The following is a 57,671-nucleotide window of genomic DNA, read 5'->3' as shown; positions in this document are numbered from 1 at the left end:
TTGGAAGATGTAAGTATGGTAATTCTTTGTCTCCACCGATATCTAATGTACGAACAACAACCGGCTTATCTCCCATTCTTTCAAGAACTGTTTTATAAGCTTCGAATTGCTCTTCTTCTGTTGGAAGCTGATCTCTTCCCATGTATAAGAATTCAGTACGATAAAGTCCTACTCCTTCTCCACCGTTTTCTAATACACCTTTTACGTCATCAGGAGTTCCAATGTTTGCAGCAAGCTCAACATGTTGGCCATCTTTTGAAACAGTTGGCTCATCTACAAGCTTTGCCCATTCAGCTTTTTGAGCTTCAAATTTAGCTTTTTTCTCTTCATATTGAGCGATTACATCTGAAGATGGGTTGATAATAACATCACCATCAAGACCATCTACAATCACCATCACGCCATTTTCAATAGAAGCTGTCGCTTGCTTAGTACCTACAACCGCAGGAATTTCCATTGAACGAGCCATAATAGCTGAGTGAGATGTACGACCACCAATGTCAGTTGTAAATCCTTTTACAAATTGACGGTTTAGTTGAGCTGTATCTGAAGGTGTTAAATCTTCAGCAATGATTACTACTTCTTCTGAAATTAAGCTCGGGTTAGGAATTTGAACACCTAACAAATGCGCGATAACACGCTTTGTTACGTCGCGGATATCTGCCGCTCTTTCCTTCATATATTCATTGTCCATAGATTCAAACATTGAAACAAACATGTCTGCTGTTTCTTTCATTGCAAATTCTGCATTTACACCTTCTGTTTCAATTCTATCTTTAACAGGACTTAATAACTCAGGATCACTTAAAACAAGTAAATGAGCAGCAAAGATTTCTGCTTTATCTGCACCTAATTCACGATTAGCATGCTCTTTGATTTTTTCGAGCTCAGATTTTGAAGTATTGATTGCATCTTCAAACCTGATTTGCTCAGCTTCTTTATCTGCAACAGTTTTTTGTTCTATCTTTAATTCTGGTTCTTCTAAACGGTATGCTTTTGCAATTGCAATACCTGCTGAAGCTCCAATCCCTTTTAGGTTTGTACTCATTATTCGCCTAGCCCTTCATTTTTGAATGTTTCTGCTAAACCTGCAACTGCATCTTCAGCATCAGAACCTGCAGCAATAATTTTAATTTGAGAACCTTTTGGAATACCTAAAGACATAACACCCATAATTGATTTTAAGTTAACAGTTTTTCCGTTATATTCTAAATTTACATCTGAATCATATTTGCTAGCTGCTTGTACTAAAACTGTCGCTGGACGAGCGTGAATTCCTGAATCTGCTGTTACTGTAAATGTTTTTTCTGCCATTTTCATCAATCTCCTTTAAATTTCAACATTTTTTCAAGAGTTTATTTTATCAGCCACACTAGTAAAAAAACAAGTGTGGCAGCTTTATATTTCAAATTAATCTTCGATTGAAATGACATCAGCATCTTTTGCTGTTACATTTCCTTGTGTTTGAACCTTAATTGATTGACCTTCTTTTAAGTTTGTAAACACGATCGGTGTGATTACAGATGGTGCATTTTCTTTTACAAAGTCAAGGTTTACCTCAAGTATTTTTTGACCCTGCTCGACTATGTCACCTTCTTGTACAAACGCTTCAAACCCTTCACCTTTTAAGTTTACAGTATCAATACCAAAATGAATTAATATTTCTTTTCCTCCGTCAGATTGAATACCAATAGCATGCTTTGTTGGAAACACATTCAAAATTTTACCATTTACAGGTGAAACAACCGTTCCATTTGTAGGTAAGATCGCAAAACCATCACCCATCATTTTCCCAGAAAATACCTGGTCAGGAACTTCCGTAATTTCCTTAATCTCACCAGTTAGTGGTGCTACAAACGTTTCATTAACGATTTCGTTTTTGATTCCGTCAGCTACTACATCTTCAACTTGCTCTTGAACTTCTTGTTCTTGAGAATGAGTTCCGGATGCTTTTGGTCGTTTTCCAGACATAACATCTTGAATTTGAGTTTTTAAATTGTCAGATTTAGGACCGAAGATTGCTTGAATATTATTACCAACTTCGAGAACGCCTGATGCTCCTAGTTTTTTCAGACGATCTTTATCAACATTTTTACTGTCATTAACAGTTACACGTAATCGAGTAATACAAGCATCAAGATGTTTGATATTTCCTGAACCACCAAGGGATTCTAAAACCTGTGACGGTAAATCTCCTGCAGTGCCTTTTGTTTGTCCTTCATCAGAAGTCTCAACATCTGCCTCTTCACGACCTGGTGTTGCAAGGTTCCATTTTCGAATAGCAAAACGGAATCCAAAATAATAAATGACCGCTAATACTAAACCTACCGGAATTACATACCACCAGTTTGTTTGAGGATTTAATACCCCGAATAACAAGAAGTCAATTAACCCACCAGAGAACGTCATCCCAATTTTTACATCAAGGATATGCATAATCATAAATGATAAACCAGCAAATATCGCATGGATACCAAATAATACTGGTGCAACGAATAAGAATGAGAATTCAAGTGGCTCTGTAATACCGGTTAAAAATGAAGTTAATGCAGCAGAACCCATTAAACCTGCAACAACTTTTTTATTCTCTGGCTTTGCCTCATGATAGATCGCAAGAGCAGCAGCTGGTAAACCAAACATCATGAATGGGAATTTTCCTGTCATGAATGTTCCTGCTGTTAAGTTTTGTACACCATCGCGAATTTGTGCAAAGAAAATCGTTTGGTCTCCACGAACTGTCTCTCCAGCAGCATTAACATAACTACCAAACTCAAACCAAAATGGTGAGTAGAAAATATGGTGTAATCCAAATGGAATTAATGAACGCTCGATCACACCGAATATAAATGCTGCTAACGTTCTATTTGCATCTAAAAGGTTTGTTGAGAAAGCATTTAAACCTGTTTGGATTGGAGGCCATACAAAGTACATCACAATCCCTAACAATACAGTAGAAGCGGCTGTTACGATTGGAACAAATCGTTTACCTGCAAAGAAGCCTAAATATGAAGGCAATTCAATTGTAAAGAATCGATTATACATTGCAGCAGCAATTATCCCTACGATAATACCACCGAAAACTCCTGTTTGAAGAGTTGGAATACCTAGGACGTTACCATAAGCAGCTCCGTTATTAGCTAAAAATTCAGTAAGCTCCTGTCCACCTTCCGGAAGGGTTCCTACTCCTTTAAGAATACTACTCATCGTAATATTCATAATTAGATAACCAATTAATGCAGCAATACCCGCTACTCCGTCGCCGTTCGCTAAGCCGATAGCAACCCCAACGGCAAACAATACTGGTAGATTCGAGAACACAATATTACCTGCGTTTTCCATAACACTAGCTATTAACACAACCCAATCAGCTGTTAAAAATGGCGCTAAATCAGTAAGTGTCGGGTTTTGCAGTGCATTCCCTATTGCAAGTAATAAACCTGCAGCTGGTAATAATGCAACTGGTAACATTAGTGCACGTCCAACTTTTTGCAGGACGCCAAATGCATTTTTAAACATAAATTCAACCTCCTATTTGTTACTATTTTGCTTAAATAAAAGTTAGTTGAAGCAAGAACACTCTTAGTATTAACCGTTTACAATAATCATTCAATGAAGAATTACATACAAAAAAGGCATGGTGAACATGGCTTTTGATCTGCTATTAGGTATAGTTCCCCAAAATAGCAAATAAAAACACCCAGTTCACTCATGCCTGATCGAATCAGTAACACGTGAATTTTTTCGGTTACAATTATTTATTTGTTAAGCGGTATAAGTGCATCGTTAGATAAACTGCTTCAGCTTCATAAACAGGCTTTTGTAACGCCTGTTGCATCACTTTTATCATTTTCCAAGAAGTATTGTAGCATAGAGGATATTCTTTTTTCAACAATAAAGATAATTTTTCTGGTTCTGAAACTGTTTCACCTGAGTTAACCCTATCTATCGTGTAACGAAGGTGACGAATTAATCTTAGATAATTGACACTGTCACGGTCTACTTTGACCTTTAGCGAATCTTCGATTACATCTGTTAGCAAACTTATTAATTGCGAATACTGATTTACTTCAGATAATGGTTTATTAGCGATTGCGCTATGAATATGAAGAGCAATGAAGCCTATCTCACCTTCAGGAAGTTCAACAGATAATGACTTATTTAATAATTGTATAACTTCTTCTGCTAGTTCATATTCAAAAGGATATAGAGATTTTGTTTCCAGCAAAAAAGGGTTCTTTAAATCCATCCCCTGTTGCAAACGCTTTAAAGCAAAAGTGATGTGATCAGTGAGTGCGATATGGATATGCTCATTAAGCGGCTTTCCTACACGTTCAAAAATAAATCGAATAGCATCTTGAACAACATCAAGCATTTCTTCATCAATATTCGATAATAACATTTTATATTGCTCTTGCTCTTTTTGATTTGTAAGAGCAAACATTTTTTCATAACTTTGTTCCTGAATAATGTCGCCAAACTTCTTTCCAAAGCTAATACCTTTACCAATTAAAACCACTTCTCCGTAAGATTCATGTGAAGCGATTAATACATTATTATTTAATGTCTTTTTTACTTTAAAGGACTCCATCACGAATCCCAGCTCCTTTACATTCAATCTAACATATCGTACAAAAGTTAAGCATAGACGTCAATAAATTTGTCGATTTTTGTAGCAAGAAATAGCTTATTATTAATCAAATATAAAGGAGGTATTTCACTATATAACTTTTTAACCTCAGAATTTTTGTGTACTATTCAATTTTTTCCTAAGCATTCATGAGGAATAATATTAACAGCAAGGGAAAGCTAGTAATGAGGTGATTAATTTGCGGAAACCAACACTATTCATACTAATGGTTCTATTTTTTACGGTTATGACATCTAATTATACTCAAGCTGTCGGACAACAGGATGTAAAAGTATTAAATATCGAAACAAACACTGTCATTCGAGAAGCAGATAGTTCAAATGTTTTTGATCGTGAAGTTAGGGAAGCTATAAAGAGCATTAAAAGAGTTACAGTCCAAGCAAGCCCTCTTCCTAAAAAAGGATATCTCATTAAAATCCCATTAACAGCTACAATAAAAGTTAAAAATAGATGGTTTGACGACTATATTTCTGAGGTAATATTCGTTTATAATTTGGAAGATAAGAATCAACATAGACTCATTTTATATAACGATGATAATACACCATCTTTTTTTGATTTAGAGTATAACTTTGATCAATTATCCAGAGAATTAAATTTCAAATTAAATGAATAAGGAAATACAAAGGGGCTGCTACATCCTCATCTTTATGATATAATTATAACCGATTGACCGTGGATGTTGCCGCATCCACAGTCTGCAGTTTCTAATTGGACCGAATTCTTTGACTTTAAGTAGACCTCAATACGGGTCTATTTTTTTTGCGTAAACGCTAAAATTGCGATGATTAATGAGGCAAAGGAAAACATTGAGATTAAACTTTCATACAAAGTCAACAAGCATCACCTCCTTCCAGAAGGGGCTTGTTCGATCTCATTGAAACTGCAACCTTATTGTACCATATTACGTTAAAAATTAGAACACATGTTCTTATATTGGTTATATTAGCCTACATGACCTTCTAGACTCGTTTAATGATCACCTTCGACTTTTTTGCTTGGTCTAATGTATTTGAAGCTATTTTAACTTTTGCTAATATTCCTTTTAACAACTCATCATCGTCGATATATTTATTTAAATAAATCTCCGAAAATTCATGTATGGCTCTAGCTAATAATTCAACTGCCCTATCCTGCTCACTTACTTTTCCTCCTTTATTATCTTTGACATAGTATTTGATAATTTCATTTGATATCTCTCTAATTCGCTTTGCTTTTTCTAATTCAGTCATTTTCTCTCCTCCATCATGATCAATTGTTTGTTACACATACTTATTAGCCATCATACGTTAAACAATGAGCATTTATGGCAAAAATTTTCTGGAATATATGTTCGATTTCGATGGATAAAAGAATGTATGTTCGTATATAATAAATAGAGAAATGGAGGTGTCTATAGCATGAACTATTTTTTTAGAGAGAGCCTTGAACAAAGTCAACCTATCACCATTATCTACCTGTCCAAAGATCGTTTAATTACGCAAAGAAAAATCATAGTAAAAAAAATAACATCAGACAAATTAATAGCGTACTGTTTTCTCCGAAGGCAAATCAGAACATTTTCAGTCGAACGTATTTTATCAACGGGATTTCGATCAACTCCAAAGGCGATATAGCCTTACACTATTTACCGCTTATTTGTTTTCCTCTTATCACTTAACTTTTCACTATAATACAGATTAGATTGTCTATAGGTTTTACCTTTTTTTTTTAGGGTAATACATAACTAAGCGCGCTACAAATGACATTACTCAATAGAAAAACACAGCTAGACGCATAACAAAGTGGCGCGGCCTAGGAGCCGCAACGATATAAGAGAGGCAGGGCTTATATTTTTAAAGGCGTCAGTAAACACTAATTGAAAATATTCCTCGTTACATAGGAATTTGAAAACAATGAAAACAACGAAAAGAGGCTGGTCAGTACGATTCATATTTCACGTATTGGTCGGCCTCTATCAATATAATAATTTTGTTTAAATTGAGAGTTCTTTAGAAAGAGTATAAACACCTTCTGGAAGAGAGTCTCTTTTCTTTAATATTTCCACAATATCATAATCAACAATTTCCTGCTTTTCCATCCCGATTGCTCGCCCTGCTTTACCCTCTATTAATAATTCTACTGCCCTTGCTCCCAACCTGGAAGCCAATACACGATCAAAACAAGTGGGCGTTCCACCTCTCTGGATATGTCCTAATACAGAGATTCTTGTTTCCAATTGGTAATTATCCATTAATTCTTTTGCAAGTTCACTCGCAGAACAAACCCCTTCTGCCAGAACAATTATGGAATGTTTTTTTCCTCTTTTAATTCCTGTCTTTAGCTTATCAACTACATCTTGTATTTCATAGGGTATCTCAGGAATTATAATAGACTCCGCACCTACAGCTAAGCCTGAAAACAGAGCGATATCTCCGGCGTGACGCCCCATTACTTCAATAATAAATGTTCGATCATGGGAGGTAGCCGTATCCCTTATTTTATCAATACTTTTTATCACAGTATTTAATGCTGTATCGTAGCCGATTGTATAGTCTGTACCTGGAATATCATTATCGATTGTTCCTGGTAAACCTACACAAGGGAATCCCTTCTCAGATAATTTTGCAGCTCCACGGTATGAGCCATCACCACCGATTACAACAAGTCCCTCAATTCCTAAGTCTTTTAATTGATTAATGGCTCTATGTTGTGATTCATCCTTCTTAAATTCCTCAGATCTAGCTGAATACAAAATAGTTCCACCCCGATGAATAATGTCTCCTACAGACCCTAGTTCAAGTTTTATTAACTTTCCGTCCATTAATCCCGAATAGCCTTGATAAACACCATATACCTCGACCCCTTCATGGATACCTTTTCTAACCACCGCCCTTATTGCCGCATTCATCCCTGGTGAATCTCCTCCACTTGTTAGTACAGCTATTTTTTTCAAGTAAATCCCTCCATTTGACAGCAGTTTTTTGATTTTATGACTAATAGTAAGGATGATAACAAAATAATTTATTATGATAGACCTTATTTTTTATTACTTTAAAATAGTGTATAGTTCCTTTTTACCAAAATATTCCTTATTTTTAGACTTTCCTATCTTTGTCCTTTCTAAACACTAGTCTACGCACTTCAATACAGGAAAACAAAGGAGTTAAATCATATCTTTATTTCTTTAACATGTATTTTTGTTTAACTTTTGTATAATATTTGGTAAAATGAAAAATAACTCAAAATATGAAATGGAGATTAAAAAGATGGACAGTTTTTGCAGATCCTGCTTTAACCCTCTTAGAATACATAGCAGTGGATTTCTAACCATTTTCTCAAACGATGATGAAAATCTTGAAACTATCTTAATAGATCTTCATTTTCAAAAAGTCAAGAAGAACTTTTATCGTATTTCTTATGATTGTAAAAGCACTTTAAAGGAATATCTTTCTTTTATTCGAAGTGAACTTATAAACGATTTATCAGTCTACACCGGATCCATTCACAATACATCAAACCTAAGTAATTTTGATATTTATTCTTTAGAGACAATTTACAATCACACCTTTTATGAAAACACCATAAAAGTAATTAAAAGTGGAGAATTCACTAGCTTTTTACAACCAATTGTCTCCATTAAAAACAGTGAATTATTTGGTTATGAATCCCTTCTTAGAGTAAAAGATCAATCTATTTTTCCCAGCAAGCTATTTGAAATTGCAAGAAAAACCGATATGCACTCTATTTTAGATAGAAAGGCTCGAGAAATCGCAATTAAAACACGACGCAATAAAATTCCACCAGGAATAAAAAGCTTTATTAATTTCCTTCCTTCTACCATTTATAACCCGGAGTACTGCCTAAAACACACATTTGCTATTGTCGAAAAATATGATGTAAATCCAAATGATCTTATTTTTGAGGTTGTAGAAACTGAGAAAATTCATAATGTCAATCATCTAAAATCAATCTTCACAACTTATCGAAGTTACGGTATAAAGGTTGCCCTTGATGATGTTGGTGCAGGATATTCGACACTTGATATGCTTGCTAAACTTCAACCTGATTACATTAAAATTGATCGACAGTATATAAAAGATTGTCATTTTAATAAAGATAATCAAACTTTCTTAAAGGATATCTTACTATTAGCGAAGGGATTAAATATTACGGTTTTAGCCGAGGGAATTGAAACTAAAGATGAGTTTGACTATTTAAAACATATAGGAATCGATCTGGCTCAAGGATATTACATTGGAAAACCTAGTCCAAATCCATTAGCGGTTTGGAATGATAGGAATAAATTGAACGTTATTTAAGCTATTCACATCCGAAAGGAATGTACATCATTATGACAATAAAGAAGACATGAACATTATAAACGTCCATGTCTCCTTTTATCTTTTCACAGCACGGTAACCTGCTTCCACGGCTTCTTTTTCTGTACAAAATATTTCTTCAGGCTTTGTCACATTGTAGGAAGGAGATTCCTCTGTATGAAAAATTTTTTCTCCCTTTGAATTTATGTTTCCTTTTATCTTACAGCTCGAATTAACCTTGGATTCTTTTTCGTTCACTTCTTCCTGCCATTCATCTTGAAAGCCCTCATTCGTTGCATAGTTTTCTAAACTCCAAATACCGATTTCTTCTTTTTGAGCTTGCTTTTGAATTTCATAAAATTCATCAATATATTTGGTATTTGGTTCAAAAACATATGCTACACGAGCAAGTCCATTTTCAAGCAAACGTTTATTGATCATCTTGTTTTGATGGTAAACGTAAGCAAGCAACCGCCCGTACTTGTCTCTTTCTCCTATCCCCAATTCAACTTGAATTTCTTCTCCGTTCAATTCTTCTTTCAAGAAGTTACTTGCTTCACGTCCGAATGGTTGAACCGGTTTTGATGGGTGAACTGTTTCTGGTGTGTCAACTAACAACAACCTAATTGTTTCCTTCTTTCCATCGATCATTACCTGAAGTGTATCACCATCAACCACCTTTGTTACTTTTGCATCCAAGAGGAGTGAACTTGAGGAATTACTTCCACAACCTGTTGTTAAAAAGGTAAGAGTTAGTATAAGAAAAAATAATTGGCTCATTTGCTTTATTTTCATAATGATAAATTCCTTTAAACCTACTTTATGATAGTAAACTCTTTCGGGAATTTTGTTAATGTTTCAAATCCTTCCTTTGTTATAACCACATCGTCTTCTATCCTCACACCACCTATTGCTGGCAAATAGATACCCGGTTCAATTGTATAAACCATTCCTTCTTTTAAATATTCATCATTCGTAAAACTCATTGATGGGTACTCGTGAACATTTATCCCTAGACCATGTCCAAGACGGTGTGGAAAATAGTCTCCATACCCGGCATTTTCTATTATTTTTCTAGCGACTGTGTCTAAATCACCTATTCTTGTTCCCGCTTTACTTTCTTGTAACGCAGCCATTTGCGCTTTAAGCACAGTGTTGTAAATTTCTTTTTGTTCTTCTGTAGCTTTTTTATAAACTACAGTTCTCGTTATATCTGAACAATAACCCTCCAGCACGACTCCGAGATCAAAAAGGACAAAATCTCCTTCTTTTAGTGCTCTTAGCCCTGGATTACCATGTGGATCACCTGATTTCTCACCGAATAAGACCATCGTGGAAAAAGACATTTCCCGAATTCCTTTTTTCTTTAATTCATACTCAATGGTTGCTAATACTTCCATTTCAGTAACACCAGTTCGAAGAGCATCTACCCCAACTTGAACTCCAAAATCTGCCAGCTTAGCAGCTTCTCTCATGATTTTTATTTCATTTTCATCTTTTATTACGCGAAGTTGATTTAATTTTTCTTCAGCAGATAATATTTGCGGTTGACCTGTAATCTCCAATAATACCTCTGCACGACTATATGATGTAACATCCTTTTCGATAGCAAGCTTTTGAATAGACACTTGTCGTTGTTTTATTGCTAGATCAATTAACTCCCAAGGATCTTCATGATCACTATAACCGATCACTTCGTAAGTCCACCCTGCAGATTTAGCTTGATTTACTTCCATGTTTGGACAAACAAAAAAGGGATCTTGCTCTTTAAATAGGAAAATCCCCATTAATCGTTCATGTGGATCTGTATAAAATTGAGAAAAATAAAATACATTTTCCTTCGATTGAACAAAGCATAAATCGATATTTTGATCCTGAAGCCACACTATTACATTTTCTATTCGTTGTTTCATATTGTCACTACCCTTCAAAAAACTTCATTTTCATCATAACAATCAGCAAAAGAAAGTACAATTGATACCGATTCACTCACTATGCTTCATGTTTACCAACCCATTCAACTTCTAAAAATAGTAATAACATCGTGAATATTTGTAATCTGTTTTTAACATTTCGTTGATACTAAATCGGTTCTTTTTCTTGTATAATAATTCTATAAAGCAATCTTTCTTCCTATCAAGGAGTTGTTCTTTGTGCATCAATGGGTAAAACGTCACTTAATTTTAATACTTTGTATTATAGGGATCTTTTCTCCAATTGTAGGTATGATGTTAATTGATACCTATTATTATAGTACGATTATCGGGTGGATAATCGGCTTCTGCTGCTTTGTCACATCTTACATTATTCTTAGCAAACGTCCTGATGAAGAAGAAGTTCCAGTACAGACAACAGAAGAAACAATTAATATGTAACAATAATAAGAGAGATATCTAAGCGATATCTCTCTTATTGTTTATACTTCTCTTAATAAACGTAATCCATTTAAGATTACGAGGATTGTACTTCCCTCATGACCAATTACTCCCAATGGCAGATCTAGTACTTGAAAGAAGTTTGAGCAAATTAACAAAGCGATTACGGACATTGAAAAGACGATATTTTGTTTAACAATACGATTCATCTTTTTAGATAAAGTTAATGCAGATGTTAATTTAGATAGCTCATTTTTCATTAAGACGATGTCAGCTGTTTCGAGAGCAACATCTGTTCCTTCTCCCATAGCAATCCCGACATCTGCTGTTGCTAATGCTGGAGCATCATTTATTCCATCACCGATCATCGTGACGGTACCGTATTTTTCCTTTAATAACTTAACTTCTGTTACCTTATCTTCTGGTAAGCATTCTCCTTTATATATGTCGATATTTAGTTCCTTTGAGATTGCCTCAGCTGTTTCTACACTATCTCCAGTTAACATGACTGCTTTTATCCCATCATCTTGTAACTTTTTAATAGCTGCTTTAGCCTCCTCCCTTACAACATCTTTTAAGGCGATGATACCGATGATTTGACCTTTACGTTGAACATAGACAATCGTTTTTCCATCTTTTGAAAGTGTTGCACTTATACCATTTTGAAAGAAATCTGCTTCATCTCTTCCAACAAAATCAGCTTTTCCTATTTTCCATTGTACTCCATGAATTGTTGAACTAACACCAAATCCCGATTTTTCATCTACTGAAGCCATTTTCACTACTATCAATGGCTTATCTTGATTTATTTTCGTTACAATCGCTTTTGCAAGTGGGTGATTAGATTGATTTTCAATAGATAATACCGCTTCAAAAAATTCTTCGGTATCCACATCCTCTAACGTCAGAATATCCGTTACTTCTGGTTCTCCCTTAGTTAAAGTACCTGTTTTATCAAAAACAACAACATTTGTTTTATTTAGTCTTTCTAAATGCATTCCTCCTTTAAAAAGAAGGCCTTTTCTTGCACCGTTTGAAATTGCGGAAAGTGTTGCTGGCATAATTGAGGCAACAAGCGCACAAGGTGATGCCACAACCATGAGTACTAACGCACGGTAAATCGTTTCATTCCAACTCCATCCAAGTAAAAAATGAGGCAAGATCATCATTAAAGTAACCATGATTAGTACAGCTTTCACATAGGTTCCTTCAAATTTTTCTATAAACTGTTGGGAAGGAGATTTTTCTGACTGTGCTGATTGAACAAGATCTATGATTTTTTGAAACATCGTTTCAGAACTTTTTTTTGTGACAGATACAGTAATGGAGCCATTACCATTTACTGTTCCAGCATAAACTTCATCATTAAGATTTTTTTCAACAGGCATTGACTCGCCTGTTATCGCGGATTGGTCTATTGATGTTCTTCCGGACAAGATATATCCGTCTGTAGCTACTCTTTCACCTGGTTTAATTAAAATTATATCTCCTATTGTTAGAGCCGAAACATGAACACGCCGCTCTTTTCCATTGGTAATAAGTAAGGCCTCTTCTGGCTGCAGGCTCATTAGCGCAGAAATTTCACGCTGACTTTTGTTCATCGTATACGTTTCTAGTGCACCACTTAGAGCAAAAATAAATATTAAAATTGCCCCCTCAGCCCAGTACCCAATAATGGCTGAACCTATTGCTGCAAAAATCATCAGCAATTCTACATTTAGTGTCCGATCTGCAATGGTATCCTCGATCCCTTCTTTTGCTTTGGCAAATCCACCAATGACAAAAGCTAATATAAATAACGGAATCGCCACTTTTTCATTTCCTTGGACGTTATAGTACCACCCAAACCCAATTAGAATTCCCGAAACAATCGCATTGATTAACTCAATATGTTCCATCCATTTCAAATATACTCGATTTTTATTAGATTCACTTTGATGTTTAATTTGTGATACGCTATTTAGTTCCATCCTACTCCACTCCTCTAATTGAGAATAAGATTCATCATCAGTATCTCAATACTATTTCCTTTTTTCTTTCTATTCCGCTCAAAATATCTATAAATTAGAATATAATATGATTATAACAAACAATAATTCTTTTTCAAGTAATAATTATTATAATTATTACTTTATAATAATTATTAATAACGATAATCCTTCTCACTAATTTCCCTTACCCATTACAATTGAAATTTAAGCTTATTTAGGTTAAAAAAGTGGTACGATGACAATTACAATCACATTCCCTTAGTAGCTTGAAAAAACAACAAAAAGAAACAACTGCGATAAGCTGTTTCTTACATTCCATCTATAATTTGACTTAGCATTTCTGCTGTAACAGGTCCTAATACCTTTTTTATAACCATACCTTTTTTATTAATAATAAAAGTAGTTGGAATGCCAATAATTTTATACTTTGCCGCAACCTCACCATTCACATCCATAAGTACGGTAAAAGGAATGTTGGAATGATTTATAAATTGAAGTACTTCTTGTTTGCTCTGCTCTGAAGAGGTAAGGTTTACGGCAATTAAATCAACGTCTTCTTTTTTTGCTTCATAAAAAGTTGTTAATTCCGCTAATTCTTCTTGACAATATGTACACCAAGTTGTCCAGAAATTAATAACAACTATTTTCCCCTTTAGTTCTTCTAAACTTAGACTTTTACTTGTATTGGTTTCCAATGTAAAATTATGTGCGTTTTCTCCCTGCTCTAAGGCACTTCCATAAGATGTATTACTAAATGTAACGAAAGATACTATGAAAAGGAAAAAAACAAACTTACTTGTTTTATTCAATTGAACCACCATCCTGAATTCATCTTGTTATTACTTTTACCAACAACAAAAAAGGTATGTATACATCTCTGCATACATACCTCTTAATAGGTGAATTTTTTCTTTAAGAAGTAAACACTAACCCCCAACTTCTTACAAATTGTCACATAATGCATAAGCATTAAAAGTACAGCCCCCATATTCATTCCGATGATAATCCCCTTCATTTGAAGACTTTCCATAGAACCGAGCAGATACATCATGCCGAATGAGATACTATGAGACCATATAGTTTGGAAAAGTGCATCCTTCACCATTCCTAAACCGATTAAATAAGCCTGCATCGGAATTATAAAGAAGTGAAATAAAAAGTAAGGCCATAGTAATTGTAAATAGACAGATGCTGCAGATGAATCAAAAAACAAATGAGTTAATGGTTCCGCGTATAAATACATGGCTATACTGGCAGCTATACCATAAAGCATGGTAATAACCATTGATTGTTGAAGAAGACGAATTAATGTATTGTTATCATTGTTTGCGTATGCTTCTGATACATTTGGGATCAACATAACCATTAAGGAATGTCCAATAAAAGCGGGAAAGAAACCAATTGACATCGCTACACCAGCAAGCATGCCATAATGCTCGTTTGCCATAACAGTGGAAAAACCAGCTGCCACCAGTGCACCCTTTACGAGAAATGGCTGCAGAGCATGTGTAAGAGAATGAAATAGCCTTAAACCAGTAGTAGGTAGCGAAACTGTAAACAGAGCACGTCGTACTTTACTGCCCCTAATATATTTATTATTTTCCTTTCTAAGAATTTGGACTTCTATGAAATACATAGCAACTAAATACGTACATACAAGGAGTTCACTACCTATTAATGTGGCTAATGCTATTAACAATGCAACTTCTATGTTAAATTGAAACGACTGATAAACCCAATAAAGGATAGCAAGTTGAACGACTTTTTTCAAAAAATTTGAAACTGCAATTTTCCCCATATGCTGTACACCCATAAAATATCCTCTGGCAATGGAAGAGAACGCAACAACAGGGATAAGCAAAAGAAAAAGCCATTTTACAGATGAATGATACCCGTGAAACACCGGCAAATACGGTAACACGATCGCTGTAAAGGCAGTGAACAAACAAGTAAAAATAATGGTTAGTGTTAATGTGTGCTTTAACATGTAATAATGTGTTTCACGCTGTTTTTCTGCTATAAACTTTGAAATAGAAACAGGAAGCTCGAGACTGGCGATAATCACAATGAAGAATATAATCGGCAGAATGGACATGTACATACCCATCCCTTCCTCACCAAGCTCCCTAGCCAAAATCATATTAATGACAAACTCCAAGCATTCTCCAAAAAAGGCGGCAATTACAAGCAACAATGTTCCTTTCACAAAATTATTCATGGTGTCTTTGTCCCCTTATCTTTTACAATCCATTTGTAAAGGATATGAGACAAGGTCCATAAATAAAACAAGCTTTCATTACTTTTATTTATTTTTTTACATTTTGTCTATTTCTAATTAAACTAATCAATCACACCAGATTCAGATATCTGCACTTCTGCATGAATATCTACAGTTAGCTCAGGAATTCTTTCTCTCCACTTTTTAATATCAAATGTGCGAATTTTCGAGCGAAGTTCATCACCGATTCCAATTGGGTCAATTTTTAACTCTTTGAATTTCTTAATTAATGCCATAGATTCTTTTTCTACTTGATCCTCAAATGCCTTTGCAATCTGTTCCTTCACTTTTGGGGTAATTTTTTTACCAGTGTACTCATTTATAAATCCATCAATCTTCACGTCCATTTTTACTTTTAGCGGGTTGGTTGAAACAACCTTCAGCTTCCTTGAAGAAGAAATACTCCTTACAACTGCTGAATCATCTGAATCGGGAACCTCTACAATGTGAGACCCTTTTGTGTATTGATCTGTAAGTACCTTAAAAAAAAGTAATTTATTGTTTGGGAGTTCTCCTACCACCTTTTTATCATCCATTAACACAATCCCATCAATTTCAACACTGCCGGTTTGATCGTTTTTCTTTAATATAGGCAGAAAAGGATCTTGACCTTCCGAGTAATGTTGATATAAAAATAAATGTAAGTTTGTTCTGGGTAAATCACGACTTAATTTATTATGTAAAATTAAGTTCGTTAAATACCGCCCAGCACCAATAGTTGCAAATTCTGCCTCCAATATATCTTTTGCTTCATTTCTCGTTACAGCCAATAATAATCTTTCTCCAATTGATGCATCACGCTGCAATGTATCCACAATCTCTGATAAACCTTGCTTTGCTAATTTTTCTCCGAATAAAGCAATTTGTAATTTACCAATTACAAGAGGATCAGGAGATTGTTTCTGCATTTCAGACATTACATCTCTGCTAAGCTTTGACTCAGAAGTAATAAGATAATCCGTAACAGGTTGATCCTTCATGTATGTATTAACATTTGCAGATCCCCTAATATTTCCATCTTCTGTTAAATCAAATCCAGCTGCAACAATTAAATTCACATCATCAATTACTTCTTTTTCTACACACCCGGAAAGTAGAATGAAGATAGATATTGGTAATAAAATTCTTTTTTTCATTTTTTTCTCCCCTTTATTTTCCCCATAATAATATTAGAAATAAAGATAAACGGGATATAAGCGAACATGATATAAAAGCCCAATTGTCCCACAAGATCATTTAATATGTTAATGTGCTCTCTTGTTTGTGAGATGCAAAGAATGATAAACGACCCTAAAAGGACAATTAAGAGAACGATTCTTTGATTTACTTTAAATGTATCTTTTAAACATCTGCTTGCACACCAGAATGTTAAACAAATATTGGGTAAGATGATTAAACACCAATTAGCAATTCCAATATATTCAAATCGTTCAACAAATGGCATCTCAATAATTTTCCATATCGTTAGAGTAGCCCACACGTTTTTTTGAAGTTGCTCTTCGCTAAAATAAGCAAGTGAAACCAACATGATTAACGTGTAAATGATTGTGCTAAAGGCTACAGCTAAATGTGCCCACTTCTTCGATCTTTCCGGATTTTTTATAAAAGGATAATAAACAAGCAAAGCTTCAAACCCAACGATTGTTAGAGACATGCTTTTTGTAGACTGAGCGAAATCTTTAACTGAATGATTCAGAGGCGGGGCAAGATTACTCAGATCTGAAAATTCCAGTGGAAACAAAAAGGTTAACAATACATAGGCCGGAAGAATAACTCCAAAGAAACTAATACCTGTAACGACTCGAAACCCTCCTGATATGATATAGTAGACAAGTATTAAAAATACAAGTGAAAACACCCATACATTTAAGTCTGTAAACATCCATACCTGAACAATTTCAATATAGGTTCTAAGAACTGTTACCGCTAATATAAAAAAATAAATAGCTATAGCAACACTCAACAATCCCCCGATCCATTTACCAAAAAGATTTCGGTGAACTGTGATCACGTTTCCTCCAGAGTTTCTTAAAATTCTATATAGCATCCAAACCGAAATGTGTACCAAGATACCAGCTAAAATAACACTAATCCAAGCATCTCTCCCTGTTTTTTCAGCTACAATTCTTTGAAAACCTAATACACCAACTCCAAATTGTAGTGAATGAATCAGGTAAAAAACTAAAAAATGAGATACTTGAAATCGTTCAGCTATTTTTATCATGGTACTCACCTCACTTATTCATCAATGTCTTTGTTTTTTCTTGCTTTTTTAGCTGAAAATCGAATTGGCTTTTCAGGCCGCAATTGTTGAGGTCGTTTTGACATTAATGAAAATGGTAAACGAATTAATGAATCTTTCATATCAGCTGTTCTAGGTGGATAGATTGGTTCTAAAAAAGGTCTTCCCAGTGAAGTTAGCCTCAACAAGTGTGTCATTAAAAAACAAAAACATAGTACTATCCCTAATAATCCTAACCACTCAGCAAACAACAGAAACGGGAATCTTAGCATTCGAATCGTGTTGCCCATTGCATAAATTGGGGTCGTAAACGATGCAAGTGCTGATAAGGCCACAATAATAAGTAAAATATTACTTGTTAACCCTGCTTCTACGGAGGCAGTACCGATTACAATCCCTCCAACGATACCAATCGTTTGACCAACCTTTGTCGGAAGTCTGGCTCCTGCTTCACGTAATAATTCAATAGTTAATTCTAAAAAAAGAGCCTCAAGTAATGGAGGTAATGGAACCTCTCGTCGAGATGAAATAAGGGTATTTAATAAGTCATTAGGTATTAATTCATAATGATACGATAAAGCTGCAACATAGATAGGTGTAATTAAAATAGAAAATGCAACTGCAAATAACCTAACCATTCGTATAAATGACGCATTTACCCAATTGTAAAAATAATCATCAAAAGCTGAAAAGAATTCAACCAATGTTGTAGGTCCTATTAGTACATGTGGCGATCCATCCACCATGACACCAACTTTTCCTTCAGCTAGAATAGAGGCAACCCGGTCAGGTCTTTCTGTATCTAAAAGCTGAGGAAATGGTGAATTGTGATTATCCGATATCATCTGAGTAATAAACGAACTATCGCTTATTTGATCAAATTGAATCTCATTTATTCGTTGTACAACTGTACGAAAGTTTTCTTCATCAACAATTCCTTCAACACATAAAATGGCTACTTTTGTCTTAGATAGGTCCCCTACCTGTAGCTCACGTATTCTTAATTTCTCATCCGGAATTCTTTTTCTAATTAAATTTATATTCGACTCAATCGCTTCTACAAATGCCTCTTTAGGCCCTACAACACTAAATTCGACCTCCGGAAGTGAAACATCACGTGCCTTATTAAGAGTTGATTTAATGAGTAAACAATGGACACCATATTCTGTTAGCGTAACTAGAATATATCCATCAAGGAGCTTATCTTTAATCGTATTTGTATCCGTAGTTATAAGAATCTCTTCAATTGGAATCGCATTTTTCAAATCCAAAAGTGATTTCCATTGATTACTTTTTAGTGCCGGCATCACCTTCTTTTGAAGAGTCTCCGTATCAACTAATGTACGAAAATACGAGAACCAGTATTGTACATTGTTATTCTTATCACAATATTGAATAAAATCAGAAGACGTTTTCATTTTATTGACAACTTGTACAATTGACTCCTGCACTATGTTATTTTCCGACGTTTTTTTGCTCATTTATCCACTTTGCACGCTCCATTTAAGTCGTTTTTCTTAGGTTTCCAACTTTTGTTATATTTATGCAAATGAGGTTTTTAGAAATAAAAAAGGAGCACCTTATAAGGTACTCCTTTAGCATCATAATTATTTTGCAAAACGATGATCACCGATGGTTATCGTCACTTCTCGTGAGGTAATCCAAGTGCTTGTTGCTGTTTTCGGATTATAAAAATACAGTGAGCCTTTTCCCATTCCCCTAAATGCTAATGCTTCTTTCACAGCTGCTTTTGCAGATGCATCCGCAATTTGATTAATTGTTCCATTTTGAACAGGAGTAAATGCATAATAGCCTTGGTCTTTTTGATAGATAACACTCTTTATATCATTTGGAAACAATGAACTATCAACACGGTTTAATACAACAGACGCAACCGCAACTTTCCCGGCAAACGGCTCGCCTTTAGCTTCTGCATGAACAAGTCTTGCTAATAAATCCATCTCAGACGTTGTTACACTTTGAGGGATAACTAACTTTTCCCCTACAAATAATAAATTTGAAGTTTTATTATTTGTTGACTTTAACGTTTTAACAGGTACTCCATACTTTTTACCGATGATCCAAAATGTATCACCTGATTTTACTTGATGTGTTGTTGCAGCATTAGCTTTTGATTGTGGAGCTGTAATCGCTACAAGCGATAAAGCTAATGTTGAAACAGCAACAAGTTTTATGATCGTTTTCTTCATATAAATTTTATCCTCCCTCAGGTTTTTCATGCGTTCTCTTGGCTACATACACAAGCCTAACAGGAACACTTCTCTATATCACCCCTCAAAATCTGGTAGACATTCCATAAGTTAAAAATTGTCTTACGGACAAAAAATAAGTAACCCTCCTTTAATCACAATTACTAACTATTAAAAAAGACCCAGCACTCTTAATTTTTTCACTATAATTATTGAAATAGCTTTGGTGTCAGTCAGTTTTTTATCCTCTATCTTTGAAAAAAAATAGTTTGATCTGCTCATTTTTTTATCCCAAAAATAAAATATGCTCTCTAAAACATCCAAAGTTTTACTTATCTATAAAAAGAACACAAATATGATACTACGAAAAAAAGAGCCAAGAAGTTGGTTAACTAACTTCTCGGCTCATTTAAATAACGATAGACAACATGTCCACCTTGTTGTGCGATCCCGCGAAAATGCTTAAAATCCTCACGTGCTACAAGAACCTCACGAAATGGTAAAAAGTGCTCTTTTGTTACATAGTATTCGTGTAACTCTCCATCCCTTAATTGATTTAGAATGTCATTGATCATTTGCTTATCCATCATTTTCCCTCACTTATTCAGCACTTTAAAATTCATTATAAAAGAGTATTTTGTTTCAGAATAGTTGATCGTTTTAGTTGGTTGTTTTTAACCACTCTTCCAGACGATTAAATTCCTTCTTTGCATCTTCCATACCAATTGAATATAATTCTTCAAGTTTTTGTTGATTTCTTTCAATTCTTCCGACTTTCAAAGCTGAGCTCGGTCTAATCACAAAGACTTTTCCTTTTTTTTCTTGTTCCTTAATATGTTCAATAGTATCATTGTACATTTTATATCGAGTTAAGATTGCTTCTATTAATTTAGGATACTTACGGTACGTTTTATTTAATACCCAACTAATGTTAGATTTTTTCTTCAAATAAGATTCTTCTCTTGTTAGCACAACAATATTACGTTTATTACCATCCTCTTCTGCTTTTTTAATAGGAACAGAATCAGTGATTCCTCCATCTAATAATTGTTTCCCTTTATATTCTACTATAGGAGCAATAAAAGGTAATGAACTTGATGCACGGATAACAGTTAACATTTCATTTCCATAGTCTAGTTTATTGTAATAAACAGGCAGACCTGTTTTACAATCAGTTGCCGTTATAACGAATTCCTCTGCCCCTTTATAAAAAGTGTCATAATCAAATGGAACAAGTGAATTAGGAATTTCATCAAAAATAAAATCCATTCCAAATAATTGCCGATGCTTAACATAATTTTGAAGAGATAAATATTTTGGATGTGTTACATAATCTATATTTACCTTCCGATTTCTCCCTTTTTGTCTCGATAAATAAGAAGCGCCAAAGCATGCACCAGCTGATACACCTATAACATATGGAACATACAAATCCTGTTCCATAAAAACCTCTAAAACACCAGCTGTGTATATTCCTCGCATGCCTCCACCTTCTAATACTAAACCTGTATCTTTCATGCAGAACGCTCCTTTGATTGAACTCTTATGTTAATATAACATAAATCAAGCTTGCGATCAGTTCTTGAATACTAGTAAACATTAACACTCCTCCTTACCATGTGAACTCAATAGATATTTGTCATAAATTTGAAAAACTAAGTAAAAACGCTTTACTTACGAAAAAAAATAGTGTTAAATAATTCTAATAGAGATTATCTATTTTTTATTAGCGCCATTGGCTCACGGCGTTAAGCGTATACGTAAATGATTAGATAGAGAGAGAAAAAAGGTCTAATCGTAGAAGAATATGTAAAGGAGCGAGGCAATGAAGATCGCTAAAGTTGGCAGTATCATTGAATTTAAAGATGGATTAACAGGTGTTGTTGAGAAAGTAAATGAAAATTCCGTTATTGTTGATTTAACATATATGGAGAACTTTCATGATTTAGATCTTGATAGACGTACGGTTGTCAATCATAAAAACTATAAAATTATCAAAGATTCATTTTCTTAATAAAAAACAACGAGAAGGATAATTAATCCTTCTCGTTTTATTTTTCACCTTTAGATTCAGGTAGAGGAGACAAAAAAGTTTGTCCACATACTTTGCATGCATAATCACCAGCATATTCTCCTAAATAGCGCTGTTCAATTTTTGGGTGATCGCATTCTTTGCTATTCTTTTTCACCCATTCATTTCGCAGTTTAGCAGCTTCATGGAATTCCAATTTGGCACCTCCGTAATAAATCACGTCTTTACTTATATTTATTTTATTATTAAATTTATATGGTATGCTTAAAAATTTTTCAGAAAAACTTGGCTTTTCCTCAAGTCCCATTGGAGAAAACCAGTTTGCTCAAGCTATTAATAATTCAGATTTAAAGATTTTAACAAAGCAATACTATTATAATTTGCATCATAAAAAAAGATGAGGCTGGGACAAAACCCACTCTGAAATGAAAAAGCCGGTGAAATTTTACGACGAGTAAAATTTCACCGGCTTTGATTTTTTTGAATAAAAATAAGGACCACTTCTGATAAAATAAAGTTACCACACAAAATTTCATCCGAAAGAAGGGTCCTTATGTTTAGAAATTATACCATGAATCAATTAGTTCTGCCTTTAGATTTAGAAGTAAAATTACAAAAAAATGATATCGCCTTCCATGTCCATCATTTAGTTGAAAGTATTCCTCATGAAGCGTTCGAACCATTTCTTCGAAATGAGGGTTGCCCTGCCTATCATCCACGCATGATGCTAAAAATTATCTTATGCGCCTACTCACAATCTGTTTTTTCAGGACGTAAAATTGAATCCCTATTAAAAGACAGTATCCGTATGATGTGGTTAGCTCAAGGATATGAACCCAGCTACCGTACAATCAACCGATTCCGTGTTCAACCAGAAGTGAAAGAATTAATTCGCCAGTGTTTCGTCCAATTCCGTTGTCAATTAATTGAAGAAAAACTTATCGATCAAGAAGCGATTTTTATCGATGGTACAAAGATTGAAGCGAATGCGAATAAATTTACGTTTGTCTGGAAGAAATCGGTTGAGAAATATCATCAAAGTTTAATTGAAAAGTCAAACCAGCTATACCATGAGCTACTTGAGAACGAAATCATACCTGAAATTGAACGTGAAAGCGATGAACAGTTATCATTAGAAGAGCTCACTGAAGTTGTTCAAAAAGTGGACGATGTCGTAACCGCATATGATAAACAAATTGAAGCATCGTCAGACGTTACAGAACGAAAAGCTTTAAGAAATGATCGTAAATATCCAAAACAAATCCGTAAACAGTTGATTGATTTTGTCATGAGAAAAAAGAAATACCAACAAGACCTTGAAATCCTTGGTGCGCGGAATAGCTATTCTAAAACAGATCCAGAAGCAACATTTATGCGAATGAAAGACGATTATATGAAAAATGGACAATTGAAGGCAGGTTATAATGTACAAATCGCCACGGAAGGTCAATACTCGCTTGCCTATAGTTTATTTTCTAACCCAACAGATACGCATACGTTAATTCCATTTCTAGATGAGATTGAGCAGCATTATTTCGAGTTGCCAAAACACCTTGTCGCAGATGCAGGTTATGGTAGTGAACAAAACTATAATGATATCCTTTTGAACAGAAAACGAGAAGCACTTATTACGTATAATATGTATTTGAAAGAACAAAAGAAAAAGCACAAACAAAACAAATTTAATCCCGACAACTGGCAGTATGATGAGGAAACAGATACATATACATGCCCTAATCAGAAACGCCTTGAATTTCAATATCATTCTGTCCGTAATAACCGTACAGGCTTCAAACGGAATTATAAAATCTATGAATCTGAGGACTGTACAGGATGCCCATTCCGTTCATCATGTACAAAAGCAAAAGAAGGTAACAATCGAAAAATAATGGTGAATGAAAAATGGGAACAGCAAAAAGAATATGTAAGAGTGAAGCTTTCAGAAGAAGAAACGAGTGCCATCTATCGAAAACGTAAAATCGATGTGGAACCAGTTTTTGGATTCTTGAAGGCCAATTTGCGTTTCACTCGATTTTCGGTACGAGGAAAACCGAAGGTTGAAAACGAAATGGGACTCGCGTTAATGGCAGTGAATTTAAGAAAATTCACTGCCAACAACTAAGGTAATAGAAGAATTTTCCTCATAAATAGAGAAAGGTGAATTTGAGTATCCTCAAATTCACCTTTCTCACTATTTGAAGCTAGTTATGTCCCAGCCTCATCTTTTTCTTATCTATTATCTACCGTCTCCGGATACAAATCATGATTCATTAAACGGTATTGTGCCATTTCCTCATATTTTGTTCCGGGTTTTCCGTAGTTTGTGTAAGGATCAATCGAAATCCCGCCGCGCGGAGTAAATTTCCCCCACACTTCAATGTAGCGTGGTTCCATTAATTCAATTAGATCATTCATAATAATATTCATGCAATCTTCATGAAAATCACCGTGGTTTCTGAAGCTGAATAGATATAACTTTAACGATTTACTCTCAACCATTTTTTCGTCAGGAATATAGCTAATATAAATTGTAGCAAAATCCGGTTGATTTGTTATCGGACATAATGATGTAAATTCCGGACAATTAAATTTAACAAAATAATCACGATTTGGGTGTTTGTTATCAAAGGATTCCAGAATATCAGGAGAATACTCGAACAAGTATTTAACCCCTTGATTTCCTAATAATGTAACATCTTTTAATTCTTCGTTTTTTCTTCCTGCCATAATATGGCCTCCTTACATTTTTTGTTACACGCCACGTTTGTTTCCCCAAACTAATGTATGAAGCTGTGGTAATACTCGTACTGTATTTAACTCTGAGTCTGCAATCACTTGATCAATTAACCACTCATATTTCTTTAGTAAATGTTGAACAAGATGATCTGTATCAATACCATGAACATCATCATTTCCTACCTGCAGGTATAATGGGATTTTCGGGTAACGTTTATAAACATTTTTGGCATACTGAAGATCTTGTTCGTTAAACACAACGACTTTTAAACTAATAGACTGAGAAGTTTCTACTTCCGTTAACTCATGAATGATGTGATCAAGCTTATCAAAATCTGTGTTCATTCCAGAGCTTGGCGGCTTTGGGGAAATGGTTAAATCATCTATTTGCTTTAACCATTCTTGATAACGACTGCCTTGTGTCTCAATCGCAATTCTCTTTCCATTATCTTTTAGTAAAGAAATAAGCTCTTGAAGATTTCCTAAAAGAGCTGGATTTCCCCCTGAAATGGTGACATGTGAAAAGCGATCTCTTCCTAATTCAACCAACTCAGACCAAATCTCTTCTGCAGACATTTGTCTAATATCATCTTTCGCTGATCCATCCCATGTAAAGGCTGAATCACACCAGCTGCATGAATAATCACATCCAGCAGTACGAACAAACATTGTTTTTTGTCCAATAACCATTCCTTCACCTTGAATGGTTGGACCGAATATTTCTAATACCGGTACTTTTTTCACGCACGTCCCTCCTTACGTTTCGGGCGGAACACAACATAGCTAGTTGGTGTTTCTCTAACAAAAACTTGAACACATTTAGGTTTATTTTCTTTTGTATCCAAATCTTTTTGTATTACTTCATAAATTGCCCTAGCCATTCCTTCAGTTGTGGGAAAATAATTCGAATCCTTATCCGAAAAAAGTTCAGTATGATCATTTAATAGAGAATGGTCAAAACGGTTATGAATTAATTTTTTTAATGAAGCAAAATTCACTAAAAAACCAGACTCATCAAGTTCATCACCAGCTATGGTAATGTTAACAAAATACGTATGACCGTGAACTTTTTGACATTTTCCTGCATCCTCATGTGGAATATAGTGTGCTGCAGCAATATGCATATCCTTATTTAATTCGAATTCGTAAGGATGCTGAACTTGAGGATAGATTTGTTGCATCATTGCTTATTCACCTCACTATCTGCCAAGTACTCATCAAGACCTTTCTGACGCAATTCACATGCAGGGCATTCTCCACAACCTTCAGCAATAATTCCGTTATAGCATGTTAGTGTCTTATTACGTACAAAGTCCAGAACACCAAGCTCATCAGCCATTTTCCATGTCTCTGCTTTATTAATCCACATGAGTGGAGTATGAATAACAAACGGACGATCTAAAGCTAGATTTAACGTCACATTACAAGATTTTACAAAGGCATCACGACAATCAGGATAGCCGCTAAAATCAGTTTCACAAACGCCTGTTACAATATGTTTTGCCCCGATTTGATTTGCTAAAATAGTTGCGAACGATAAGAACAAAAGATTACGACCTGGAACAAAGGTTGAAGGAAGTTCTCCTTCCTTTTGTTCAATCTTAATATCCTCTCTTGTTAATGCATTAGGAGCTAACTGATTTAATAAGGACATATCTAGAATATGATGTTGAACCCCTAATTCCTTCGCAATAGATTGAGCAACCTCTATTTCTAAGCTATGTCGTTGATTATAATTGAATGTTACAGCCACAACTTCCTTAAACTGCTTTAAAGCCCAAAACAAACAAGTTGTGCTATCTTGTCCACCACTAAAAACAACAACTGCTTTTTCATTTTTCATTTAAACCGTTCCCTTCTTCAATATCTTACGTGTATAACACCGTGTATTTAACACAAACTTTACATATTAAGTGATTATTAATTGGAAAATAAAGCAAAAACAAAAAAACACCTTCGAATTAATTCGAGGTGCCTGCTTTTGTTCATCTATAATAAAACTTATATCTTATTTGAAAGATATCATAGTTTTTTATAGAGGGTTTAGCTAGAACCTCTCCCAATTTGACAAAATCGGATTTTTGTTAAATTTTCAACTAAGAAAATATATCACGAATTAATTGTTTTTGCAATGAATTTATCAATGGAGGAATTCATATGTCTCTTAAGCAAATAATCATTCGTGTTCGAACAAGTTTCTGGTACTTGCCTGCAGTCTATAGTATCTTTGCCTTTATTCTAGCCATTATAAGTATGTTTATTGATAGATATATGCTGACAAACAATTTTTATAAAAGTATACCACCTATTTTTTTATCAGATGTAAGTCTTGCACAAACTATTCTTAGCTCATTGTCCACTTCTTTATTAACAATGACCACCATTACGTTTTCATCTATTCTAGTCGTTTTGACAACTTATTTATCACAGTTTTCACCAAGAACTCTTCAAAATTTCATAACAGATCACCATACACAGCGTGTGTTAGGTATTTTTATTGGTGGATTTATTTATACCATTATATTATTACTCTTAGTTCGAAATCATGATAAGTCTACTTTCTATATTGTACCAACCTTCGCAATTATCGTATCGATTATTTGCTTAGGAATGTTTGTCTTTTTTATTCATCATGTCACAACTTGGATTAAAGTAAGTAACTTGATCTTTAATATTAGTCAAAAAACCATTCAATCAATTCACAACCATTTTGTTGATGAAGATATTTATAAAGAGAATCCACCTTGGGAGAATTGGGAGTTCGATGAAATTCAAACAATAGAACCTTATATCTTATTCAGTAAGCGATCAGGATATATAGAATATATTGAATTTGATAAATTAATGACACATTCAATGGGAGTTAATCACATCATCAAAATCGAACAGGACTTAGGGAATTATGTGGATGAGAATACACCACTGATCTCGGTTTGGAGGCTGAAGGACAAAGAGCAAGCAGAAGATTATTTATCCTATATTACGATTTCAACTGATCAAGAGCCTGTCCAAGATGTTCACTTTGGGCTTCAAAAACTCGTTGAAATTGCCTTAAGAGCCATGTCTCCAGCCATAAATGATCCTTATACAGCCATAAACAGCATAAATCACCTTGCAAAAATTTTAACGTTACTCGGTAAAAAACATTTAGCGACACCATTTTATTACGACCACCATCGTCAATTAAGAGTCATCTTTGAAAAGCCTAAATTTGATGACTACTTATATGAATGTTTTTATCAGATTCGCCATTATGCAAGAGAAGATGTATCGGTTATGACCTCTATCTTAAAGGCATTAGTATACATAGCGCAAGGAAATTCCCCCTTTATTAAACAAGCTGTCTGGGATTTTTCATATTATATAGTAGAGGGTTTAAAAGAAACGAAATGGTTAATGAAGGATCAAGAATACTTGAATAAACATTTAAAAGACATAGCCAAAGCTTGTCAAAAATCTAAACAAATAAATGAATTGCTATTAATCGAAAAAAGGTGAGAATCCCCACCTTTTTTTCTTATTGATCTTCTTTTTTACCTGCTTCCTCAGCAAGTTGATCAAATGATTTTACTTTACCATGAGGATTTTGTGATTGCTTTCGTACAGTCCACTGACGTTCTTTTTGGGATTTTGATTGCGTCAATAAAAACTCCCCCTAGAAACATTTTTAGCCTCTGCTTCGAAGCCTTTTTATGATATCCACATGACGTAAATTCCATTCCAAAACATCCCCATTAAAGAGTATTTATACAAAAAAAAGAACCCACATTTGTAAGTTCTTTTCATCAATTATGAAGTTGCTACTTTTTTATCAAGTATACTTGTGGTTGATACAACATGTGGAACTGTAGTAATTTCAAGTGAACGAATATGATGGTTTTCCATTTCATGAACTTTAAAAATATGGGAACCAAATTCAATATAATCCCCTTTTTGAATGTCATAACGTTCTGTTAATACCCATCCACCAATTGTGTCAACGTCAGTATCATCAATATCTAACCCTAATAATTCATTAATTTCACTAACGAGTACTTTACCGTCAATAATATATCTGGCATCAGATAATTTCTGTATTAATGGGACTTCGTCCGCATCGAATTCATCACGGATTTCCCCAACTATTTCTTCTAAAATATCCTCTACCGTTACTAAGCCAGCTGTACCTCCATACTCATCGATTAAGATTGCCATATGAATTCTTTCTCTTTGCATTTTTAATAAAAGTTCATGAATTGGAATAGACTCTATCACTTGAATAATAGGTCTAACATATTTTTCAATTGAGAATGATTTTTGATTTTCTACTTGAATTAAATCAGTAAAGATTTCCTTAATATTTACAATTCCAATGACATGATCTTTGTCACCATCTACAATTGGATATCTTGTATATTTCTCATCTTTAATAATTTCAAGTTGCTCTTGAATAGGCGCATCAATTGATAACGATACGATTTCAGTACGCGGTACCATTATTTCCTTAGCAATTCGATTATCAAATTCAAAAATTTTATTAACATACTTAAACTCCGATTGATTAATCTCTCCGCTTTTATAGCTTTCAGAAAGTATTATTCGTAATTCTTCTTCACTATGTGCCAGCTCATGCTCTGATACAGGCTTAAATCCGAAAAGTCCTGTAATAAATCGAGCGGATCCGTTTAGTAACCAGATAAATGGGTACATTATAAAGTAGAATGCCATCAAAGGTTTTGCGAACCATAAACTTACAGCTTCCGCCTTTTGAATTGCAACAGTTTTAGGTGCTAATTCTCCAACAACTACGTGTAAAAATGTAATTGTTGTAAAAGCAATCACAAAAGATAACACAGTAGCTACAGATGCTGGAAGATCATACTGCTGAAATAAAGGATTCAGCATATGTTCTATAGTTGGTTCTCCCAGCCACCCTAAACCTAAAGCTGTGATGGTTATCCCTAACTGACAGGCTGACAAGTATTCATCAAGATTGTTGATGACCTTCTTTGCAGCGTCCGCCTTTTTGTTTCCTTCTGCAATTAATTGGTCAATACGAGAGCTTCTAATTCTAATGATCGCAAATTCAGAAGCAACAAAAAAACCCGTAAGAGCGATTAAAATTGCAACAAGCAACAAATTCACTATGTCCAAATAAGCTTCCTTTCTCCGTTACTAACGGAAAAGGAGTCACCTCCTGAGAGTTAAGTCTTACTTAATAATATATGTTATTAAACTTCTCATTATCAGCGTCCGCTTGGAGTACAATAAGGGATCTGATAATTGTATTTATTTTTAACACTGCCCCATATTATCACCCCACAGTTTTAGTTAGAATTATCATAATATGAAAGAAACTCTTCAGTCAAACAAAACACTTAGCCGATTTCTTAAATAAATATGTGATAATACGTTTAAAAATACCTTTTCCAATGAAAAACCACATAATATGACCTTAAATGAGCTTTTTAACACTTTTGTACGAATTAGATTGAAAAAACCGCTAATTCTCAAGTTATAATAAAGAAATATTTAGTTTAGATTACTTTTAACGATAAAGTTTTATTCCATCATATAGTCAAACAAAAAACCCGCCAATTGGCGAGTTAGAAAAGCTTACAATAATTTTTCAATTTCATCGAAGTTCCGATATGATTCTAAATAAAAGTCAGCTCCTTGCGAAGGATTCTGAAAGAGGCATGTTAAAATTCCAATTTCCTTTGCTGGCAAAATATCCAATAGACGATCCCCTATTGCTAAATCCACATGATATTTTTCGTGTAGATACCGGTAAGAAGCTGAATCGGGTTTTCTCGGAAAACCATCATCACCTGCTACAATTTCTTGAAAATGTGCATTCCAATGATAATAATCTAAAATCACCTTAACTTCATCCCTCGGTTTATGTGTCATTATCACATTGACATTCGCTTTTCTAAGAATGTCTTCAACATAAGGAAATGGCTTTTTCATTTCCGGAGAAAGAGACTTTTCTTTCTTTTTAAACGTATTAATCTCTTCTTCTGACAAATTAAAGTAATTTGCCGCATGGCTAAAGGACACTTTTAGCTGTTTTAAAATTTCTTGTTTATCAGTACTTCCACCCAAAAGTTCATGCATGACAAGCGTAAATGCTGGATATGTATCAAATAGAGTTCCATCAAAATCCCATAAAATATTCATTCATTCACCTTTACTAACTGTTTTTATTCCACGGTATGTAGCCGTTGTTAATTCTTTAATATATGGTTCCAGATCAGGCATATTCACATCTTTTGCTAATTTAATCGCGTAGTTAATATCATAAGGTACTCTGACAAACTGAATAGAGAAAGGAGCTGCATCTTTTGATTCGTACTCTCCCTCTAAAATGACATAAGCTGAAGAAGTATGATCAAGTGGATTCCCTACACTTCCTGTATTAAAAAGTGTTTTTCCGTTAAGATGTTGGACAAACGCATTATGTACGTCTCCATACCCGACTACATCAGGTTTCACCAATGAGTGACCGGTATATTTCGTGTTTTCAAACATACTGAGACGCTTTTCTATCGAATCCCAAGGTTGGATACGCGTGTATAGGCTGAATGGTGAAGCGTGGAATAATCGGATGAATTTACCACTTATATAAAAATCAAGTGAAAATGCTAATGACTCCAGATAACCATTTTGTTCATCTGTTAATTGTTTTTGATGCCATTTTAATGCTTCAAAATCAGTCTCTTTCGTAATAAAATCATCCCAATTCCCCTTTAAAACCATCTCACATGATTGTTTGATTTTTTCAATTGCCTCAGAAGACCCTGGTCCTTTTCCTACTAAATCTCCAAGACAGAAAATCCTTTTTATTCCTCTTTTTTCTATATCTTCTAGTACAGATGTCAGTGCAGGTATGTTTCCATGTATATCAGAAATAATAGCAATTTGTTCCATAACATATAGCCTCCTCATCACGTCTTGGCAGCTTGTCCTTTAAGAAAACCGAAGTCAATTGCGAATTCTTTGCAAAACGACTTCAGTGTATTTATTTCTTTAGTTTAGCACAAAACTGCGATCATTCCGGCACTTTTTTAACGATCAATAAGACAAGCATTCCTAAACAAACGTATCCAAATATTGGATATAAAGAAGAGATTAAAGAACTATACCCGATCTTACTGATAAATGCCGCTATACACAAAATCGCACACACAATAATTATACTTGGCACATTTATAAATGAAGCAATTTGTCTTTCAAGTCCATACAGATTACCAATAACCGAAGTAAATACTTCTCCATATATTACTGCAATATATATATAATAAACGACATACAGTGTTGATTTCATTACCTCTGCCATTGGAATATCAAATATTTCCACATTTGGTAACGAAGAGAGAGCGATATGACTACTAATTAAAATAGCTGTGAGAAAAAAACCTCCTATCATCCCTCCTCTTTTTAATATTTTTTCATCATTTATTTCAGTTGCTAATGGGACAAGAACTGCTGCTGACATCGTTAAATTAAATGCAGCATATGAAAAGCTTGAGAGAATCCATTTATACGATGCTGAAGATTGTTCAGGTAATATTTGAAATGAATCGATCGAAAATGCTTGTACAGCTAACAACAAACTAAAAACAATCAACATTGGAACGACAATAAGATTCACACTAAAAAGTCCTTTTATTCCGAAAGTCATAACAGCAATCGTCAACAATATGGTAATGACCACACCAAGTCGAACTGATAAGCCAAGCTGTTCTTTAAAAATAGCTCCTGCTCCTGATAACATGATGGATGTTAATCCTACTAACACAATAAGCATAAATATATTGACGAATCTGCCGAATTTTATCCCAAATAAATAAATCATCACATCCTGGTACGATGTAGCTTGTATCCTTTTGGATAAAATAAGCATTTTCGTTCCAACAAACATAAAAAGAATCCCAGCTAACAAGATACCTGCAAGTCCAAAAACGCCGTATTTTGTAAAAAATTCAACAATCTCTCTTCCAGTTGCAAATCCAGCTCCCACAACAGTCCCTATATAAACAGCCGCTATTTGAAAAGGAGCGATCCAAGATCTTCTCATCCAGTACACCTCACTAAAGTTATACAAGCTTGTATCATTATATGAAGGAAAAATAGGAAGATTCTAATTCGTTTCTAAACGCTTGGAAAGAATTGCTTAAATCAAAATAGTTGAAAGTCAAAAAAGGTCAAAGTATACTATGGTCAAAGAAGGTCAAATAAATGATCTTTATTTTTTATCCCATTAGTCAAAGTTGGTCAGAACCTACTCATCACGACTATTATGAAAAGGAGTTTTGAATAATGCAATGCGAAAACTGTAAAACAAATAAAGCTACTATTCATTTAAATATTCAAATTAACAAACAACAAAAACAACTAACTTTATGTCCAGAATGCTATGCATCATATAAACAAGCTATTCCTACTGGTTTAACAGGAGGATTATCTTCATTTTCATTTGATCATTTTTTCAAAGGTTTTCAACCACAATCATCAGGTATGGAACAAACGCAGACACAAGCTCAGCAAGGTGGAGGAGGTATTCTTGACCAACTAGGTAGAAATTTAACTTCTGCTGCACGTGCGGGTATCATTGATCCTGTCATTGGACGTGAGGATGAAGTAGACCGGGTTATTGAGATTTTAAACCGTCGTAATAAAAACAACCCTGTCCTTATTGGTGAGCCAGGTGTTGGAAAGACAGCAGTTGTGGAAGGTCTTGCCCTAAAAATTATAAATGGAACTGTCCCTGCTAAGCTTGCAAACAAAGAGGTTTATTTACTTGACGTTGCATCACTAGTCGCAAACACAGGTATTAGAGGCCAATTTGAAGAAAGAATGAAGAAGTTAATTGAAGAGTTACAAAACCGTAAAAATATCATTCTTTTTATTGATGAAATTCATCAAGTAGTAGGTGCAGGATCTGCCGAAGGCTCCATGGATGCCGGAAATATTTTAAAACCTGCTTTAGCTAGAGGTGAATTACAATTAGTTGGAGCAACCACCTTAAAGGAATACCGTCAGATTGAAAAAGACGCAGCTTTAGAAAGACGCTTCCAACCAGTAATGGTTCATGAACCTACTCTTGAAAAAGCGGTTGAGATTCTCAAAGGAATTCAAGTAAAATATGAAAGCTACCATCAAGTTACTTACTCCGATGAAGCCATTAAGGCTTGCGTAAATCTCTCACATCGCTACATTCAGGATAGATATCTTCCAGATAAAGCGATTGACTTACTTGATGAAGCAGGTTCGAAAAAGAACTTAATGCAACTCTCACCTACTAATAATGAAATTGAGAAGCGTTTAGTTCAATTAAAAAATGAAAAACAAGAGGCAACAAATGCTGAAAACTATGAACTAGCTGCAAAGCTACGAGATGAAGAAATAAAGCTAGAAGCACAAATAAATCAATATGAAGCTACTGAAAACCTAAACGTTACTGTCGAAGATATTCAAACGATTATCGAATCTAAAACAGGTATTCCAGTTGGAAAGCTTCAGCAACATGAGCAATCACAAATGAAACATTTAGAAAAAAACCTTTCTAATAAAGTGATTGGCCAAGAAGATGCGGTTAAAAAGGTTGCAAAAGCAATTAGACGAAGCAGAGCCGGTCTGAAATCTAAAACTAGACCAATTGGTTCCTTCCTATTTATTGGTCCAACTGGTGTTGGTAAAACCGAGCTTACTAAATCATTGGCAGAAGAGTTATTTGGTACAAAAGATGCAATGATTCGCCTTGATATGAGTGAGTATATGGAGAAACATACTGTTTCAAAAATTATCGGTTCACCTCCAGGTTATGTTGGTCATGACGAAGCCGGGCAGCTAACAGAAAAAGTTCGTCGAAACCCATATAGCATTATATTATTAGATGAAATTGAAAAAGCTCACCCTGATGTTCAGCATATGTTTTTACAAATTTTAGAGGATGGTCGCCTAACAGATAGTCAAGGTAGAACAGTTAGCTTTAAAGATACAGTCATTATCATGACAAGTAATGCTGGTGTCGGAGAAAAACGTGTGACTGTTGGCTTTGAAACCTCTTCTAATACTGCAGTTGAAGAAAGTAAGCTTTTAGAATCGTTAGGAGCATTCTTTAAACCTGAATTTTTGAATCGATTTGATAACATCATTGAGTTCTCTTCATTAGAAAAAGAAGACCTCATAAAAATTACGACACTAATGATGGACGAGCTCGCTGAATCCTTATTAGAACAAGAGATTTCCATAACAGTTACTGATGAAGCTAAAGAAAAGCTGGCGACACTTGGCTATCATCCAGCATTTGGAGCCCGTCCACTACGCAGGGTTATTCAAGAGCATGTAGAAGATAAAATTACAGACCTTTTGTTAGATCAGGAAAAAATTAAACAACTTATCGTTGATGTAGAAAATAATGACATCATCATTATAAGTTGTTAACCACTGAAGGATTGTCTGAATTGGACAATCCTTTTCTTATGGATGTTTTTTTAGTAAAAGCTCTTCTAAATCAACTAAAAAAAAAGACCCTTTTTATGTTACTATTTTCATAATGTACTATTTATAAACATCTTCAACACAAGGAGGGATATACCATGTTATTGATACGATTTTTTTTAAAGGCCCTTCAAATGAATAGTTGGGTACTTATTCTCGCGACTATAACTCTTGTACTATCAAGTAGTTATATTATTTATTATATTGAACCTGAAACATTTACTACTCCATTCGAAGGTCTATGGTGGACGATGACAACTGTTGCTACTGTTGGATATGGAGATGTTTCACCTGCAACAGTAAGCGGAAAAATCTTTGCTATGTTTTTATACATTATTGGAATTGGACTTATGAGTATTTTTATCGGAAAAGTAATCGATTTCTTTAGCATTCGAAAACGATTAAAGGAGGAAGGAAAATTGACGATAACGACGAAAAATCACATTCTATTAATCAATTGGACAAAAAAGGCTGCTATTACACTTGATGAACTTTTAAAAGCATTTGAACATATCCAGGTTGTTATCATTGATGAGCATTTACCTAAAACACCTCTCCACCATGACAGAGTAGAGTTTGTAAAAGGAAATCCTGCGAATACTTCTGTACTTGATCAAGCAAATATCCTTCAATCTAAATCTATTATGATCTTTTCTCCTGACGATCTTCAAACTGCTTCTCAGGCTGATGGTCACACATTATTAATCGCTTCTATGATTAAAGGCATTGAAAAGGAGAAAAGCAAAAAACTATATACTCTCTGTGAGGTTACGAATTCAGCACATATTAATGCTTTTGCGCATGTAAATGTTAATGAATACATAACGGCTAACGACACAGCTGCACATCTTGCTGCACGTTCTATACTATTTAATGGATCAAGTGAAGTCATTCGGCAACTCACAAGCAATGAAGGATATGACTTATACTCTGTTCCTAAAAAATCAGAATGGAGAACTTATGAAGATGCAAGAAAGGACCTTTCTAAACATGGAGCACTTCTAATTTCAAACGGCAATGATTTTTCAATAATTAATCGACTTCATGAAAGGATACCTGAAGAAGCAAATTTATTCATTATTTGTAATGATGATAGTTATATGAATATCATTACTTAACTGCCATAGAACAAGTGAGAATCTAAAACTTCCTCCCTATTTTCTCACTTGCTTTTCCCCATATCTTTTTTCTGATATTAAACATTGGCATGGCATGTCTCCAAAACACATATACATGCTATGAGGTGTTGTTTATGAAAGGACGATCAACAACGATTCTACTATTTATTTCATTCTTTTTTCTCCTATTTAATGGCTCTGCCATTGGATTCATTTTGTTACACTTTAAATTAGGAGTCGGCTTTGGAATAGCATTATTTTGCAGTACGAGTTTATTTGGTGCACTCTTAGCAATGATCGCATCAGAAAAAAATTCAAGCTTCTACTCTCGTTTATTGTTCTACTGCAATCTGATCATTACTTTACTCCCCTTCTACTATTTTGGTATTGCACTCCTTTTTAGTTAATCATGCTCAGTCAAACGACTGAATAATCTCCTTCTCATTACTGATCTATTTTTCCATCAGTTTGCCGACGTCATATTTTCATATCTCCTCTATGATGAAATTAACAAAATCGTTGATTGGAGATGAAAAGTGATGTTTTTTAATGAGTACACACATAAAATACTTTACGAATTTTTTGTAGAAGAAATTGAAGTCCAACTAATTGAAATGAATATGTATGAAAATCAAAATAATGATGTGCTAAATACTTCTCCCCCTAAAAACAGTTGATCAATGAAAAGAATATGATAATCGCCCTCTTTGTCATATTCTTTTCACAACTTCTCTTGAAAAAACCTAAAGTTTTTCCTTTTTCCTCCGATATAATACATAAGAAAAATTTGAGGAATTTGGTGATTTACAATGGATAAAACGTCATTACTTGGTTTACTATTAGCAGCAATTGCTGTTGGAGTTGGGATGTTTATGAAAGGTGTTAGTCCCGTCGTACTTATTAATCCGGCTGCATTATTAATTATTATTTTAGGTACAGCTGCTGCGGTTGTGATTGCATTCCCTACCAGCGAAATTAAAAAGGTCCCAAAACTATTTGGAGTCATTTTCAAAGAACAAAAAACATTTACTATTCAAGAATTAATTCCTTTATTCTCTGAGTGGGCTCAAGTTGCCCGTAAGGAAGGCTTACTAGCACTTGAAGCAAAGATAACTGAAGTTGATGATCCCTTCCTAAAGAGTGGGTTATTAATGGCTGTTGATGGTCAAAACGCAGAATTTATACGCGATGTTATGACCGAAGAAATTGAAGCGATGGAAGATCGTCATCAGGCCAATGCCTCTATTTTCACCCAAGCAGGAACATATGCCCCAACCCTTGGTGTACTTGGAGCAGTAGTTGGATTAATCGCTGCTCTTTCTGATATGAGCAATACAGATGCTTTGGGTCATGCTATTAGTGCTGCATTCGTTGCAACACTATTAGGAATATTTACAGGCTATGTTCTTTGGCATCCATTTGCAAACAAATTAAAGCGCAAATCAAGACAGGAAGCTAAGGTAAAGCAGGTAATCATCGAAGGTGTGCTTTCGGTATTAGAAGGACAAGCACCAAAAGCAATTGAACAGAAATTAGCCACGTATTTACCTGTTGCTGAAAGAAATAAATTAAATGCTTCTATTTCTGAGGGAGAGAGCATAGATGGCTAAAAAGAAAAAACATAAACATCATGATGAACATGTAGATGAGTCATGGCTTGTCCCTTATGCTGACTTATTAACATTACTTCTTGCACTTTTCATTGTTCTATTTGCTATGAGTTCAGTTGATGCACAGAAATTCCAACAAATCGCCAGATCATTAAATGCAGCCTTTACCGGCGGGACTAGTGTGTTGGAGTACCCCAGCCCAACACCAGAAGCTCAAACGGAGCAACTCAATATGGATAAAGAGCAATCTGAAGAAAATATAGAAGAAGCCCAAAAACGTATAGAACAACAGAACTTACAAAAAGTACAGGATAAAATAAATACTTATATTAAAGAAAATAATCTTGAATCAAACTTACAAACAACTTTAACTGACGAAGGATTAATGATTACAATTTTAAATGATATTTTCTTCGATTCAGGCAGTGCAGACATACGATCTAAGGATGTTCATTTGGCAAGGGAAATATCTGAATTACTTGTTATGAATCCTCCTCGGAACATTATTGTTAGCGGTCATACAGACAATGTCCCTATTAACAACTCCGATTTTGATTCAAACTGGCACTTAAGTGTCATGCGCGCTGTGAATTTTATGAAAATACTGATTGAAAATGATAAACTCGATGCTAAAGCATTTAGTGCTAAAGGATTTGGTGAATACAAACCGGTAGCAAGCAACGACACGAAAGAAGGAAGACAGAAAAACCGCAGAGTTGAAGTTCTTGTGTTACCGTATGAACAGAAAAATTAAATAAAAAAGGATGATCCTAAAAGTTTCAGGATCATCCTTTTTTAAAATTTACTCACCTTTCATAATATCATTAGCATGAAAGCCGACCTTTTTAAGAAGCTCAGTAACTAGGTTTTTCTCTTCATCAGTCAATACACTAACGATTTCAGCAATTTTTTCTTGATGTGCAGGAAAAATCTCTTCAATTAGTTGCTGTCCATTATCAGTGATTTGCGCATGTGTAACACGACGGTCATTAGGACATGCTCTTCTTTCCAACAATCCTTTTTGCTCTAATTTATCAACAACATATGTGATGCTTCCACTTGCTAGGAGTATTTTTCCACCAATCTGCTGTAATGGTTGTGGACCTTTATGATATAGCAGCTCAAGAACAGCAAACTCGGTTGGATTTAAATTAAATGTAGATATATGTTTATTCACGACATCATTAAAAGCCCTATGCGCGCGTGAAAGAACGATAAAAAATTTTAAAGATTCTTCAATATTCTTTGTTTTTTCCATTTTTCTCAACCCTTTAAAAAAATTATCTTGAATTCAAAATATTGATTTAGCATAATAATAGACTATGTTCATCAGATTGTCAAACTCCTAAAAAGTTCAGCGTAAATAAGACCTTTGTTTAAAAATATCTTACACAAGTTTTCAGTTCGTATCAATAAATACCCATCTTAGAAATAAAGATCCATAAGCACACCGAGCCCACTTCATCATATACTTACATAGAGTCGTTTTTACTCCGTGTATAAAAAGTCACACATAATTCGATGAATTCTTTGTTCAAATCAAAAGATTTGCATTCGTAGTATAATTTCAAACAATTTTGTTTCTTGATCGTATTAGTTTAGCTATAATAGTGCTAAATAGCAATTTTGAACAAAGGGTATCCATAGTTAAAGGAGAAAACTCATATGTCTGATGTAATAATAGGTAGTATTTTATCAGCCCTATCAACAGGATTAGGTGCTATACCAATCCTTTTTCTACAAAAAACCATTACACATCGCTGGAGAGACATTTTATTAGCATTTACAGCTGGAATTATGATGACTGCTGCGATGTTAGGCTTAATACCGGAATCTTTAAAATATGGCGGGTTGGTAGAGGTATGCATCGGAATATTTTTAGGTGTTTTAGTACTGACCTCTCTTGAAAGAGCCATCCCTCATATTGATTTAGAACATACCAAAAGTGGAATAAAATTTGATGAAAAGGCATTGCTCATCGTTGCGGCAATAACGTTGCATAATATACCTGAGGGATTATCTGTTGGGGTTAGTTATGCATCTTCTGTAAGTGAAAATGAAACCGGAAATTTAATTGCTTTTGCAATTGGATTACAAAATGCCCCTGAAGGCTTTTTAGTTGCTCTGTTTTTAATCAATCAGAGTATCAAAAAAGGAAAAGCATTTCTAATTGCGACCGCTACTGGAGCTGTAGAAATTGTCGCATCGTTACTTGGATTTTATTTAACTAACTATGTGGAGTTTCTTGTCCCATATGGTTTAGCCTTTGCTGCTGGAGCGATGTTATTTATTATCTACAAAGAGCTAATACCAGAATCCCACGGTGATGGAAATGAACAGTTTGCCACCTACTCTTTTATTACCGGTATTCTTTGTATGGTCATCTTAATCAATAGCTTTTAATCCAATTAAAAAATACAGTGCTCCCACTGTATTTTTTGATTAATATGAGTACGTATCTTGAAGTGAAAACATCTTCATCTTTGGAACAAAATGCTGAAACGGTCCTCGTTTCGGCTTTTTTTCATCTATTAAAATCTGTTGATACTCGTTTAAAAGCACGTCCAAATCTTGACTGCATTTCACAGCTAAATCACTTGTATAGCCTTCTCTGTTCGCGGTTTCAATCATTTCTTCTCTTTTATTATTTATTAGCTCGAGTAAACTAGTTTTCATACGGTCTGTATTATTCATCACATAGCCTCCTAGTTATTCATTTATATGGAATCTAGGACTTCAAATAGTGTGTTTTATCAAAATCCATTTAATTATGACAAGAATTATTACAGAATTTATCAAATCTGTAAAGCCTAACGCAAATTTAGACATATTTCGCATAATAAAATATGACAAAATTGTAAACATATTCACTTTAACTTGGCTTATATGTTTTTATTCCCACATTATGTATTTTCTAAACTTCCATTTTTTTTACACATTTATTGTTCTAAATTGGTTATGTTATAAAAAAAGTTTGTTTTAGCATAAATTTTTTTACAATCATTCCAAAATTGATCAATAAAGGAGTATTACATATGAAAATATTCATGGTCTTCTGTTTTCTTTTTGTCAACTTTACACCTCATTTGCTATCTGAAACTTCTCAACATACAAGTCCAAAACAAGTAGCCATCGTTATTGATGACTTTGGAAATGACATGAAAGGAACGGAGGAAATACTATCCTTACCTATCCCTCTAACAGTTGCCGTTATGCCTTTTATGTCCACAACTAAAAAAGATGCAGAAATTGCTCATCAAAAAGGACATGAAGTCATTCTTCACCTTCCAATGGAACCATTACATGGAAAAAAAAGCTGGTTAGGACCTGGAGCGATAACAAGTGATTTATCTAATGAGGAAGTACGAGAAAGAGTCACGAAAGCAATAGAAGACGTTCCACATGCAGTTGGAATGAATAATCATATGGGATCTAAGATTACGGCTGACCCTCGTATAATGAGAATTATTTTGGAGGTATGTCAGGAGAAAGGATTATATTATTTAGATAGTAAAACAACTGGAAAAAGTGTTGTAGAAAAATTGGCAACTGAGTTAGGGGTCCCTTATTTAGAAAACGAAATGTTTTTTGATGAACAATATACAATAAATCATATTGTAAGACAGGCTAATATTTTATTAAACCGAATTGAGAATGATACTGAAATTATCGCTATAGGTCATGTTGGGATTGCCGGAGAAAAAACAGCATCGGTTTTAAAACAATATGTACCAAAGGTCTTAGAAAAGGCAAAACCTGTAACATTATCCGAATTATTTATTCATCCCGAGGATGTGACAAACTTTCAGTAGTAAACAAAGGGACTGTGCTACAATGAGGACAATCCCTTTGTAACAGTTATTTTGTTTTATCAATACGGTCGATTGCTGTAACACGGAAATCTTTATCTTCTAATTTTTTTACAACTTTTTGAAGTTTTTCATCAGTTAAATCACCAGAGAGATTTAAAATAATCCTTCTAATATACTCGTCACCGTTGTCTAACGTTAACAAACCTTCAATATTGATATCTTTTACAGCTGTTACTAAATCCTTTATAGCACCTTTATGTTCCTTCGTACCAATCGTTAGAAGAACTCCACCCGTTTTCATACCGAAGGAATCTTCGAGTACATCCATAATGTTAGAATGGGTAATAATTCCGGAAAATTCATTATGCTCATTCTTCACAGCTAAGAAAGGCAACCGGCGGATCGTTAAAAATGTCTTAAAGAATGAATCGTCTTCATATATGTAAGCATCTTGATTTTTAATTAATGGCTCAATAAAATCTGTTTCCTTTCCATTATGCTCAACAAAATGCTCTAATAAATGAACTTTATAGATAAATCCAACAAACGTTCTCCCTTCATCCTTTAGAACAGGTACAGACCTATATCCTATTTCCTTTAAATAGTCATATGCTTCCTTGACAGTCCATTGGCTATCACAATACTTTACTTCCGCTTTCTTCACGAAATGATAACGCACCTTCATGACACAACCCCCTTGTAGTGTGTTTGATTAGAATTTATCATAGCCCTCGTTATTAGTAAAGGTCATGTGCAAATCCTTCTTTAGAACTTGTTGTATATGATACTCCGTAAGCTGTTGCATTATCATTCCCTCTTACATATAATAAAGATAACCAAGTCGGAAAGGGTGAATGTTGAGACAATGAAGTTCTAATCTTGTTTTTCAGGCTATTATTTTTCATTTATTTAATTTGAATCTTAATATTACCTAGAGAAATTGGATTAGTCTGCATTCTTCAACATTATACATCCTATATGAACAAAATAATGTGTTCTTTTATTTACAGGAAACACATATTTTTTGCATAGGAATATGTATTTTTAAGAATGACTCTCTAGGGCTAGGGGGGCTTTTTTTATGCTTACAGTACGAAATATACACAAACATTTTGGTGATCAACAAATAATAAACGATGTTTCCTTTGAAATTAAAAAACTAGATCGAATTGGTCTAGTTGGTATTAATGGAGCAGGGAAATCAACACTTGCTAACTTGATTTACGGCCTAATAGAACCTGATAGCGGTTCAATATTAAAATCTCCTGCACTTAAGATTGGTTATTTAAAGCAATCTGTTGATTACCAATTAGCAATCAACACAAATCTTTCAAGTGAATTCCTTGAAAAGACAAGTGAATTAGGACTATCTAAATATCGAACCTGGGAAAATGAACGTCTCTCACATTTAAGTGGTGGTGAAAAGCTCAAAGTTGCCTTAGCTGAAGTTTGGGCAAGTCATCCACATATTCTTCTACTTGACGAACCAACAAATCATCTTGATTTTCAAGGGATCAATTGGTTAGTGGACCAACTTGAATCATTCAAAGGTGCAATTGTTATTATATCTCATGACCGTTACTTTTTAGATCAAACTGTTAGTCAAATATTTGACCTGGAGAACGGTAATCTTACTGCCTATGAGGGAAATTACACGGGATTTTATGAGAAAAAGAAAAAAAATCGAGAAATTCAATTACATCATTATCAGAGCCAGCAGAAAGATATTGCGAGAGTTGAAGAGCAATTGGATCAATTGCAACAATGGGCTGGTAAAGCTCATCGAACAATGCGTGACCAAGAAGGCATGAAAGAGTTCCATGGTGTAAAAGCTAAAAAACTTGATCGTGCAGTGAAATCAAAAATGAAAAGGTTAAAAAATGAATTAGATAAAAACAAGGTTGAAAAACCATCTGAAGATAAATCCCTGTCCTTTCAATTTAAAGCAAATGGAAAGAAAGGGAACCGAATCATTGAGGCAAAAAATCTTACGAAAACTTTTCAGAACAGGATGTTGTTTCAGCAAAGTCAATTTTATATTAAGCATGGAGAAAAAATTGGTGTTTATGGACCAAATGGTTCCGGGAAAACAACATTATTAAAAATGTTGATTGGAGAAGAACCTATCACATCAGGTCACTTAAACATTAGCTCCTCTCTTAACATCGCAACCTTAAGCCAAGATGTTGCAGACATGGACGTTTCACAAACAGGCTTAGACGCATTACAAATTTCAGATCGGACACAGTTATTAAAAGCAAGAACAACTTTGGCAAATATGGGTATGGACGCTAAAAAGCTTAATCAGCTTGTTGGAACATTAAGTCTAGGCGAACGGACAAGAATTAAGTTAACAAGCATGCTAATAAATGAGTACGATCTCTTAATCCTGGATGAACCTACGAATCATTTGGATTTAGCAAGTCGAAATCAATTAGAGCTAACATTAAAAAATTTTACAGGAACGATTCTTGTCGTTTCCCATGATGTTTATTTCTTACAACATGTTTGTGATAAGTTGCTAGTTTTCGAAGACAAAAAAATTAAACGTGTAGAAATGTCGATTGAAGAATATGAAAAAAAACGAAATACTCCCAATAAAACCTCCTTATCTAACGAAAAGGAAGTTGAAGAAGAGTTATTGCGAGTGAACACAAAAATCTCTGAAATACTCGGAGAGCTAAGTTTATTAACTCCAGATTCTGATAAATATGTTGGATTAGATAAGGCGTTTCAAAACTTAATAAAGAAAAAACAATGTTTATTAAAAAAAGCGGAGAATTAATATTCCTCCGCTTTTTCATATTACTTTGTTAATTCTTGTTCCTCTTGATAAGGATGTGCCACCCATCCTTCTGTTTCAATAAATAAACGAACAGCCACAACTTGGCGATCTTCCATTAATGTAAAGAAATGTGGATTTCCTTCTGGCACAGAAATAACATCTCCTGCTTCCAATTCTACATCAAAGTATCCTGTTTGATCGTCACCTTTAATAATAAAGATCCCATGACCGGCTGTAATAGCACGAACCTCATCTTCTGTGTGTGTATGAACATTTTCAAACTTCTTAAGTAACTCTTCAAGGTTTGGTGTTGCATCTGATAATGCCACGATATCCCAAGTCTTGTAGCCTCTTCTTTCAGCTAAATCTTCAATTTCAGCTTTGTAAGCTGTCAAAATTTCTGATTTCTCTTCATCACTAAGAACGAACTTCTCAACTAAATGTGATGGAAGCTTACTCATATCCCAATGCTCATATAGAACACCTTGTTTTTCTAAAAATGCAGAAACCTGCTCTTGACCTTCAATTACTTCTTTTGTGTTTCTTACTTTAATAACTGCCATGATTGTCTCCTCCAATTTCTAATGTGATTGTACACTTTCCTAACGAACGGCCTTTAATGCCATCAGTTTCAAATGATAGGAAAATAAAAATTCACTAGCTTCTAAGAATTTCTTTGCTTCTAATGCATCTCTTCCCCAGACAGTAATACCATGATTACGGATAAGGACAGCACCTGCATCACCTCTAACATATTCACTAAACTCCTGAGCCAATGTAGGAATGTGTGCGTGATTATAAATAATTGGAATTGTGAATTCGGCATCCTCATCCCATAAACCATACGCTTTAATGATTTCTTGACCTTTAAACGTGATCTTTCCCTGATCACCATAAAGTTCAGAAATTACGTTGTTATCAACGGTATGTACATGAAGGCTGCAACCTGCACTCGTTTTATTAAATATTTCAACATGTAATAGCGTTTCAGCAGATGGTTTTAAATGAGTGTCCTGAACAGGTTGACCCTTGCCATCAACAAGTAAAAAATCTTCATTCGTTTCCTTTGTTTTATCCTTTCCACTTGCCGTAACAAGAAATGAAATTGGATCACTATTCACTTTTATAGCCAAGTTTCCACTTGTTCCTGGGAACCACTCTCTCTTTGCCAGCACCCTTTTAATATCAGCTAATTCTTCCCAGCGTTGATCTAGTAAACTCACACACTCTCCTCCTCTATCTGGTCAAGAATGTTCATCACATCATAAAATGTTGTAAACGATTGATGTGGCAGCCCTAACTCTTTACATTTTTCTAGTAACAAATCTCTAGCAATTACAAAATCCGCTAATTTTGCTGCCTGTAAATCTGTTATTGAGTCACCAATTACAATTTTCTTCTGATCCTCATGTGTCAGCTGACGAATAAGTGACGGCTTACAGCACCCACATTCATTCGTACAATATTCATCACAGTTATTTGGCCATTCAATCTCTATATTTTCCTTAGAGAAATTAGCCACATTACAATAAATTTGATCTTCATGAACCAATCCGTCAAGAAGCGGATAAACAAAAAAGTCAATTCCTCCACTAACAACATAAAGTGGAATGTTTTTGTCTTGTGTATATTGAACAAACTCTCGAAAACCTGAACGGATCTCTGCATGATTTAGGATATACTCCACAATTTGAGCCTTTGATGAGGAAGGAAGTAATTGAAACATCTTCCCTACCCCTTCTTTAATGGAAATATTCTGAGAGAGCACTCCTTCTTTAAGAGCATCCCATTCAGGTGGAGCAAATTTTTTCATAATAGCTATGATGTTATCTGTCTCTGTGATCGTCCCGTCAAAGTCACAAATAATTACTTTGTCACTCATTTGCTCACCTCTTTGGCACCCCAAAGATTAATGGCAAGCTTAAGATCTTCGCTTGTTTCAGATGCTTCCTTCAGTGTGATACCGGAAAGGGCAGCATCGATAGCTGCGCGGAAAGCTTGTCCTCCACCAATCGCTCCGTTAGGATGTCCATGGACTCCACCACCGGCATTAATAACGGAATTAAGACCAAAATCATTCACTAATAATGGAACTAAGCCAGGATGAATGCCTGCAGACGGAACCGGGAACGATTGCTTAAATCCTTCTTCTTTCAAGCAAAACTCCGCAATTCCAAGTGCTTCCTTTCGATCCAGTGCTACACTTCCATAAGGAGAAGGGAATAAAGAGAAGTCTGCTCCAGACATTCTAACTAACTTCCCTAATAACAATGAGCTTGAAAATCCATAAAGGTTAGATGCAGTTGAAGCACCACTTACAGCAGGATGCGCCATAATTGGAATCGTAATTTCCGGGTCTTCCGCTATACTTTGCATTACATCCAGTCCATAAGCAAATACATTAAAAAGCAATACACTAGCACCAAGTTCAGTGGCTCTTTTCGCTTTTTCCTTCAGCTCAAATGTTTTACCTGATAAGTTAACTGCGTATAACGCTTTGTGTCCTGTTTCTTCAAATACCTGATGTAACACTTCTTTACCAGCTAAGATTCTATCTTCAAAAGGTGTTAAAGGATTCTCAAAAAGAATTTCATCATCTTTTACTAGATCAACCCCACCTAATACCTGCTGCTTTAACTGATCCTTTAAATAAACAAGATCTCTGCCAATGACACCCTTAAAAATACTCATAAGTAGTGGTCGATCATGAACACCAACTAATTCCCGTATTCCGGAGACACCGAATTTTGGTCCCGGGAAAGCCTTTTTCAATTCTTCAGAAACCTCTAAGTCAAGCAGTTTCACTTCACCATCAAGAGATAGTTTTCCGAAAACTGTCGTTAAGATTGCAGGTAGATCATGACTATAATTTAAACTCGGATAAGCAATTTTAATAATTCCTTTAGTAACAGCTTTCCCAAGATATTGATTTGTTTTTTCGCAACTTTCAAGCTGACTGACTTCTAATACACGACCTTTATGGGCTTTTAATTGTTCTTGTTCAAGCAAGGGAAGATCGGTCCATGAACCAACCGTTAAGCCCAATGCAATCCCTTCGGCTTTTTTGTTTAAGTCACCTTTTGCATCGTGTACAAGATATGTAGCAATAACTTCACTCACTGATAACCCTACTTTCTCAATACATCTGACATTTTCTGAATTTTTCTATTAATCATATTAATTTTAACATCTTTCATTCTATAATGCATTTGGATCCTTGGATTAATCTTGAACATTTCGTTTCAATTTTTGTGTCGCTTTCTAAGCATAAAAAACCCCTTTGAATAGGTCAAAGGGGTTTTGTTTACGTGCATTTGTAAAGACAAATTTCCCTTATCTATCAGCTTTAGCTGCAAGAATTAGCACCGTGCTTAACACGGAATGTTAAGTCGGTTGCCGGGCTTCATCGGGCTAGTCCCTCCACCTGCTCTTGATAAGAACGAAACGTTCATATTTTAAATTAATAAGATTATGACAGAAAAAAATATAATTTGTCAAGATTAGAAAATATTTAATTTTTTAATTCTTTCAACGGCTTCTCTTAATCTTTCTTCAGATGTTAGTAAACCAACCCTTACATACCCTTCACCATAATCTCCAAATCCTACACCGGGCGCTACTACAACATGTGCATTTTCAAGCAAATAATCTGAAAAGGCTTGAGAGGATTCAAATTGACTTGGAACTGGAAGCCATGCGAAAAATGATCCAGCCGGAGCAGTTACTTTCCATCCAATTTCAAGACATGCATCAATAAGAGCATTTCGTCTGGATTCATATAAAGCATTTAGTTCCTCAACACATGTTTGCGGGCTTAATAACGCATGTGCAGCTGCTTCTTGGATGGCACTAAACACACTCACATACATATGATCTTGAAGTAAGTTTAAAGCCTCAATTACAGAAGGATTACCAACTGCAAAGCCAATTCTCCAACCAGCCATATTGTAGGTTTTAGAGAAGGTATATATTTCAATTCCAACCTCTTTTGCACCCTTAGTTTGCAAAAAGCTCATTGGTTTTTTACCATCAAAGCCAATTGCTCCATATGCGAAATCATGGACAACACAAATATCATGATCGTCAGCGAACTGTACCGTCTCTTCAAAAAATTCTTCAGATGCTGTTGCCCCAGTTGGATTATTTGGATAGTTAATAAACATTAATTTCGCTTGTTCAATGACATCTTTTTCTATATTTTTATAGTTCGGTAAAAACTTGTTTTCTTCTAACAAGGGCATAACTTCCATTTTTGCACGAGCTAATTCCACCCCTGACCAATAATCAGGATAACCTGGATCAGGCACTAGTACTACATCTCCTGGATTTAGGAGACATTGAGGAACCTCAACTAAGCCTGCTTTACCACCAAATAGGATTGCTACTTCAGTTTGTGGGTCAATCTCTACTCCATATTCCCTTTTGTAAAAAAGAGCAACTGCTTCCTTTAAAAAGGATTGACCACGAAACGGAGAATACTTATGGTAATTTGGGTTCTTTACTGCTTTTTCCATTGCTTCAACAATATGTGCCGGTGTTGGTCTGTCTGGATTTCCTTGACCTAAATTAATAACATCGTGACCTTGCTCAATGATGTTGTTCACTTTCGCAACAAGGCTTGCAAAAAACTGCTTCGGTAATGTATTTAATAATTCAGATTGCTTAAATTTTTTCATTTTTAACACCTACTCAAAAAATTCTTGAAATTCTAGTCACAAATAATATATCGTTAGATACAACTTGTAAAGTAAAAAATTTTAATTGAAGGTGTGAACCAAATGAAACCTATCATTACATGTATTCAATTAGACATCAAATTCGGTGATCCGGATTTTAATTATCAACAAGTAGAAAAAAAGATTGCCCAAGCTGTACAACAAGAACAATCAACTACGATTGTCTTACCTGAACTATGGACAACGGGTTATGATCTAACTCGCTTAGAAGAAATTTCCGATGAAAATGGTGAGAAGACAACCTCCTTCCTACAGGAGCTTGCAAAAAAATATAACGTTCACATTGTGGGTGGGTCAATTGCTAAAAAAATTGACAAGCAGGTAACCAATACAATGCTTGTTGTGGACAATACCGGACAGTTAATCCATGAATATAGTAAACTTCATCTTTTTAAGCTTATGAACGAGCACCACTACTTAACTGCAGGGAGTGAAAAAGGTTTATTTGACCTTGGTGGTATGAAAAGTGCTGGAGTCATTTGTTACGATATACGTTTTCCGGAATGGATTCGCGCCCACACCACAATGGGAGCAGAGGTGCTATTCGTTGTTGCAGAATGGCCAATGCCCCGCCTTAATCATTGGAAAACACTCCTACTCAGTAGAGCCATAGAAAATCAATGTTATGTTGTAGCATGCAATCGGGCAGGAACTGACCCTGACAATGAATTTGCCGGGCATTCACTAATTATTAACCCTTGGGGAGACATCTTAGCTGAAGCAGATGGAAATCCAGGTATGATTTCAGCCGAGTTGGATATTGAAATGGTGAAAAAAGTTCGCAATCAAATTCCTATTTTCGATGATCGTCTCCCACATCATTATCTCTAATTTAAAAATATTTAGGCAATTCTTTAGATTTTCTGTTGACAAAATCTTATGAACATTGATAATATGCTAATCAAGCGTTATATTTTTCTAGTAAAGTTTTATTACTTAAAACAATTAAATGTATCTATTAATTTAGACATAATCTCTTATCAAGAGTTGGCAGAGGGACTTGGCCCTATGACGCCGCAGCAACCGACCGTATTTCTTATTTAAAGAAATGAATCTGGTCTTTTACCAGTAGGGCACGGTGCTAATTCCATCAGAAAGGAAACTTTCTGAAAGATGAGAGGTGCGAAGTGATGACTTCAAGCCTCTTTCAATCTGGAAAGAGGCTTTTCTTATTTTTAGAAAAGCCTCCAAACTAACATTAATTAGGAGGCCATTCAAATGTGTGCAAACAAAAAATCATCAGCTTACGAGCCATTAAATGAAAACGGAGCAATTGCTTTAACTAAAAAACTACAGTTATTCGATGAAAACAGCCCATTAACTTGTAGTGAAATTGGTGACGGAAATTTAAACCTCGTGTTTAAAGTGAAAAATACTGAAACTAGCGAGAGTATTATTATTAAACAGGCTTTACCTTATGCGAAAGTAGTTGGTGAAAGTTGGCCGTTAACTTTAGATCGTTCAAGAATTGAAACAACTGCTCTTTTAAAGCAGGCCGAATTTGTCCCTCAATATGTACCTAAAGTTTTCTATTCAGATGAGGCACTTGCAATCACGATCATGGAAGATCTTTCACATTTACAAATCGCAAGAGCAGCTTTAATTGAGGGAAAGGATTTACCACTTTTATCCGAACATATCGGAGAGTTTTTAGCCAAAACATTATTCTATACTTCTGATTACGGGTTAAATCAGCATTATAAAAAAACACTAGTTAAGCAATTCATTAATCCCGATCTTTGTAAAATAACAGAAGACCTTGTCTTTACTGATCCTTTCTTTAATCACGAAACAAATGATTATGAGCCGGAGCTACAGCTAGATGTAGATAAACTTTGGAAAGATCATACGTTAAAATTGGAAGTAGCTAAATTGAAACAGCTATTCCTAACAAAGGCAGAAGCACTCGTTCATGGCGATCTACATACAGGTAGCATTTTTGCCGATGAAAGTGAAACCAAGGTCATAGATCCGGAGTTCGCTTATTTTGGTCCTATTGGTTTCGATGTTGGGCAAGTATTTGCAAACCTGCTCTTTAATGTTTTAGCACGTAATCCTGAGAATCAAGAAGTCATCTACAACCATATTGAAACGACATGGAATGTATTCGTAAAAGAATTTTCTCTTGCGTGGAATAAAGATGCTCTAGAAATATTCTCGAAAGTAGAGGGTTATTTAGAATATGTCCTAGCCGAGATCTTTGAAGAAGCTGTTGGGTTTGCTGGTTGTGAAATTATTCGTCGTACAATTGGATTAGCTCATGTTGCAGACCTAGATACGATCGAACCTTATGAGAGAAGAATTGCAACAAAACAAGTTGCTTTATCTCTAGGAAGCGAGTTAATCAAAAATAGAAAATCAATTTCTATCCCTCAACATTTTAAGGAATATGTCAAGCAAACTGCCGTAACAGTCAACTAATGAATTGCAAATAAAGGAGTTTTTAACAAAATGACAACACAAAGTTTCGTTATACCTCGTTCTGTCATCTGGAAGGAAGAGTATATTTCATTATTAAATCAACAAAAAATACCTCAAATCACTGAGTATCTTAAACTAAAAACAATTGAAGATGTTTGGGAAGCTATTCAGTCATTAAAAGTGAGAGGAGCTCCAGCAATAGGTATTACCGCTGCTTATGGTTTAGCTTTAGCAGCCAACCAGGAACCTTCTCAAACTTATGAAAGCTTTCTTCAGAATCTGGAAAAACATCGTCATTATCTAGCAAGCTCAAGACCAACGGCTGTAAATTTATATTGGGCATTAGATCGAATTATGAACAGCATTAAAGACGTGACAACTATTGAAGAAGCAAAGGTGACAATTTTAAACGAAGCTAAAGCAATTGAAGCGGAAGATGAACAAGTATGCCAATCTATTGGTGAACATGCTCTATCTGTTTTCAAAGATGGCGATCGAGTTATGACGATCTGTAATGCAGGTTCCATTGCAACGGCTAAATATGGAACAGCTCTCGCTCCTTTTTATCTAGCTAAAGAAAAAAACATTCATTTGAGCGTATATGCCTGTGAAACAAGACCAGTTCTCCAAGGAGCTCGCCTTACTACATGGGAGCTAATGCAAGCAGGTGTTGATGTAACATTAATTACAGATAATATGGCAGCTCATACTATTAAATCAAAGGACATAACTGCCATTATTGTCGGTGCTGATCGAATCGCTGCAAATGGTGATACTGCAAATAAAATTGGAACCTACAATCTGGCTCTTCTCGCAAAAGCCTTTAACATTCCATTTTATGTTGCAGCTCCATTATCAACATTTGATCCTACGATTTCAGACGGAATACAAATACCTATCGAAGAACGTCATTCGGAAGAAATTACACATATTAGCGGAGTTCAAGTGGCGCCTGAAGGTGTAAAAGTATTTAATCCTGCCTTTGATGTTACTCCTAATGAATTAATCGCTGGCATTATTACTGAAAAAGGTATATTAACCGGAGATTATAAAAAAGGTATTTCAACATTATTTCACAGGTAAAAAAAGAACAAAGTTTTCACGGATCATGATTACTTTGTTCTTTTTTCTAGCCTTCTTTCTTATTTTGAAGAAGGCAATTTTTTTCTTGTTCTGTTAAAATGTGAAGTTTAGACATCAGAACCGAATAAAAATAGACTTTTCGCAAGCGCTTCTTTTGCATCCACATATTTCTTGCCCCTTTCTTTACCTTGTGCAACTTTTTTCTCTTAATGAAATAATATGTTGCAAAGCCAAAATTGTGACAAGTTATGAATTACTCTTTAAATGGAATTTTTTCATGTGTTAAAAGGGTAGCTTTTAATTCCGTTTTTGTCCCTGCATATCCAGTTAGTTTTTTGTTCTTGCCAATGACTCTGTGGCATGGAATGAATATTGGCAGTTTATTTGCCTTATTCGCTTGACCAATTGCCCGAACGGCATTTTTTTGACCGATAGCCATGGCTACATCCTGATAGCTCCACACCTTTCCAAACGGAATTTCTCTTAATTTTTTCCATATCTTTTTTTGAAAGTCTGTTCCATTGAGTTCCATTGGAAAGTGAAACTCTTTTCGATTTTCATGAAAGTACTCGTGCAGTTGTTGGATTGCTATCTGCAGTACTTCACACTTTTGTGTCTGATCTGACACAACATCTGTTCCCGATTTAAACGATTCAAATTGTTCTGTGGTTAAAAACAAATTTGTTATTTTGTCCTGTTTCGATACAATAGTTAATGTTCCTAATGGTGATTCATATAAACGGTAATAATACATAAAAAAACCTCATTTTCTTCCTTCAAGTCACTAAAAAATAACCTATTATCATGTTATTGTCTAATAGGCAACGTAATATGGAAAGTAGTTCCTTTTCCTTCTTCACTTTCTACATCTACTTGGCCCTGATGCTCTTCAATAATTTTATAACTAACCATTAAACCAAGGCCAGTCCCTCTTTCTTTCGTTGTATAAAAAGGCTGCCCTAATCGCTTAATTTTATCCTCTGAAATACCTGAACCTCTGTCTGTAATCGAAACGAAGAGATTATCTTCATTCTTTTGTTTTATTTTCACGTCAATTTGGCCACCCTTTGGCATAACCTCAATGGCATTTTTCAATACATTAATAAATACCTGCTTTAATTGATTTGGTTCACAATAAATTAATGGAAGATTGTCTTCAATTTCGAGAATCATTTGAACATTGACTAAAATAGCTTGGGCACTCAGCAATTCTGTTGTTTCTTTCATAATAATGCCAAGATCTTTTTTTGAAAATTTAATCGCTTGTGGTCTTGCTAAGATAAGAAACTCTGTAATGATCGATTCAATTCTACTTAATTCTGACGTGATTACATTAAAATACATAGAAAAATCGTCTTTCACACTTCCTTCTAAAAGCTGAATAAATCCTTTTAATGCAGTCATCGGGTTGCGTATTTCATGTGCAATTCCTGCCGCAAGTTCTCCGACAACATTTAATGTATCTGATTTTCGCAATTGCTCTTCTAATTCTCTTTTTTCGGTTACATCTCGAAAAACAGCTAAATTCATATCCTCATTAATATGATGCTTTAAGGAAATCTCTAAAATTTTCTCTTCACCATTGTCAAATGTATAGATCGTTTCCTGTGTTTTTGCCTCATATGAATCTAACTCATCCTCTTGATAGAGGTCGTCCATCTTTGAAAAAAGAATATCACAAATTCTATAAGATTTAATATCACTTGATGATAGATTTAAAATTTTTCTTGCAGCAGGATTCGCTTCAATAATTTCATATTCATTATTAAATAGGATAATACCATCCATAGCCGCGTTAAATATGTTCCTGAATTTATGTTCACTTTCCCTCAGTACTTTTTCCATTCTTTTTCGTTCACTAACATTCCGAAAGATTGTAAGATGATGTCCATCTAAGATATCCATTTTTGAAGTGAACTCCAGCTCTTTGTTTTGACCATTTGGCATGTGAAAAAGCAGTTCTTCTCTTATGGCACCTGTTTGAAAATATTCTTTTTTCACCCGATGAAAACTTGATGAATTTTGATCAACAAAGTCTAAAATATTCCTCTGAACAAGTTCTGCCTCACTTAATTCGAATGTTCGACTAGCAGCTTGATTTACCTTTTGAATTTGTCCATTTCTTTCCCAAATCATAATGGCATCAATAGCATTTTCAAAAATTTCTCTGAAGCGTTCCTCACTTTTATATAGCTTCATTTCCATAGATCGTTTTTCAGTTATATCGCGCATAATGGCCATGTAAAAACCATTAATAATATTTGAAGTTGTGGTAAACTCAAAAACTTTTTTACTACCATTCCTAAGCAGCACAGGAAGCTCACCTTTGGCACTACCATTTTCTTTGAGCATGATCCACAGACGATCCAATTTGTAAAGATCCGGTCCATCGATAAAGTCTCCTAAAACAAATGAATTTAACTGATTCTTTGTAATTTCAAAACTTGTGCAAAATGAGCCATTTGCATCTATAAATGCTCCATCTTGATCAAAGATGACAATGCCATCTACTGCACGGTGAAAGAGATCCTTAAAAAGCTGTTCATTTATTGTCCTTTCACGTTCAAGCATTTTTTTAAACGAGACATCTTTGATCATGGCTAGGTCATATCCATTTATCGCTTGTTTCCTCACAGAAATTTCCAGAAACTTCACTTGTCCATTTTCTAACTTAACAATTAATTCATTACTACTAGGGTCACCCTGATAAATTGCCTCCATTACTTGGTTTAATTGATTTTTGGGAATTAAAGATAAAAAATCGTATAGGCTTTTTCGACATAACTCCTTTTTCTGTAATTGAAACATGTGACATGCAGCAGAGTTTACATCAATAAATCTCATATTTTCATCAAAAATAGCTACCGCATCTAATGCACCCTCTAAAATATTTTCGTGCTGCAGTAACTTAAATTTGAGCATTTCATTTTCTTCTTCCAATTTAGCTACTTGTGCCTTTAAGGTAACGATTTCGTGATCCTCCATCGTTTGCTTCAATTCATTCACCCCTACCTGACTTGCAATCTCTCTTCTATAGATTCTATTCTACAAGTTCTTTCATTGTCCTTCACTTATCTACAAAATGATAGAAAATGTTTCTTTTTTACTGTCTACGATGTAATATAGTAAAGTATTTTGTAAAACTGCGAAAAAGCAAATTTGGAACACGTAAAGCTGTCATCTTTTACAAGTAGATGACAGCTTTGTTACGTCCCTTATAAAATAAGTACCTCTATCGAAAGTACTGTAATAAGCCCAATTTAACACAGGAAAAAAGCAACGTTTATTACCATTACGATTTGGGAATAAAAAAAGATGTTTTACGATTAATTACTTCAAAGGGAATGATAAATAAATGAATAATCGTTTGAGTTATTTTGATAATGCAAAATTCTTCTTAATCTTTTTAGTTGTTTTTGGTCACATTATTAGGCCGTTTATCGATGAAAGTAACGTCATGCTGACCATCTATAAGTTTGTGTATACGTTTCATATGCCCGCTTTTATTTTAATCTCCGGCTATTTTGCAAAGGGATATAACAAAAAAGGGTATGTGAGTAAAATTGCGAAAAAACTAATATTACCGTATTTAATTTTCCAGGGTATATACTCTGTATACTATTTTGCGATTGAAAAACAAGGGGCAACAGTTTTGGATCCTCTAGACCCGCATTGGTCATTATGGTTTTTAGTTAGTTTATTTTTCTGGAATGTATTCTTATTTGGCGCAACAAAGCTTTCTCCTAAATGGGCGTTGCTTGTGGCTTTTACATTAGGGATTTCTATCGGGTATTTTGACGTAGTAAGTAATTATTTAAGCTTATCAAGAACATTTGTGTTTTTCCCTTTATTTTTAATTGGCTTTTATTTAAAGAAAGAGCATTTTGCTTTTCTCACTAAGCCAAATAATAGGGTTATTTCCATGTTGGTATTAGCAGTAACATTTGTTTCTTATTTCTATCTGGACTTTGATTATGAATGGTTATTTGGTTCAAAACCTTATTCACAGTTTGGAGAACCATCAATTTTTAATGCCTTTATTCGTATGGGCTTTTATACCTTAACATTGATCACATCTCTTAGCTTTTTGGCACTAATCCCAAAAAGACGTGCATTCTTTACAGAGTGGGGAACAAGAACATTTTATGTATATCTTCTACATGGGTTTATCATACAATACATGAGAACAAATGAGGTAATTGAGTGGTTAGGGGATTATCGCAGTATTGCTTTACTTACTCTTCTATCAATTTTATTAACTTCTGTATTATCAACAAAAACAGTGAAAGAAATTGCCAGCCCGATTATTGAGTTGAAACCATCTCATTTGTATATAAAGCCCTCCTCGTTAAATAAATAATAGACTGAGACATTCTCCTAAAAGGGAAAATGTCTTATTTTCGTTTAAAAGAATGGAATTACTTCCATACTGTGGTTATATACCCAATCGAAGCATTATGATAAAATAGATAATTGATTGAAATCTTTAAGCAAATACTTTACAAAATTCAATAGAGTGGTGTCGAAATGAAAACTGTTTTATCAACGTTAAATGCAAAATATATTCATACAAGTTTATCAATCCGCTATTTAAAAGCATACGCAGAACCTGAATACAATATAGAATTAGCAGAATATACGATTAAAGACCCTGCTATGAATATCGTGACAGACCTTTATGCAAAAAAACCCGAGGTTCTCGGATTCAGCTGCTATATTTGGAATATTGAGGAAACGATTAAAGTCATAAAGATGCTAAAAAAGATTAACCCTTCTTTACTGATTGTACTAGGCGGACCAGAGGT

General features: G+C 34.6%; 56 protein-coding genes and 2 riboswitches (2 of these 58 running past the window's edge). Of the genes, 19 read left to right on the top strand and 37 right to left on the bottom strand.

Going from position 1 to position 57,671, the window contains the following annotated elements; all coding sequences use genetic code 11:
* From ptsP to glcT, 4 genes are all read right to left on the bottom strand, one after another.
* Nucleotides 1–1,048, bottom strand: partial view of a phosphoenolpyruvate--protein phosphotransferase gene (gene ptsP / locus HWV59_RS10275; protein ID WP_102231962.1) — the 5' portion only. Its footprint begins 674 nt before the window's first position; the window shows 1,048 of its 1,722 coding nt (coding positions 1–1,048); the start codon lies at nucleotides 1,046–1,048; its stop codon lies off the left edge, out of view.
* Nucleotides 1,048–1,314 (bottom strand): phosphocarrier protein HPr, encoded by a 267-nt coding sequence (locus HWV59_RS10270; RefSeq protein WP_102231961.1) that lies wholly within the window; start codon nucleotides 1,312–1,314, stop codon nucleotides 1,048–1,050. The genes ptsP and HWV59_RS10270 overlap by 1 nt, the downstream gene beginning before the upstream one ends.
* Nucleotides 1,315–1,410: 96 nt before the next feature.
* Entirely contained in the window at nucleotides 1,411–3,516 is a 2,106-nt protein-coding gene (ptsG, locus tag HWV59_RS10265; protein ID WP_175638791.1) for a glucose-specific PTS transporter subunit IIBC, read from the bottom strand.
* A 235-nt stretch (nucleotides 3,517–3,751) separates the two neighbouring features.
* Nucleotides 3,752–4,591 (bottom strand): glucose PTS transporter transcription antiterminator GlcT, encoded by an 840-nt coding sequence (gene glcT, locus HWV59_RS10260; RefSeq protein ID WP_102231959.1) that lies wholly within the window; start codon nucleotides 4,589–4,591, stop codon nucleotides 3,752–3,754.
* Nucleotides 4,592–4,826: 235 nt separating this feature from the next.
* On the opposite strand from glcT, the gene HWV59_RS10255 reads away from it, so the two are divergent.
* Nucleotides 4,827–5,264, top strand: a complete 438-nt coding sequence (locus HWV59_RS10255; RefSeq protein ID WP_175638790.1) for a hypothetical protein — start codon at nucleotides 4,827–4,829, stop codon at nucleotides 5,262–5,264.
* 346 nt (nucleotides 5,265–5,610) lie between these two features.
* Here the strand turns inward: HWV59_RS10255 and HWV59_RS10250 are convergent, their stop codons facing one another.
* On the bottom strand, nucleotides 5,611–5,880 hold the full coding sequence (locus HWV59_RS10250; RefSeq protein WP_175638789.1) for a hypothetical protein: 270 nt from the start codon (nucleotides 5,878–5,880) through the stop codon (nucleotides 5,611–5,613).
* A 743-nt stretch (nucleotides 5,881–6,623) separates the two neighbouring features.
* The gene (gene pfkA, locus HWV59_RS10245; protein WP_102231955.1) at nucleotides 6,624–7,583 is read right to left on the bottom strand and encodes a 6-phosphofructokinase; all 960 of its coding nucleotides are present in this window, start codon (nucleotides 7,581–7,583) and stop codon (nucleotides 6,624–6,626) included.
* 313 nt (nucleotides 7,584–7,896) lie between these two features.
* Here pfkA and HWV59_RS10240 point away from each other — a divergent pair, with 313 nt between their 5' ends.
* Nucleotides 7,897–8,949 (top strand): EAL domain-containing protein, encoded by a 1,053-nt coding sequence (locus tag HWV59_RS10240; protein ID WP_175638788.1) that lies wholly within the window; start codon nucleotides 7,897–7,899, stop codon nucleotides 8,947–8,949.
* Nucleotides 8,950–9,027: 78 nt separating this feature from the next.
* On the opposite strand, the gene HWV59_RS10235 is transcribed toward HWV59_RS10240, so the two are convergent.
* Together HWV59_RS10235 and HWV59_RS10230 are read right to left on the bottom strand one after the other, a co-directional pair.
* A complete protein-coding gene (locus HWV59_RS10235) occupies nucleotides 9,028–9,744 on the bottom strand; it encodes a thermonuclease family protein (RefSeq protein ID WP_175638787.1) in 717 nt (238 codons plus the stop codon).
* Nucleotides 9,745–9,764: 20 nt separating this feature from the next.
* The gene (locus HWV59_RS10230) at nucleotides 9,765–10,862 is read right to left on the bottom strand and encodes a M24 family metallopeptidase (RefSeq protein WP_102231952.1); all 1,098 of its coding nucleotides are present in this window, start codon (nucleotides 10,860–10,862) and stop codon (nucleotides 9,765–9,767) included.
* Between the two features lie 240 nt (nucleotides 10,863–11,102).
* On the opposite strand from HWV59_RS10230, the gene HWV59_RS10225 reads away from it, so the two are divergent.
* On the top strand, nucleotides 11,103–11,324 hold the full coding sequence (locus HWV59_RS10225; RefSeq protein WP_175638786.1) for a hypothetical protein: 222 nt from the start codon (nucleotides 11,103–11,105) through the stop codon (nucleotides 11,322–11,324).
* A gap of 41 nt (nucleotides 11,325–11,365) precedes the next feature.
* Here the strand turns inward: HWV59_RS10225 and HWV59_RS10220 are convergent, their stop codons facing one another.
* The 9 genes from HWV59_RS10220 to HWV59_RS10180 form a co-directional block, all read right to left on the bottom strand.
* Nucleotides 11,366–13,294, bottom strand: a complete 1,929-nt coding sequence (locus tag HWV59_RS10220) for a heavy metal translocating P-type ATPase (protein WP_175638785.1) — start codon at nucleotides 13,292–13,294, stop codon at nucleotides 11,366–11,368.
* 329 nt (nucleotides 13,295–13,623) lie between these two features.
* On the bottom strand, nucleotides 13,624–14,124 hold the full coding sequence (locus HWV59_RS10215) for a TlpA disulfide reductase family protein (protein WP_175638784.1): 501 nt from the start codon (nucleotides 14,122–14,124) through the stop codon (nucleotides 13,624–13,626).
* 83 nt (nucleotides 14,125–14,207) lie between these two features.
* A complete protein-coding gene (locus tag HWV59_RS10210; protein WP_102231948.1) occupies nucleotides 14,208–15,533 on the bottom strand; it encodes a polysaccharide biosynthesis protein in 1,326 nt (441 codons plus the stop codon).
* Between the two features lie 122 nt (nucleotides 15,534–15,655).
* The gene (locus tag HWV59_RS10205; RefSeq protein ID WP_175638783.1) at nucleotides 15,656–16,729 is read right to left on the bottom strand and encodes a Ger(x)C family spore germination protein; all 1,074 of its coding nucleotides are present in this window, start codon (nucleotides 16,727–16,729) and stop codon (nucleotides 15,656–15,658) included.
* Complete coding sequence (locus HWV59_RS10200) at nucleotides 16,726–17,817, bottom strand: GerAB/ArcD/ProY family transporter (RefSeq protein ID WP_102231946.1); 1,092 nt, start codon at nucleotides 17,815–17,817, stop codon at nucleotides 16,726–16,728. The genes HWV59_RS10205 and HWV59_RS10200 overlap by 4 nt, the downstream gene beginning before the upstream one ends.
* 14 nt (nucleotides 17,818–17,831) lie before the next feature.
* Entirely contained in the window at nucleotides 17,832–19,316 is a 1,485-nt protein-coding gene (locus tag HWV59_RS10195) for a spore germination protein (protein ID WP_102231945.1), read from the bottom strand.
* Nucleotides 19,317–19,442: 126 nt separating this feature from the next.
* Nucleotides 19,443–20,045 (bottom strand): cell wall hydrolase, encoded by a 603-nt coding sequence (locus HWV59_RS10190; RefSeq protein WP_175638782.1) that lies wholly within the window; start codon nucleotides 20,043–20,045, stop codon nucleotides 19,443–19,445.
* 392 nt (nucleotides 20,046–20,437) lie between these two features.
* Nucleotides 20,438–20,632 carry a hypothetical protein gene (locus HWV59_RS10185; protein WP_102231822.1) on the bottom strand — a complete coding sequence of 65 codons (195 nt, stop codon included), beginning with the start codon at nucleotides 20,630–20,632 and terminating at the stop codon, nucleotides 20,438–20,440.
* Between the two features lie 73 nt (nucleotides 20,633–20,705).
* Nucleotides 20,706–21,563 (bottom strand): patatin-like phospholipase family protein, encoded by an 858-nt coding sequence (locus HWV59_RS10180; protein WP_175638781.1) that lies wholly within the window; start codon nucleotides 21,561–21,563, stop codon nucleotides 20,706–20,708.
* Between the two features lie 307 nt (nucleotides 21,564–21,870).
* Between HWV59_RS10180 and HWV59_RS10175 the strand changes: the two genes are divergently transcribed.
* Nucleotides 21,871–22,059, top strand: coding sequence for a YkvS family protein (locus HWV59_RS10175; RefSeq protein ID WP_026559928.1), 189 nt, complete (start codon nucleotides 21,871–21,873; stop codon nucleotides 22,057–22,059).
* 37 nt (nucleotides 22,060–22,096) lie between these two features.
* Here the strand turns inward: HWV59_RS10175 and HWV59_RS10170 are convergent, their stop codons facing one another.
* Nucleotides 22,097–22,384 (bottom strand): hypothetical protein, encoded by a 288-nt coding sequence (locus HWV59_RS10170; RefSeq protein ID WP_175638780.1) that lies wholly within the window; start codon nucleotides 22,382–22,384, stop codon nucleotides 22,097–22,099.
* Between the two features lie 246 nt (nucleotides 22,385–22,630).
* Here HWV59_RS10170 and HWV59_RS10165 point away from each other — a divergent pair, with 246 nt between their 5' ends.
* Nucleotides 22,631–24,199: an IS1182 family transposase gene (locus tag HWV59_RS10165; RefSeq protein WP_175638779.1), complete on the top strand. Its 1,569-nt coding sequence runs from the start codon at nucleotides 22,631–22,633 to the stop codon at nucleotides 24,197–24,199.
* 107 nt (nucleotides 24,200–24,306) lie between these two features.
* On the opposite strand, the gene queF is transcribed toward HWV59_RS10165, so the two are convergent.
* Genes queF through queC form a run of 4 tightly spaced genes read right to left on the bottom strand, consistent with a single transcriptional unit; the run spans nucleotide 24,307 to nucleotide 26,656 of the window.
* Entirely contained in the window at nucleotides 24,307–24,804 is a 498-nt protein-coding gene (gene queF / locus HWV59_RS10160; RefSeq protein ID WP_102231824.1) for a preQ(1) synthase, read from the bottom strand.
* Nucleotides 24,805–24,828: 24 nt separating this feature from the next.
* Complete coding sequence (gene queE / locus HWV59_RS10155) at nucleotides 24,829–25,557, bottom strand: 7-carboxy-7-deazaguanine synthase QueE (protein ID WP_102231825.1); 729 nt, start codon at nucleotides 25,555–25,557, stop codon at nucleotides 24,829–24,831.
* Nucleotides 25,554–25,997, bottom strand: a complete 444-nt coding sequence (queD, locus tag HWV59_RS10150) for a 6-carboxytetrahydropterin synthase QueD (RefSeq protein ID WP_102231826.1) — start codon at nucleotides 25,995–25,997, stop codon at nucleotides 25,554–25,556. Before queD ends, queE begins: the two co-directional genes overlap by 4 nt.
* Nucleotides 25,994–26,656, bottom strand: coding sequence for a 7-cyano-7-deazaguanine synthase QueC (gene queC, locus HWV59_RS10145; RefSeq protein ID WP_102231827.1), 663 nt, complete (start codon nucleotides 26,654–26,656; stop codon nucleotides 25,994–25,996). Before queC ends, queD begins: the two co-directional genes overlap by 4 nt.
* 314 nt (nucleotides 26,657–26,970) lie before the next feature.
* Between queC and HWV59_RS10140 the strand changes: the two genes are divergently transcribed.
* A complete protein-coding gene (locus HWV59_RS10140; RefSeq protein ID WP_102231828.1) occupies nucleotides 26,971–28,311 on the top strand; it encodes a DUF2254 domain-containing protein in 1,341 nt (446 codons plus the stop codon).
* A gap of 19 nt (nucleotides 28,312–28,330) precedes the next feature.
* On the opposite strand, the gene HWV59_RS27030 is transcribed toward HWV59_RS10140, so the two are convergent.
* The 5 genes from HWV59_RS27030 to HWV59_RS10120 all read right to left on the bottom strand — a co-directional run bounded on the left by HWV59_RS27030 (nucleotide 28,331) and on the right by HWV59_RS10120 (nucleotide 32,875).
* Nucleotides 28,331–28,456 carry a DUF6254 family protein gene (locus HWV59_RS27030; protein WP_219722822.1) on the bottom strand — a complete coding sequence of 42 codons (126 nt, stop codon included), beginning with the start codon at nucleotides 28,454–28,456 and terminating at the stop codon, nucleotides 28,331–28,333.
* Nucleotides 28,457–28,602: 146 nt separating this feature from the next.
* Nucleotides 28,603–29,946 carry a hemolysin family protein gene (locus HWV59_RS10135; protein ID WP_102231829.1) on the bottom strand — a complete coding sequence of 448 codons (1,344 nt, stop codon included), beginning with the start codon at nucleotides 29,944–29,946 and terminating at the stop codon, nucleotides 28,603–28,605.
* Nucleotides 29,947–30,408: 462 nt separating this feature from the next.
* Nucleotides 30,409–30,975 (bottom strand): HAD-IA family hydrolase, encoded by a 567-nt coding sequence (locus HWV59_RS10130; RefSeq protein ID WP_175638778.1) that lies wholly within the window; start codon nucleotides 30,973–30,975, stop codon nucleotides 30,409–30,411.
* A complete protein-coding gene (locus HWV59_RS10125; RefSeq protein WP_175638777.1) occupies nucleotides 30,976–31,725 on the bottom strand; it encodes a metallophosphoesterase family protein in 750 nt (249 codons plus the stop codon).
* A 121-nt stretch (nucleotides 31,726–31,846) separates the two neighbouring features.
* Nucleotides 31,847–32,875, bottom strand: a complete 1,029-nt coding sequence (locus HWV59_RS10120; RefSeq protein WP_175638776.1) for a YkvI family membrane protein — start codon at nucleotides 32,873–32,875, stop codon at nucleotides 31,847–31,849.
* Nucleotides 32,876–33,117: 242 nt separating this feature from the next.
* Here HWV59_RS10120 and HWV59_RS10115 point away from each other — a divergent pair, with 242 nt between their 5' ends.
* The 5 genes from HWV59_RS10115 (at nucleotide 33,118) to motB (ending at nucleotide 38,783) form a co-directional block, all read left to right on the top strand.
* Nucleotides 33,118–35,244 carry an ATP-dependent Clp protease ATP-binding subunit gene (locus tag HWV59_RS10115; RefSeq protein WP_175638775.1) on the top strand — a complete coding sequence of 709 codons (2,127 nt, stop codon included), beginning with the start codon at nucleotides 33,118–33,120 and terminating at the stop codon, nucleotides 35,242–35,244.
* A 155-nt stretch (nucleotides 35,245–35,399) separates the two neighbouring features.
* The gene (locus HWV59_RS10110; RefSeq protein WP_102231834.1) at nucleotides 35,400–36,419 is read left to right on the top strand and encodes a potassium channel family protein; all 1,020 of its coding nucleotides are present in this window, start codon (nucleotides 35,400–35,402) and stop codon (nucleotides 36,417–36,419) included.
* A gap of 134 nt (nucleotides 36,420–36,553) precedes the next feature.
* Nucleotides 36,554–36,826 carry a hypothetical protein gene (locus HWV59_RS10105; RefSeq protein WP_102231835.1) on the top strand — a complete coding sequence of 91 codons (273 nt, stop codon included), beginning with the start codon at nucleotides 36,554–36,556 and terminating at the stop codon, nucleotides 36,824–36,826.
* Between the two features lie 402 nt (nucleotides 36,827–37,228).
* On the top strand, nucleotides 37,229–38,029 hold the full coding sequence (gene motA / locus HWV59_RS10100) for a flagellar motor stator protein MotA (protein ID WP_102231836.1): 801 nt from the start codon (nucleotides 37,229–37,231) through the stop codon (nucleotides 38,027–38,029).
* A complete protein-coding gene (gene motB / locus HWV59_RS10095) occupies nucleotides 38,022–38,783 on the top strand; it encodes a flagellar motor protein MotB (protein ID WP_102231837.1) in 762 nt (253 codons plus the stop codon). Before motA ends, motB begins: the two co-directional genes overlap by 8 nt.
* Nucleotides 38,784–38,831: 48 nt before the next feature.
* On the opposite strand, the gene HWV59_RS10090 is transcribed toward motB, so the two are convergent.
* The gene (locus tag HWV59_RS10090; RefSeq protein ID WP_102231838.1) at nucleotides 38,832–39,287 is read right to left on the bottom strand and encodes a MarR family winged helix-turn-helix transcriptional regulator; all 456 of its coding nucleotides are present in this window, start codon (nucleotides 39,285–39,287) and stop codon (nucleotides 38,832–38,834) included.
* 407 nt (nucleotides 39,288–39,694) lie between these two features.
* Here HWV59_RS10090 and HWV59_RS10085 point away from each other — a divergent pair, with 407 nt between their 5' ends.
* The gene (locus HWV59_RS10085) at nucleotides 39,695–40,432 is read left to right on the top strand and encodes a ZIP family metal transporter (protein ID WP_102231839.1); all 738 of its coding nucleotides are present in this window, start codon (nucleotides 39,695–39,697) and stop codon (nucleotides 40,430–40,432) included.
* A 39-nt stretch (nucleotides 40,433–40,471) separates the two neighbouring features.
* Here HWV59_RS10085 and HWV59_RS10080 read toward each other — a convergent pair whose 3' ends face one another.
* Nucleotides 40,472–40,723, bottom strand: coding sequence for an aspartyl-phosphate phosphatase Spo0E family protein (locus HWV59_RS10080; protein ID WP_102231840.1), 252 nt, complete (start codon nucleotides 40,721–40,723; stop codon nucleotides 40,472–40,474).
* A gap of 341 nt (nucleotides 40,724–41,064) precedes the next feature.
* Here HWV59_RS10080 and HWV59_RS10075 point away from each other — a divergent pair, with 341 nt between their 5' ends.
* The gene (locus HWV59_RS10075) at nucleotides 41,065–41,841 is read left to right on the top strand and encodes a divergent polysaccharide deacetylase family protein (protein ID WP_102231841.1); all 777 of its coding nucleotides are present in this window, start codon (nucleotides 41,065–41,067) and stop codon (nucleotides 41,839–41,841) included.
* A 46-nt stretch (nucleotides 41,842–41,887) separates the two neighbouring features.
* Here the strand turns inward: HWV59_RS10075 and cbpA are convergent, their stop codons facing one another.
* Nucleotides 41,888–42,526, bottom strand: a complete 639-nt coding sequence (gene cbpA / locus HWV59_RS10070; protein ID WP_175638774.1) for a cyclic di-AMP binding protein CbpA — start codon at nucleotides 42,524–42,526, stop codon at nucleotides 41,888–41,890.
* Between the two features lie 396 nt (nucleotides 42,527–42,922).
* Here cbpA and abc-f point away from each other — a divergent pair, with 396 nt between their 5' ends.
* Nucleotides 42,923–44,626 (top strand): ribosomal protection-like ABC-F family protein, encoded by a 1,704-nt coding sequence (gene abc-f / locus HWV59_RS10065; RefSeq protein WP_102231843.1) that lies wholly within the window; start codon nucleotides 42,923–42,925, stop codon nucleotides 44,624–44,626.
* Nucleotides 44,627–44,646: 20 nt separating this feature from the next.
* On the opposite strand, the gene HWV59_RS10060 is transcribed toward abc-f, so the two are convergent.
* The 5 genes from HWV59_RS10060 to HWV59_RS10040 all read right to left on the bottom strand — a co-directional run bounded on the left by HWV59_RS10060 (nucleotide 44,647) and on the right by HWV59_RS10040 (nucleotide 49,302).
* A complete protein-coding gene (locus tag HWV59_RS10060; RefSeq protein ID WP_102231844.1) occupies nucleotides 44,647–45,189 on the bottom strand; it encodes a 1,2-dihydroxy-3-keto-5-methylthiopentene dioxygenase in 543 nt (180 codons plus the stop codon).
* A gap of 39 nt (nucleotides 45,190–45,228) precedes the next feature.
* On the bottom strand, nucleotides 45,229–45,849 hold the full coding sequence (locus HWV59_RS10055) for a methylthioribulose 1-phosphate dehydratase (protein WP_175638773.1): 621 nt from the start codon (nucleotides 45,847–45,849) through the stop codon (nucleotides 45,229–45,231).
* Nucleotides 45,846–46,508, bottom strand: a complete 663-nt coding sequence (locus HWV59_RS10050) for a 2-hydroxy-3-keto-5-methylthiopentenyl-1-phosphate phosphatase (protein ID WP_102231846.1) — start codon at nucleotides 46,506–46,508, stop codon at nucleotides 45,846–45,848. The genes HWV59_RS10055 and HWV59_RS10050 overlap by 4 nt, the downstream gene beginning before the upstream one ends.
* Nucleotides 46,505–47,746: a 2,3-diketo-5-methylthiopentyl-1-phosphate enolase gene (gene mtnW, locus HWV59_RS10045; protein ID WP_102231847.1), complete on the bottom strand. Its 1,242-nt coding sequence runs from the start codon at nucleotides 47,744–47,746 to the stop codon at nucleotides 46,505–46,507. The genes HWV59_RS10050 and mtnW overlap by 4 nt, the downstream gene beginning before the upstream one ends.
* Nucleotides 47,747–47,956: 210 nt before the next feature.
* Nucleotides 47,957–48,066: riboswitch (SAM riboswitch) on the bottom strand.
* A gap of 60 nt (nucleotides 48,067–48,126) precedes the next feature.
* Nucleotides 48,127–49,302 carry a pyridoxal phosphate-dependent aminotransferase gene (locus tag HWV59_RS10040; protein WP_102231848.1) on the bottom strand — a complete coding sequence of 392 codons (1,176 nt, stop codon included), beginning with the start codon at nucleotides 49,300–49,302 and terminating at the stop codon, nucleotides 48,127–48,129.
* A gap of 102 nt (nucleotides 49,303–49,404) precedes the next feature.
* Here HWV59_RS10040 and HWV59_RS10035 point away from each other — a divergent pair, with 102 nt between their 5' ends.
* From HWV59_RS10035 to mtnA, 3 genes are all read left to right on the top strand, one after another.
* On the top strand, nucleotides 49,405–50,193 hold the full coding sequence (locus HWV59_RS10035; protein ID WP_102231849.1) for a carbon-nitrogen family hydrolase: 789 nt from the start codon (nucleotides 49,405–49,407) through the stop codon (nucleotides 50,191–50,193).
* 143 nt (nucleotides 50,194–50,336) lie between these two features.
* A riboswitch (SAM riboswitch) is annotated at nucleotides 50,337–50,482 on the top strand.
* Between the two features lie 98 nt (nucleotides 50,483–50,580).
* Nucleotides 50,581–51,783, top strand: a complete 1,203-nt coding sequence (gene mtnK, locus HWV59_RS10030; protein ID WP_102231850.1) for an S-methyl-5-thioribose kinase — start codon at nucleotides 50,581–50,583, stop codon at nucleotides 51,781–51,783.
* Between the two features lie 30 nt (nucleotides 51,784–51,813).
* On the top strand, nucleotides 51,814–52,866 hold the full coding sequence (gene mtnA / locus HWV59_RS10025) for an S-methyl-5-thioribose-1-phosphate isomerase (RefSeq protein WP_175638772.1): 1,053 nt from the start codon (nucleotides 51,814–51,816) through the stop codon (nucleotides 52,864–52,866).
* Nucleotides 52,867–53,119: 253 nt separating this feature from the next.
* On the opposite strand, the gene HWV59_RS10020 is transcribed toward mtnA, so the two are convergent.
* Both HWV59_RS10020 and HWV59_RS10015 read right to left on the bottom strand, forming a co-directional pair.
* Nucleotides 53,120–53,620, bottom strand: a complete 501-nt coding sequence (locus HWV59_RS10020; RefSeq protein ID WP_102231852.1) for a methylated-DNA--[protein]-cysteine S-methyltransferase — start codon at nucleotides 53,618–53,620, stop codon at nucleotides 53,120–53,122.
* Between the two features lie 53 nt (nucleotides 53,621–53,673).
* Nucleotides 53,674–55,863 (bottom strand): PAS domain S-box protein, encoded by a 2,190-nt coding sequence (locus HWV59_RS10015; protein WP_407941571.1) that lies wholly within the window; start codon nucleotides 55,861–55,863, stop codon nucleotides 53,674–53,676.
* Between the two features lie 358 nt (nucleotides 55,864–56,221).
* On the opposite strand from HWV59_RS10015, the gene HWV59_RS10010 reads away from it, so the two are divergent.
* A complete protein-coding gene (locus HWV59_RS10010; RefSeq protein ID WP_102231853.1) occupies nucleotides 56,222–57,226 on the top strand; it encodes an acyltransferase family protein in 1,005 nt (334 codons plus the stop codon).
* 167 nt (nucleotides 57,227–57,393) lie between these two features.
* A protein-coding gene (locus tag HWV59_RS10005) for a B12-binding domain-containing radical SAM protein (RefSeq protein WP_175638771.1) crosses the window boundary here: on the top strand, nucleotides 57,394–57,671 show its beginning. It continues 1,489 nt past the right edge of the window; only the first 278 of its 1,767 coding nucleotides appear in the window; the start codon lies at nucleotides 57,394–57,396; its stop codon lies beyond the right edge, outside the window.

Origin of the sequence: Metabacillus schmidteae, from assembly GCF_903166545.1 — a bacterium.
GTDB classification, from domain to species: domain Bacteria; phylum Bacillota; class Bacilli; order Bacillales; family Bacillaceae; genus Metabacillus; species Metabacillus schmidteae.
This window is presented reverse-complemented; position numbering and strand designations above follow the sequence as displayed.

Excerpts from the sequence above, each read along its gene's own strand:
- HWV59_RS10035 (WP_102231849.1), top strand. The coding sequence starts at position 49,405 with ATGAAACCTATCATTACATGTATTCAATTAGACATCAAATTCGGTGAT.
- ptsG (WP_175638791.1), bottom strand. The coding sequence starts at position 3,516 with ATGTTTAAAAATGCATTTGGCGTCCTGCAAAAAGTTGGACGTGCACTA.
- HWV59_RS10125 (WP_175638777.1), bottom strand. The coding sequence starts at position 31,725 with ATGGAACAAATTGCTATTATTTCTGATATACATGGAAACATACCTGCA.
- HWV59_RS10040 (WP_102231848.1), bottom strand. The coding sequence starts at position 49,302 with ATGAAAAAATTTAAGCAATCTGAATTATTAAATACATTACCGAAGCAG.
- HWV59_RS10020 (WP_102231852.1), bottom strand. The coding sequence starts at position 53,620 with ATGTATTATTACCGTTTATATGAATCACCATTAGGAACATTAACTATT.
- HWV59_RS10105 (WP_102231835.1), top strand. The coding sequence starts at position 36,554 with ATGAAAGGACGATCAACAACGATTCTACTATTTATTTCATTCTTTTTT.
- abc-f (WP_102231843.1), top strand. The coding sequence starts at position 42,923 with ATGCTTACAGTACGAAATATACACAAACATTTTGGTGATCAACAAATA.
- HWV59_RS10130 (WP_175638778.1), bottom strand. The coding sequence starts at position 30,975 with ATGAATATTTTATGGGATTTTGATGGAACTCTATTTGATACATATCCA.
- HWV59_RS10240 (WP_175638788.1), top strand. The coding sequence starts at position 7,897 with ATGGACAGTTTTTGCAGATCCTGCTTTAACCCTCTTAGAATACATAGC.
- HWV59_RS10170 (WP_175638780.1), bottom strand. The coding sequence starts at position 22,384 with ATGGGACTTGAGGAAAAGCCAAGTTTTTCTGAAAAATTTTTAAGCATA.
- HWV59_RS10060 (WP_102231844.1), bottom strand. The coding sequence starts at position 45,189 with ATGGCAGTTATTAAAGTAAGAAACACAAAAGAAGTAATTGAAGGTCAA.
- HWV59_RS10250 (WP_175638789.1), bottom strand. The coding sequence starts at position 5,880 with ATGACTGAATTAGAAAAAGCAAAGCGAATTAGAGAGATATCAAATGAA.
- mtnK (WP_102231850.1), top strand. The coding sequence starts at position 50,581 with ATGTGTGCAAACAAAAAATCATCAGCTTACGAGCCATTAAATGAAAAC.
- HWV59_RS10190 (WP_175638782.1), bottom strand. The coding sequence starts at position 20,045 with ATGAAGAAAACGATCATAAAACTTGTTGCTGTTTCAACATTAGCTTTA.
- HWV59_RS10165 (WP_175638779.1), top strand. The coding sequence starts at position 22,631 with ATGTTTAGAAATTATACCATGAATCAATTAGTTCTGCCTTTAGATTTA.
- HWV59_RS10200 (WP_102231946.1), bottom strand. The coding sequence starts at position 17,817 with ATGATAAAAATAGCTGAACGATTTCAAGTATCTCATTTTTTAGTTTTT.
- queC (WP_102231827.1), bottom strand. The coding sequence starts at position 26,656 with ATGAAAAATGAAAAAGCAGTTGTTGTTTTTAGTGGTGGACAAGATAGC.
- HWV59_RS10050 (WP_102231846.1), bottom strand. The coding sequence starts at position 46,508 with ATGAGTGACAAAGTAATTATTTGTGACTTTGACGGGACGATCACAGAG.
- mtnA (WP_175638772.1), top strand. The coding sequence starts at position 51,814 with ATGACAACACAAAGTTTCGTTATACCTCGTTCTGTCATCTGGAAGGAA.
- HWV59_RS10120 (WP_175638776.1), bottom strand. The coding sequence starts at position 32,875 with ATGAGAAGATCTTGGATCGCTCCTTTTCAAATAGCGGCTGTTTATATA.
- HWV59_RS10140 (WP_102231828.1), top strand. The coding sequence starts at position 26,971 with ATGTCTCTTAAGCAAATAATCATTCGTGTTCGAACAAGTTTCTGGTAC.
- HWV59_RS10270 (WP_102231961.1), bottom strand. The coding sequence starts at position 1,314 with ATGGCAGAAAAAACATTTACAGTAACAGCAGATTCAGGAATTCACGCT.
- HWV59_RS10220 (WP_175638785.1), bottom strand. The coding sequence starts at position 13,294 with ATGGAACTAAATAGCGTATCACAAATTAAACATCAAAGTGAATCTAAT.
- cbpA (WP_175638774.1), bottom strand. The coding sequence starts at position 42,526 with ATGAAGGTGCGTTATCATTTCGTGAAGAAAGCGGAAGTAAAGTATTGT.
- queD (WP_102231826.1), bottom strand. The coding sequence starts at position 25,997 with ATGATGCAACAAATCTATCCTCAAGTTCAGCATCCTTACGAATTCGAA.
- HWV59_RS10230 (WP_102231952.1), bottom strand. The coding sequence starts at position 10,862 with ATGAAACAACGAATAGAAAATGTAATAGTGTGGCTTCAGGATCAAAAT.
- HWV59_RS10210 (WP_102231948.1), bottom strand. The coding sequence starts at position 15,533 with ATGAATAATTTTGTGAAAGGAACATTGTTGCTTGTAATTGCCGCCTTT.
- queF (WP_102231824.1), bottom strand. The coding sequence starts at position 24,804 with ATGGCAGGAAGAAAAAACGAAGAATTAAAAGATGTTACATTATTAGGA.
- motB (WP_102231837.1), top strand. The coding sequence starts at position 38,022 with ATGGCTAAAAAGAAAAAACATAAACATCATGATGAACATGTAGATGAG.
- HWV59_RS10180 (WP_175638781.1), bottom strand. The coding sequence starts at position 21,563 with ATGAAAGATACAGGTTTAGTATTAGAAGGTGGAGGCATGCGAGGAATA.
- motA (WP_102231836.1), top strand. The coding sequence starts at position 37,229 with ATGGATAAAACGTCATTACTTGGTTTACTATTAGCAGCAATTGCTGTT.
- HWV59_RS10205 (WP_175638783.1), bottom strand. The coding sequence starts at position 16,729 with ATGAAAAAAAGAATTTTATTACCAATATCTATCTTCATTCTACTTTCC.
- HWV59_RS10080 (WP_102231840.1), bottom strand. The coding sequence starts at position 40,723 with ATGAATAATACAGACCGTATGAAAACTAGTTTACTCGAGCTAATAAAT.
- HWV59_RS10075 (WP_102231841.1), top strand. The coding sequence starts at position 41,065 with ATGAAAATATTCATGGTCTTCTGTTTTCTTTTTGTCAACTTTACACCT.
- HWV59_RS10115 (WP_175638775.1), top strand. The coding sequence starts at position 33,118 with ATGCAATGCGAAAACTGTAAAACAAATAAAGCTACTATTCATTTAAAT.
- HWV59_RS10185 (WP_102231822.1), bottom strand. The coding sequence starts at position 20,632 with ATGGATAAGCAAATGATCAATGACATTCTAAATCAATTAAGGGATGGA.
- HWV59_RS10085 (WP_102231839.1), top strand. The coding sequence starts at position 39,695 with ATGTCTGATGTAATAATAGGTAGTATTTTATCAGCCCTATCAACAGGA.
- HWV59_RS10175 (WP_026559928.1), top strand. The coding sequence starts at position 21,871 with ATGAAGATCGCTAAAGTTGGCAGTATCATTGAATTTAAAGATGGATTA.
- HWV59_RS10195 (WP_102231945.1), bottom strand. The coding sequence starts at position 19,316 with ATGAGCAAAAAAACGTCGGAAAATAACATAGTGCAGGAGTCAATTGTA.
- HWV59_RS10010 (WP_102231853.1), top strand. The coding sequence starts at position 56,222 with ATGAATAATCGTTTGAGTTATTTTGATAATGCAAAATTCTTCTTAATC.
- HWV59_RS10090 (WP_102231838.1), bottom strand. The coding sequence starts at position 39,287 with ATGGAAAAAACAAAGAATATTGAAGAATCTTTAAAATTTTTTATCGTT.
- HWV59_RS10235 (WP_175638787.1), bottom strand. The coding sequence starts at position 9,744 with ATGAAAATAAAGCAAATGAGCCAATTATTTTTTCTTATACTAACTCTT.
- HWV59_RS10110 (WP_102231834.1), top strand. The coding sequence starts at position 35,400 with ATGTTATTGATACGATTTTTTTTAAAGGCCCTTCAAATGAATAGTTGG.